Genomic DNA, 40440 nt, shown 5'->3' with positions numbered 1-40440 from the left:
TCTCACCCACGAAGTCGACGCTGGCGGTGCCGAGCCCGGTTTTGAGTTCTTCGAAGCCGATCAGGACGTGCACCATGGTCCGGTAGCCGCAGGTGCCGGGCTGGTCCGGGCTCGCGATGGCCAGGTCCAGTAGATCTACCCAGGCGTCGCCCTGCCGTTCCCAGACGGTCCGCAGGTCGGCTTGGCCGAATTCGTCGACCGGGCGGGGTTTGGCGTAGGCCTCGATCGCCGCTGCGGTGCGGGCGCCTGCTTCGTCGTCGAGCAGGCCGGTGAGTTTCCAGTACCCGTCTTTACGACGGTGCACTCTCAACTCACGGCGAGGCTGGACGGGTTCGGGATCCTTCGGCTCAGCACCATCGGGGTCCAGCCATGCCATCAAACCTGCTTCGGCCTTCGCGATCTGTGAAGGACCTCCATCGCGAGCGAGATCGGCGAGAATCTTTTCGGCGGCGTCACGGTTTTCGACCGTGACATGACCGGGGATCTTCTTCAGCACTCCGATGATCTGGTCGATGTGCTGTTCCCCGACAGCGCCTTCCGCCGCCGCGACAGCCGTCGTAGGTGCCAACGCTGGAACCTCGGTGCCGTCGAGTGCGCGGGTCGGGTTCAACGCTACCGCGCGATCCACGAGCTTCTTCGCCTCAGCCGGAGAAATCCGCGCGACATCAGCAAGCCACATTTTCGTATTGGCATACCCGTACAAGTCTTTCGCACCCCGAGACTCGATCTCCGCAAGATAGATGCCCAACACGGCGGACGCGGCACGCATCAGCGTCAACGCCTCAGTCGCTCCGTGGGCAAGCTCCAACTTCCCGGCACGCCACAACTCCTGCGGGAACTGAGGAAGAACGGAGGTCTCGGACACCCCTCCATAGTACCGCACATGTGTCGAACACGTGTTCGTAATTTTACGTGACTGGCGAATATGCACAAATCACACTATCGGGCCATTATGGTAATTCCGTTGTCACTCTCGCGGACAAGGCTTCTTCTTCGAGTGGCCTGCCGGCCGAGCAACGACAAAGGTGCCGGGAACACCTCGTCCCCGGCACCTTCAGTCCAATCAGGACACTTCGGCTCCACAGGCGAAATCGTGCCGCGGACGCTCGCCGGTGACCAAGAACTTCGTCGCGATGTCGTTGGCGCACCGGTTGTCCTTGAACAGGTACGCCAGGTGCCCACCCTGATCGGCGGTGACCATCCTGGCGCGGTCACCAAAGGCTTCACGCAGCTTCCGGGCACCCGCCAGCGGTGTCGCCGGGTCGCGGAGGTTCTGCACGATCAGCACGTTCGACGGACCCCGGTCGGTGATCTTCACCGGCGGTTCCACCGGTTCGGACGGCCAGAACGCGCACGGCGTGATGCCGGCCCCGGCCGCGCCGAACATCGGGTGGCGGAGCCGGTCGATCGCGACGTTGCGCCGGTAGGTCCCGACGGCTTCGGGCCAGTCGGAGTCGTTGCAGATCACGTGCAGCTGGCTGGTCAGGTAGTTGTCCGCCGGGATGTCGGCCCGCCCGGACGACTGGTCGGAAGCGGTCGGCACCGGCTTCCCGGTGTCGAGTGCGCGCCAGGCTTCGGCGAGATGCGGCAGCTTCTTGTCGTAGTAGAGCTCGGCGAACGTGAGCTGGCGGAACACCTGGCCGGTGTAGCCCTCCGGGCTCGGCGTCTTGTCGAGCCGCGCGGCGAGGTCGAAGTACTTGGCCTTCACCTGCGCGGGTGTTCGGCCCAGGCCGTACTCGGGATGGGCGGCGGCGAACTTCGCGAAGTCCGGGAAGCGGTCGTCGACACCCTGGGCGAACATGCGCGAGAACGCGGCGTCCCAGCCGCCGGGGCCGGTCGCGCTGTCGATCAGGAAGCGGTCGCTCCGTTCCGGGAACAGCGAGGTGTAGACCGAGCCCAGGTAGGTGCCGTAGGAAATGCCGAGGTAGTTCACCTTCTGCTCGCCCAGTGCCTCGCGGACCCGGTCCATGTCGCGGGCGGTGTTGGCCGTGGTGATGTGCGGCAGGAGCGACGCCGTGGCCGACGAGCCGCATTTCGCGGCGACACCGGCGACCCGCTGCGCCTCGCTCGTGACGTCGGCGGAGTTCCGGGCGTACCTCGGGATGTTGCTCGGGTGCTCCGCGAGCGTCAGCCCGCAGGTCACCGGGGTGCTGTTGGCGACGCCGCGCGGGTCCATCCCGATCACGTCGTAGCTGTCCAGCACGTCCTTCGGGATCCCCAGCGTCCGAAGAGTGTCGGGATAGGCCAGTCCCTCCCCGCCGGGGCCGCCGGTGTTGGTCAGCAGGACGCCGCGGCGCTTCTCCGGATTGGTGCTCGCCAGGCGTGAGATCGCGATCTCGATCGTCTTCCCGCCGGGGTCGCGGTAATCCAGGGGGACGTCGAGAGTGCCGCACTCGAGCCCGGGTTTGGTGGCTTCCGCCGGGCACGGTCCCCATTTCACCGGGGTCGCGGCCGACGCCACCGCCGGGGTCGACGCTGTGATCAGGGCGGCGGAGAAAACGAGCAGAACGGCCTTACGCATCTTTACTCCTCCAGAGAATCGGTCGGTCCACATCGGACGAGCTCACCGGCGCGGTTCCCAGCGGAAGAGCCGGGTGGCCAGGACGACGGCGACGATGACCCAGGCCAGGGTCGGCGCGAGCAGGAGCAGCGAGTCGGTCACGGCGACGCCGCCGTTCCAGGCGTTGACGACGAGCTCGGTGGCCGAACCCCCGGGCAGCAGGCGCTTGAGCAGGGTGAGGTCCTCGGTGCCGGAGATGCCGACCCAGCTGGCCACGGCGATGACGCCGAGGCTGACCGGCAGCGTGGTGACCTGGGCGTGCTCCGGAGAGTTGGTGAGCCCCGCGGTGGCCAGGCCCAGGCCGACCATCATGGCGACGGTGGCGACGACGGCCAGCACGAGCAGCCCGATGTTGGACGGCATACCGGTGACCGAGCCCAGCACGGTCAGGATCACGGCCACCTGGATCAGCGCGATGATCGTGACCGGCAGCACCAGCCCGGTCAGGATGCCGGCGTCACCGGCCGCGGTGGAGCGCAGCCGCTTGAGGAACAGGTTCTGCCGTCGCGAGGCCAGTGTGGTCACCGAGCTGGCGTAGAGCCCGAAGCCGCACACGGTGAACATGACGATCGCCGCGATGTAGCCGAGACTGGCGATCTTGGCGAAAATCTCGTGCTGGTAGAGGAAGAACGCGCTGACGGCGACGGGCATCACGAAACTGGTGATCAGCACCGAGCGGTTCCGGAAGATCTGGATCAGTTCACTGTAAGCGATGGAAAGCATGGCTGAAGTCCTTTGTGGAGGGATGGCCTAGTCGTTGTCGATGGCGCGAAAGACGTCGTCGAGCCGGGTCGGTCCCGCCTCGAGGTCCCGCAGTTCCACCGCGTTGTCCTGCGCCCAGCGCAACAGGGTGTGCAGGTCCTTCTGCAGGCCGAAGGTCTCGATGACGAACTTTCCGTCGTTCTCGCGCCTGCCCTGCAACGGCAGCGCCGGAGCCGAAGGCGGAAGAGCGAACCGGATCACGGCCGGCAGCGTCCGGGTCAGTTCAGAGACCGTCCCCTCCTGGTGGAAGGTTCCCCGGTGCATCAGGCCGATGCGATCGGCGCGCTGTTGGGCCTCTTCCAGGTAGTGCGTGGTGAGCACGATCGTCGAGCCGTCTTCACGCAGCTTGTCCACCGCGTCCCACAGCGCGTCCCGCGACTGGATGTCCAGACCGGTCGTCGGCTCGTCCAGGAACACCAGTTCCGGCGTGCCGTACACCGCGGTGGCGAAGTCCAGCCGGCGCTTCTCTCCGCCGGAAAGCTGCGACACTTTCGTGTTCGCCTTGCGGGTCAGGTCCGCGATGCCGAGTACTCGTTCGACCCGGTCCGTGCGCTGGGTCAGCTTCCCGATCAGCCGGACCGACTCCTTCACCGTCAGATCCGGTGAGAACCCGCTCTCCTGCAACATGATGCCCATTTTGGGTCGCACGACGGCCCGGTCCCGCGGGCTCTTCCCCAGGACCCGCACCGTGCCAGACGTCGGCGTGCGATGGCCCTCGATGGTCTCCAAGGTCGAGGTCTTGCCTGCCCCGTTCGTGCCCAGCAGGGCGTAGAACTCGCCCTTCTGTACCTGAAAGGACAGATCCTTCACTGCGTGGAAGTCGCCGTACTTGAGGTTCAGGCGGTCAACGTCGATCGCTGGTGTCGAAGTCATACCTAGATCTCAACGGCCCGAGCGCGCTACTGCCAGTGCGACCACGTCATCGTTCGCCCATGACATTCCTTGGGGTGAACATATGACGTGGTGTCACTGTTGCTCGCCACGGCAGGGGGACGATACTGGGCAGATGTCTGATGTGGACGCCGAGCCGGCGCAGGTGCAGCTGCGCAAACTCAACGTCACCATGTTCTTCCCCGTGCTCCTCGTCGGCGGCGCGGTGGTGGTCGTGGTGAACGCCACGACCTGGTGGCAGGCGGTCGTCCTGTCCATGGGGGTATTGGCGGCCGCGGTGGCCTTCCTGCGGTGGGCGGCCGGAGACGTCCTCCGGGTCGCGCTCCCGTGCATCGTCGTGGCGGCGGCCGTGTGGCCCTTTTCGGTCCTGGTGGCCGACGGCGCGTCGGGATTCTTCGGGATCCTTTGTGTCGGTTCCTTCGTCGTCCCTCAGCTGCCGCGCTTCCGGCGCGTGGCCGTCGTCGCGCTTCCCTTGTACGTCGCGGCGGTGGGCGCGACGAGGTTGCTGATGCCGTATGAAGACATGTCCGAAGTGCTGTTCAAGTTCATCTTCGTGCCGACGGCGATCACCGCGGTCGTCCTGGGACTCATGTTTCCCAACAAGGGGTTCTACGACGTCGTCGCGGAACTCGAGGAGTCCCGGGAGCGGGACGCCGAGCTGGCGGTCATCCGGGAGCGGGTGAGGTTCGCCAGTGATCTGCACGATATCCAGGGCCACACCCTCCACGTGGTGAAGCTGAAAACCGCGCTGGCGCAGAAACTGGTGGACATCGACAGCGAACAGGCCAAGCAGGAGCTGCGGGAGATCCACGCGCTGGTCAGCGACACCATCACCCAGACCAAGGAACTCGCCTACGCCCAGCGGCGGCTCAACCTCTCCGCCGAACTGGAGAACGCGAGGAATCTGTTCGAGGCCGCGGGAATCCACGTGCGCATCAACCGCGAGGCGGACGTCGACCCGGGCGCCGGGCAACTGCTCGGCCAGGTTCTGCGCGAGACCACGACCAACATCCTGCGCCACGCGCAGGCCACCCGGGTGCGGATCACCTTGTCGCAGCGGAGTATCACCGTGGTCAACGACGGCGCGCAGGAAGGGCCGTTACCCGAACTGCGGGGGCTGGCCGCCCTCGAACAACGGGTCGTCGCGGACGGCGGCGAACTGAAGGTCGAGCAGGAGAACGGGCGGTTCGTGACAGCCGCGACCTTGCCGCACCGAGTTCCGGAAGCACAGGGGGAGAAGCGATGACCACCGTGGTGCTCGCCGACGACGAAGCCCTGCTCCGCAAGGCAATGGCCGCGCTGCTCCCGCTCGAAGGCGAGATCACCGTGCTCGCCGAAGCGGAAAACGGCGAGGAGGCCATCGAGGCCACGCTGCGACACGAGCCCGACGTCCTGGTCATCGACCTCGAGATGCCCGGCGTGGACGGACTCGGCGCCGTCGCGGAGATCCGCCGCACCCGGCCGAACCAGGTCATCCTCATGCTGACGCGGCACGCCAAACCCGGGGTGCTCCGCAAGGCCCTCAAACTCGGTGTCCAGGGTTTCGTCAGCAAGTCGGCCGAACCCTCGCATATCACCAGGGTCATTTCCGTGCTGCACCAAGGCAAACGCTGGATCGACCCGGACGTCTCCGCGCTCGCCGTCGTCGACGACTGCCCGCTCACCGATCGCGAACTCGACGTGCTGCGGGTGACCGGGGAGGGCTATTCCGTCGCCGACATCGCCACCCAGCTTCATCTCGCGCAGGGCACGGTCCGCAATTACCTCTCCAACGCCATGCAGAAGACCCAGACCCAGACCCGGCACGAAGCCGCCCGGTACGCGCGCGAGCACGATTGGCTGTAAGGCGTTTGGTGCCGGGGTCGGCCCGGGAACCTACGTCAACGGGATCCTCGCCGACTCCGAGTGAGAATCCTGGTGCCGGGAGCGAGCAGCCGGCTCGCGCTGAGCCCGAACATGGTCCGGAAGCTGTCGCTGAAGTGGGCCGGCGAGGCGAACCCGGCGTCGGAGGCGGCGGTGGTCAGGTTCTTGCCACCGGCGACGGCGTCCGCGACATGGAGCATGCGCGCCCAGGAGCGGTAGCGGCGGAAACTGGTGCCGGTGTGGCTGGTGAACAAGTGCTGGAAGCGGGACGGCGACAGGTTCACCGCCCGGGCCACGTCCGCCGCGCCGAGGCGGCCGCCGGGATCTTGGCGCAGCAGGGCCAGGGCCGTCCGGATTCGCTCATCGCGTGGGTCGGCAGGGTCGTCGGCGAGGCCGAGCAAGGACAACGGATCGGCTGCCCCGACGGTCTGGAGCCGGGTCGCCAGAGCAAGCTCGTCGGGGTGTCCATAGTGGATGGCCGAACCGGTCATGAGCCTGCTCATGCGTGCCACCCAGGGTGAACCTGGGTCGACGTAGGCGAACAGGACACGTCCCGTCTCCGCGACGAGCCGATGCCGCGTGCGTGCTGGGATCAAGGCACTGCGGACATCCCGTACCGCATCGGTTCCACTGTGGACGGTGAAGGGTGCGTCGATGCCCAAAGCGAAGCAGGACACGGCGCCGGAGTGTTCGCCCAGCTTCAGTGACGGCCCCACGTAGACGGCGCGACCGTGCCGGATCCACACCGTGGCACAGCATGTTTCCGGAAGCGCCGCGTCGGTCATGGCAGCATGATCACATATATGCAGCACAGAACGCAGAGGCGTGGCGAATGAATACCGTCGTGACGCTTGCCGTCGGCGTGTTCTTCCTCGCCATGGGGTCGTACGCGCTCGCCGCTCCGTCGGCGCTCATCCGTCCGTTCCGCATGACCGCGGATTCACCCGAGAGCCGCTCCGAGATCCGGGCCGTTTACGGCGGTTTCGGCATCGCCATCGCCGCCGCGCTCACTCTCGCGGTGCTGCACGACGGCGATTTCCGGCGGGGTGTGGTGACGACCGTCGCGCTCGCGCTCGCCGGTATGGCGGCGGGCCGGGTGCTGTCCCGCCTGCTCGACCAGCGCACCGGCTTCTACCCGGTCTGGTTCTATTGCGGCGTCGAAGCCGTGGCTGCCGGAGCGCTCTTCGCCGTCGCGTGAGCGGCTACTTCATGGTGGCGAGCTGGATCAGATTGCCGCAGGTGTCGTCGAAGACGGCGGTGACCACCGGACCCAGGTCGACGGCGTCCTGGGTGAACTCGACGCCCAGGCCCTTGAGCCGCTCGACCTCGGCGTAGACGTCGTCGACGGCGAACTGGGTGAACGGGATACCGTCGCCGACCAGGGCCTTCTTGAACGGTCCCGCCGCCGGGTGGCCGTCCGGTTCCAGCAGCAGCTCGACGCCGTCCGGGTTGGCGGGGGAGACCACGGTGAGCCAGCGGGCCTCGCCGGTGGGCACGTCGTGTTTCTTGAGGAAGCCCAGCTTCTCGGTGTAGAAGGCCAGCGCCTTGGCCTGGTCGTCGACGAACACGCTGGTGATGTTGATGCGGATCATGGTGTCGGGTCCTCTCGCTCGCTGGGCCACCGTTCGGCGATCGAGCGCAGCGGGCTCGTGTCGATGTGGTGGAACTTGTACCGGCCCTGCCGCCGGGTGTGCACCAGACCGGCCTGTTCGAGGACCGCGAGGTGCTGCGAAATGGCCTGGCGTGAGGAAGCCAGGCCGTGCTTCATCGTCAGCCGGCCACAGATCTCGAACAGCGTCTGACCGTCTCTCTCGGTCAGCTCGTCCAGGATGGTGCGTCGCGTCGCGTCGCCGAGGGCCTTGAACAGGTCGGTGTCCGCGTCCACGACCACAGTTATATGCAAGTGACCGCTTGCCTGTCAAGCGAGAGTGGTTCAGGCGTTCCTGGTCTGGCGCTCGCGCAGGGCGGCCAGGGCCTTGTCGGCGTGCACGGTGAACTTCAGTTCGCTCTTGACGATCTCGAGCACCTTGCGGTCGGTGTCGATCACGAACGTGTGCCGTTTGGCGTGCAGGGGGTTGAACCTGCGCCACACGCCGAACTGCTTGGCGACCTCGCCGTCCACATCGGACAGTAGCGGATAGTCGAAGCCGTGCATCGAGGAGAATTCACGCTGCTTGGTGACGCCGTCCGGGCTGATCCCGACGCGATGCGCGCCGACCGCGGTGAACTCCGCGGCCAGATCGCGGAAGTGGCAGCTCTCGGCGGTGCATCCGCCGGTCATCGCGGCGGGATAGAAGAACAGCACGACCGGGCCGGACGAGAGGAAGTCCGACAGGGCGCGCTCCTGGCCTTTGTCGTCGGGCAGGGTGAAGTCCGGGGCGATCTCTCCGCGTTCCATACCCGGCTTTCGGATCTGGTCGCGCCGAGGATGGGTCGGGGCGGACGAAGCCCTAGTTGACAAGTCTCATAGAGGACTTGTCTACTAGGGGCATGGTCCTCTCGCGCATCATCCTGGGGTTGCTCGCGCTCGCACCCATGACCGGCTATGACCTCAAGCGCCATTTCGACTCGACCGCGGGTCACTTCTGGGCGGCCGACAAGGCCCAGATCTACCGCACCCTCGCTCAGCTCGTCGCGGACGGATTCGCCGAGGTCGAGACGGTGGCCGGAGCGGGGGCGCCGGATCGGCAGGAGCACCGCGTCACCGCCGCCGGACGGGTGGCCCTCGCCGAGTGGCTGAAGAGCGAGCCGGAGCGCCACGTCGAACGCGACCCGTTCCTCGCCCGGGTGTTCTTCGGCGCCGGACTCGACGATGACGACCTTCGAGCCCTTTTCGCGGGACATCGCGCGGCGGCCGAGGCGCGGCTGGAGCGTTTCGAACGGATCCGGGCCGAGAACCCGGCGTCCGATCGTGGCGCCCGGCTGCGGCTGGCCACGCTGGACAACGGCATCGCGCACCTGCGCACCGAACTGGCTTGGCTCGACGAGGCCGAAAAGGAACTCTCATGAGCGGCCCGGTGGTGCTGCTGCACGGAGGCAACGTCGCGAACTGGATGTGGGAACCGCAGAGGGAGGCGTTCGCCGACCGGACGGTGTTCACCCCCGATCTGCCGGGATTCGGCGAGCGCGTCGCCGAGGTCTGGCCCGGGCTGGACGCGGTGGCCGACGACATCGTGGCGGGTGTGACCGAACAGGGAGTCGACGGCCCGTTCGATATCGTCGGACTTTCGTTGGGTGCCTTGACCGCGTTGCGTGTGCTGGCACGGCATCCCGGCCGGGTGCGCTCGGCGTTCCTCACCAGTGCGCCGGTCCAGCGGGCCGGTGCCGGACTGCGCTTGTACTGCCGGATGCAACTCGCGCTCTGCCACGCGCCATGGTTCTGGCGAGCCCAGGCCGCGGTGTTCGGGATTCCGGAGGACTCCCGGGCCCGCTACGTCGAGCACGGTCTTTCGGTACGCCGCGAGACCGCGGCCGCGATGATCGCCGAGGTGTGCGCGGGTGGCGTGCCCGCGCAGGTGAGCCGGTATTCCGGCCCCCTGCTCGCGACCGCGGGCGAGAAGGATTCCGCTGCCGTACGCCGATCCCTGGCGGAACTCGCCCGGGCCGCGCCTCAGGCCCAGACCCGGCTCGCGCCGGGAGTGCACCACATCTGGAACGTGGAGGACAGCGGCCTGTTCAACGACGTCCTGCGCTCGTGGCTGGACGGGACCGTCGATCGCCGCCTGGTCCCGGTTCCTCAGGGCTGAGCGGTACGCGGTCTGGCCGGCGCAGAGCGGCCGCCGACAGCAGTCCGAACACCAGGACGCAGACCGGCAGCCAGAGCGAGACCTTGACCGCGTCCGTCAAGCCGTTCTGGACGACTTGAGCGGTGAGGTGCCGGAACTGCTCGGCGATCCCCGGAGGCAGGCCGACGGGGAGTTCGGGAGTGGTGCCCCCGAACTCGGTGGCGCCGTCCGCTCCGGTGAAGCCGTCGACGAAGCGTTGCCGGAATTCGACGGGCAACGCGAGCGCCGTTTCGTTCGCCCGGCTGATCAGCGACGCGCCGATCTGGGCCTGCAGCAGGACACCGACGGCCGCACTTCCGAGTACGCCGCCGACCTGTCTGGCCGTGTTGAAGATGCCCGACGCGGTGCCGACCAGGGTGCGGTCGACCGCGTTGAGGGTCACGTTGCTCAGCGGGGAGAAGATGAACCCGATGCCGAGGCCGCACAGCACCAGCCACGGGATCAAAGCCGACGGCGAGCCTGCCGGGGTGACCACCAGCGCGAGGGCGCCGATGCCCGAGCACAGCGCCAGCAGCCCGAACATCAGCAGGTACCGCGGGTTCATCCGGTCCGACAACCGGCCGGCGAACGGTGCGACGGTGCCGGACGTCAGCGCCATCGGCGCGATGAGCAGGCCGGCGTGAGTGGGGGAAAGCCCGAGTACGGACTGGAAATGGATGATCAGCAGAAGCGGCATGCTCGCCATCACGAAGCCGACCGCCACTGCCGACAACGTGCCCGCGGAGAAGTTGCGGTGGGTGAAGATCCGCAACGGAAGCAGGGGCGCGCGCCGGTTGACCCGTTGCCACAGAACGAAACCGCCCAGCAGCAGGACACCGGCGCCGATGATGTCGAAGATCCCGATCCCCGAGCCGACCGTGCCCCACGCGTAGTGCTGTCCATTTTGGATTCCGAAGACGACGCAGAAGATACCGGCCCCGGAGAGCAGGATGCCGGGGACGTCGAACCGGTGGGAATTCCGCGGTTGCCAGTCGGGGACGAGGAACACGGTGAGCACCAGCGCGATCAGCCCCACCGGCACGTTCACGAAGAAGATCCATTCCCAGCCGAACCGGTCGACGAGCACCCCGCCGGCGACCGGGCCGGTGATCATCGCCAGCCCCGCGACACTTCCCCAGGCGCCCATCGCCGGGCCGCGTTTGTCGGGCGGGAACAGATGCGTGATGAAGGCCGTCGTCTGCGGGGTCATCAGGGCGGCGCCGAAGCCCTGCAGCGCGCGGGCGGCGATCAGCATCTCCACACTGCCGGACAGCCCGCACCACAGTGACGCCCCGGTGAACACCGCCAGCCCGGCGACGAAGACGCGTTTCGGCCCGACGCGGTCTCCCAGCCTGCCGGCGGACAGGATCGGTACGGCGTAGGCGAGCAGGTACACGCTGGTCACCCAGATCACCGCGTTCAGCCCGGTGCCGAGTTCGCGCACCATCGACGGCACCGCGACGTTGACGATGGTCATGTCCAGCATGACCATGAAGAAACCCAGGCACAGTGCGAAAAGCGCGGGCCACGGGCGGATCGGCTTCGTCATGGGGCTTCCTGTTCGCGACGGTCGAAAGGCCTCGGGTGACGAGTGACGTGGGAACCACGCCACTCGTCGACCAGGTGCGTGCTCAGCCCGCGATCGGCAGCAGTTCCAGACCTTCCCGTGGCGCCGCGGCCCGGCCGTTACCCTGATAGGACAGGCCCGCACGACGCAGGACGAGCGGGTCGAGGTGGTTCCGGGTGTCGATGACGGCCCGGCCGCCGAGCCGTGCGGCGATCCTCGGCCAGTCGAGGGCGCGAAACTCCGGCCACTCGGTCAGCACCACGATCGCGTCCGCCCCGTTCGCCGCGTGATAGGCGCTTCCCGCGATCCGCACCCGATCGGTCACGCCCGGCACCGGTGCGTGGACACTCGGGTCGTAGCCGAGCAGTTCGGCACCTTCGGCGGCCAGCCGCTCGGCGACCGCCAGGGCGGGAGAGTCCCGCAGATCGTCCGTCCCGGCCTTGAAGGTCAACCCGAGCAGGCCGATCCGGACACCCGCCAGGTCGCCGCCGACAGCCTTGCGAACCTTGTCCACCACCCGTTCCTGATGCCTGAGGTTGGCCTCGATCGCGGCTCGCAGCAGCGGGAAATCGCTGCCGACGGACTCCGCGGTGCGCACCAGCGCGATGGTGTCCTTCGGCAGGCAGGAACCACCCCAGCCCGGTCCGGGCCGCAGGAACGCGTGCCCGATCCGTACGTCGTGGCCCACGCCGCTGGTCACGTCGTCGATGTTCGCGTCGAGGTACTCGCACAACTCGGCGATGGTGTTCACAAAGGACAGACGGGTCGCCAGATAGCAGTTGGCCGCGTACTTGATCATCTCCGCGCTCGCGGAATCGGTCAGCAGCACGGGTGCGTCGACCTTCCCGTACAGACCGGCGACCCGTTCGGCGGCGGTCCGGTCCTCCCCGGCCACACCGATCACGATCCGGTCGGGATTGAGGAAGTCGTAGACCGCGGATCCTTCGCGCAGGAACTCCGGGTTGGACGCGACCGACACGTCCGCACGATCGAGCAGTTCGCCGACGTGCGTCGCCGTGCCGACCGGAACCGTCGACTTGTTCACCACGACACAGCCTGGCGGCAGCAGATCGCGAAGTTCGGTCACGACGGACTCCAGCATCGTGAGGTCCGCGGCTCCGTCGGCACTCATCGGTGTCGGCACGCACAGGATCACGAATTCGGCTTCGGCGACCGCGGCGCTCGCGCCGAGGACGAACTCCAGCCTGCCGGACGCCAGCCCGTCCACGACCAGTTCGCAGATCCCTGGCTCCCGGATGGTCGCCTCGCCGCGGCCCAGCGCGTTCACCTTCTCCTGGTCGACATCCGCGCAGACGACCCGATGTCCCAGTGACGCAAGGCATACGGCCGTGGTCAGCCCGACATAACCCGCGCCGATCACGGCGACAGTGGAACCGAACATTTCCTTCATCCCCTCACCCCTCCTATTCGATGATCTCGGATTCAGCGGTCGCGGTTCACTCGCCGTGGGGCAGCGCCCGAATTCCCTGATACGGGGTTTCCTTGCCCAGGTAGTCCACCGTCTCGAACAGGCCGACCGCGCCCATGGGGAAGCGGGCACCCGCTTCGGCGACGAAGACACACGGGAGGATCTGCTTACGTTCCGTGGCGGCCGCCTGGTCGCTCTTGCGAATGTGCTTGTGCGTGTGGATCAGAATGGGCATGTACCCGCCGCCGAGGAAGGATCCCTCCTGCAGGATCGCCCCGCCGACGCAGTCGATCACCAATCCCTTGCCGAGGATGGCGTCCCGGCCCTGGTAGTAGTAGGACGGCGTGGCGAGCGTGCCGTGTTCCACGTGGAAGACGGCGGCGGCGAGACCGATGATCGAGCGGCCGCCGGTCCGCAGCACCGAGCGGTAGAAATCGACCAGGATCGGCCGCACGGTCGCGTCCGGAAGTTTGAACTCCGGGCACATCATCACGATCCGCATCAATTCCGCGAGCGTGAGATCGGTGCCGTTCTCTCCGGGGAATTCCTGGTCCCAGGGCACCAGGTAGTCCGACGGCGAGACCATGGTCGTCCCGGCGTCGGAGACGATCAGCCGTTCCGCTTCCGACGCCGGAGCCGTCCGGGCACCGTTCCCGAGGATCCGCCCGGCGAGCAGCCAGCGGCTCTCCAGGGTCTTCGCCCTGCTGGCCGCGATCACGATGTTGAGCCTGCCGGTGACCGTGTCCGGAATGTCGAAGAGATGATCGATACCGTCGGTGGGGACGGCGATCTTCGCTTCCAGCGTACGAGCCGGCAGTGGCTCGAACGACTCCACGACCTGCTTGAGGGAGTCGGTGAACTCACCGGCGCCGATCTCGGCGAGTCGTTCCGCGGCCAGCGCTCGATAGTCGAACGGGATGGACGTCGAGGTGGACAGCACGACGTCGGCGAGCAGGGCGCGGTACCGGTCGTCGTCCAGCGACGCCGCGGCGATTTCCAAGGACAGGTAAGGGGAATCGGTGCCACGTCCGTGGATCCAGCTCGCGGTGAAAGGAGGTTCGAAGCGGCAGGCCTGCGAGAACGACGCGAACGAGGTGTCGTCGGTCTTGATCTGGCCGCTGATCCGGGTCAGGGCCGATTCCCGGTCCACGACTTCGCCCAGCATGTCGGCGGCGGGTCGCAGCAGCGTCGAAAAGTCCTGAATGGTCTGGGTCATGCTTCACTCCCGATTCGTGTGAGATTTTCTTCGGTTGCCAGCGCCGCCATGAACCGGTGCTCGGCGAGGCGTATCGACACGGTGTCTTCCTCGGTGCGGTGCAACAGGTTCAACTGGGTCAGGAGCGCCTCCTTGAAATGGTTTCCGGACACGGTGAAATGACGACTCGAAGTCGCATCCCGGAGGTGGACGGCGTGGATGTTCTTGTAGTCGGTATCCGTGCCGTAGAACGGTTCGAAGACCAGGGTGACGTGTTTGCCGGAGTCGAGTTCCACGTCGGCGAAGCGATACCGGAGATCGACCCCGTAGGGCACGGTCGAGGGTTCGAGGTAGTCCGTCACCACGGTGTCGGAGAACGCGAAGCCGGCCAGGCCGGCGAAGGCGATGGCCCCCAGGGAGGACGTGTACAGCTCGATTTCCGGCAGGCCCGCGGCCACGGTCCGCACGCGGAGTTCCGCCGTCAGCGACGTCGGCGTGGTGTTCAGGTAGCGCTGATACCGGTCGGCGGGAAGGACCGAGCGGAGAATGCTCAGCATGTGGAAATATTCGTAGCCCGCTTCGCCGTATTGCGTGTCGACGAATCTGCCGTTGGCGACGTCGAGTTCCCGGTTCTTGGTGAACTCGATGGTGATCCTCTTGATCGGATCGAGCGCGCTGTGCTCTCGTACGGACTCCGCGAAGCGCCGCACGGCTTCGCTGTGCCCGTAGACGTCATTGACGATGATCCGGGCCCGGGGATGCCGCCGGATCGTCCGGAGGAGAGCGTCGAGCTCGCCCGGAGAGCAGGCCGGCTTTTCCAGCAGGATGCGGGCATCGGGCCGGCACCGCAGGATCTCGTCGACCACGGAAAGATGCGTCGCCGTCGGTGTGGCGACCACCCAGGCGTCGACCCGCGACGGGTCGGGCACCCGCGCCACCCGGTCCCAGTCCGCACCGCTCCGGCGGTCCACTGTGGTGATCCGGTGGCCCGCTTGCCCGAAACAGGCCGCATGGTGCGAACCGATCTTGCCGAGACCGACGATCACGATCGTCTGTTCCTTCGGCGCCGTTTCCTTCAGTGACGTTTCATTCAGCGACGTTGCCGACACGGCTCGCCTCCCTCGTCCGAAGGGCGTGGGAGGCGGCGGACGTTCCCGCCGCGCGGCCCAGCACGGCACCGGCCATCAGCCCGGTGCCGCCCGGATACCCGTGGTCGTAAAGGCCGCCGACGATCACGCCTGCCGCGTACAGCCCGCTGATCGGTTCGCCTCCGCCGAGCACTTCGGCCTGGGTGGTCACGGACAGTCCGCCGTAGGTGAAGGTCAGGCCGCAGACCACCGGTACGAACAGGAAAGGAGGTGTGTCGAGGCGTTTGGGGGTGCGCTGGGCGCCTCGTTCGGCGGGCAGGGATTCGGTGCCCTCCTGGTTCAGCCGCTGGATTTCGGCCGTCAGATTCCCGGCGTCGATGCCGAGCCGGCTCGCGCCTTCCTCGAGGGACCCGGCCGTCACCGAGGCGGGGTCGTCGAGGTAACCGTCCGGAAGCACTCCGCTCCGGACGACCTTGTCGTCGAAGATCTGAAAGGCGACCCTGCCCGGCTGGTCCTGGATCTTCTGCCCCAGCGTGACGTAGGTCAGGTTGCTGTAGTCGGCGGATTCGTCGAAGAAGCGGTTCCCCTTCCGGTTGACGACGATCCCCCAGGGATAGGCGTAGCGCGTCAAACCGTGGGATTTGTGCATCTGCCCGGGCACCATGAAGTCGGGCAGCTCGATCCCCTGCGGGGTGGTGTGGCACTTCTCCCAGTTGCCGGCGACGTCGGCGCCGAGTCCGATGGCCGCCGTCAACGGAGCACCCTCGTTGAACGGCACTCCTCGTAACTTCACGTCACGCCACTGTTCCCCGAGGTGATGTTCACGAAGCCGCGGGTTCGCTTCGAAACCGGCCGACGCCAGCACCAGAGCGTCTGCGGAGACAGGGAAGGTGGCGCCCTGCCCCTCGAGCAGGTACCGGCCGCTCGCCGTCCTTTCGATACCCGTGACCACGCTGCCGTAGTGGACTGTCCCGCCGAGCCGTTCGAACTCGGCGAAGTTCCGGTTCTGCAGACCCTCACCGCCACCGTCGAGGACGATCGGGACATCGCCGGGAAGCGGCTTCCGCCTCGGCGCCCAACGCTGGCCGAAGTCGCGCATCCAGCGAATCGTGGCGGTGGAACGGTGGACGATCGACGCGATGAGCGTGGTGTCCACCTGGGTGCCGCAGACCCGCGACCAGTCGTCGAGATACTGCTGATCCGAATAGCTCGACCGGCCGGCCAGGATGTCGCCGACCTGTCCCTTGTGGGCCTCTCCCAGCAGGCCGGTGATGAACTGTTCTCCCTGCCAGGAGAACCGCATGGTCCTGGTCAGTGAACTGTTGCCGCCGCGGAGTTCCCTCGGGGCGGCTTCGAGGACGGCGACCGAGGTCGCTCCGGCCTGTAAGGCGGCTATCCCCGCACAGAGCCCCGCGTTGCCCGCTCCGACGATGACGACCTGCCAGTCGTCCACGCCACTTTTCCCGCTGTGCATTGAAGACGCTCCTACAGTCCGATGAAGGTCAAGGTTGATCGAGCCCGGGTTTCCGGGAGGTTTCGGCGGTTGCGGGCATGACCGAGCCCGGCTTCGCCGTTGTCGTGCTCAGCCGACGTTGGCAAAGCCGATCTGGTGGTCAGGGAGAGCCGGCGCCGGTCTCAAGGCCGGAGATTCCGGCCGATGCATTCCGGTGTGAACCCGCCGTTTCCGGCGGGTTCGTCGCCGTCTCGAACAATGAACCCCTCGATGTTTCCCGATTGCTCAATTTCGAGGTCTTGGTGCCCCCAAGCCGGGTTCCAGCGTGGTCCGCGTGGAACCAACAGCGGTCACTCTGGCTCCCTGGCCAGCGCAGGGACAAGCCCTAGCCCTGTTCGGGCTAGTTCGAAACACGTCTCACGGCAGCCGAACAGCGCATTCTGACGCCGCCTCTTAGCGGTATCGCGGATAAGACCGTCTCAGTCAATCTAGAATTATGATCAATGAAGAGGGGGGCGACTTTGCGGAGTCGTCGAATTTAGTCACGCCGCCATCTCCACCCGCTACTCCCGCCGACTTCACAGCTACTTTGCGTGTGCTTCGGACGTGGTCCGGGCTGACCTACCGGCAGTTGGAGGCGCGGGCGAAGGAATCGCGGGCAGCGCTCCCGGCCAGCACGATCGCGACCACGCTCGGCCGGAGCACCTTGCCCCGTGAATCGTTCGTCGAAGCGTTCACGCGGGCGTGCGGGCTGGATGACGAGCAGGTGAGGCGCTGGCTGGACGCCAGAACCCGCATCGCGATGGGGAGCGGGCCGCCGGTCGCCGAAGGATCCGACGACGAGAAGGTGACTGCCATCCGGCCGCCGGAACCCGCGCGGCCGCGGCACTGGCGGGGGCCGGTGATCGTGCTGGTCGCCATCGTGACCATCGGTCTGGCCACCGCGTTCGGGATCCCGGCGCTGCCGTCCGGCGGGCGGGCGACGGCGTCGTCGGTGCCACCCGCGGCGGTGGTTCCCGGGCTGGACATCCGGGAGGTCGGCAGCTGGGCGGAGATCCATCCCGCGCGGACACCCGAGTACTGCCTGGCGGAAGGGCTGGACCGGACCCGGCAGTATTCGACGGTCATCGCGGCCCAGCAGCCTTGCGGGCAGGCGGTCTCACCCCGGGTCTTCCTCGACCCCGTGGGGGAGGACAGCGCGGTGCAGATCCAGTGGCACCATCAGGAGACCGGGGTCGGCTGCCTCACGGTCATCACCGAAGGGCCGGGGCACGGCCTGCTCGAATCCCGCGACGACTGCGACGACGACAGCGCGGATCAGTTGTTCACGATCGAACCGATCGGCCCGCCCGGGGCGGCGCATCTGCGTATCCGTCCGGCTGGGAGCGACCAGTGTCTCGGTCTGCGTGACCAGGACACGGCCGTCGGCACCGAGATCGTTCAGGAACGCTGTTCCGGAGCCGGTGACCAGGAGTTCCTCGTCACCATGATCCCGCCGCCGTGAGCGTCCCCGTCCGCTCCGACGGACCGGAGCGGACGGGGGATTCCTACTCGACGGCCAATTCGCCCAGTTCCGACCAGCCGTCCTGGTCGATCTTCGCGTTGATGATCCTGGGCGTTTCGGCGAGATACGGCGGAAGATCGCTCCGGGCGGCGCGGAAATGCGCCGACCCGACGTGTGCCGCGCCCGCGTCGTCGTCGCGGAAGGCCTCGACCAGGACGTACTCCGTCGGGTCGTCGAGGCTGCGGGACCAGTCGTACCAAAGGCAACCCGGCTCGGCGCGGGTCGCCTCGGTGAACTCACGCGAGATTTCCGGCCACCGGTCCGCGTGCTCGGGCTTCACCCGGAACTTCGCCGTAATGAAGATCATGGCTCTGCTTCTTCCTGCTCAGGAGAACTGGATTCCACCGTCGATCATCACCGATTGGCCGGTCATGTAGTCCGAATCGGGCGATGCCAGGTAGGACACGTAGGACGCGACGTCTTCGGGAACGGACACGCGCCCGAGGCGGATCAGGTCGGAGTACTTCTCGATGGCCTGCCCCTTCCTGATCCCTTCCGATTCCGCCAGTTTCTCGTCGGAGGTCCCACATCGCGGTCCCGACGATTCCCGGACAGTACGCGTTCACGGTGATTCCGTACTTCGCCCATTCCATCCTTGGCGACGGCTTCCAGTTCCGCCTCGTTGAGGGGGATGTCGTTGACCGCGACGTCGTGCCCGTCGGCGGCGAGCCTCAGTGCGATTCCCTTCCCGATTCCTCGGGCGGCACCGGTGGCGAGGACGTTCTTGCTCATATGCTGGCTCCTTTGTTCGGCGTCGAGGCCGCGGCCTGGGCTTCACCGGAAGGTAGGTGCGCGGGCATCGCCGTGGGGGAGTCGCGTGTCTCACTTTGAGACAGGGACTTCGGGGACCCCCTACCGTCGAGGGGTGCTGACAGAGATCGCATTGCTCTTCGGGTTCGGGTGCCTGAGCGGCGTCACCACCGTCCTTTTCGGATTCGGCGGCGGGTTCATCACCGTGCCCGTCGTCTACGGCTTCGCGCTCGCCGGACCGGGGCAGGCCCTCGGCGCGATGCATGTGGCGGTCGCCACCTCGACCGCGGTGATGGTGATCAACGCCGGCAGCGCGACCCTCGCGCAGCTACGCGCCGGACGGCTGCGCAAGGAATACCTGTGGCCGCTCATCGCCTTCATCGGCTTGGGATCCGTGCTCGGTTCCTTCGCGGCCACCATGGCCGGCGAAAGCGTGCTGCGCTGGCTCTTCGTCGCCTACCTCGCGCTGACCATCGCCGACAGCGTGGTCCGCAAAGGGTTCGTGAGCAGGCCGCCGGACACTCGGCCGCGTGCGCTCGGGAGCCTCACGACGACCGCGGGCGGCACGGGTATCGGTGCCGTGGCGAGCTTTCTCGGTGTCGGGGGAAGTGTGCTCACCGTGCCTCTGATGCGGCGCAAGGGTTTGCCGATGGCCGAGGCGGCCGCGCTGGCGAATCCGCTGAGCCTGCCGGTCGCGGTCATCGGCACCGCCGTCTACGCCTTCGCGGCGACCGGTACGCCCTCGGGGAGCGCTCACCTCGGCTACATCGATCTCATCGCCGCGGGCGCGCTGCTGTGCGGTTCCCTGCCGACGATCGCCGTGACGCGGCGCGTGGTCGGCCGGATCCCGGACCGGGCCCACGCGATCGCCTACCTCGCCCTGCTCGGCGCCGCACTGATCGCGATCGTCGTCCGATAGCACAGTGATCCGATGGATAACAGATCTTGACAAGGTCAAGACTCATCCTTGTCCAGATACTGGCAGTAAAGATCCGATGAATCATCTGTACGTCCGCCCTCGTTTAGGCCAAGATCTTCCGCATGAGACTGAGATCGACCACCAAACGCATGTTCGTTCTCGGGCTGCTGACGGTTCTCGGCACCACCGGGACGACGTCCGTGGCCACCGCCGACCCCACGCCCACACCCACGGACGTGAACGCGACCGGACTGCCTCGCGGCGGATGGGAGCCCGTCGGCCCCAACAGCATCGGCGGATTGCTGGCCGTCACACCGGGCAGGCTCGCGATGATGCAGCCGAGCCCGCCGGCCTTGTGGCTCTCCGCCGATCGCGGCGCTTCGTGGAACGTGAGCAGGGGACTGCCGCAGGACACCAGGATCCAGGGCTTCGTCGCCGATCCGGTGGACGCGAACCGGATGCTCGCCGTGGGCAACAAGCCCACGGACAGGATCGGTGAGTGGCGGGGGATGCTGCTGCGCACCACCGACGGCGGCCAGAACTGGGAGACACTGCGCGAGTGGGACCCGGATGGCGCGTTCCAGCTGGTCACCGACCGGACCGGACGGGTCGTGGTGGTGCAGAACCTCGACTCGATGAGCATCAGCACCGACGGCGGCGAGCAGTGGCGTGACCTGCCGAGGACCTGGCCGCGAGAGGGTATCGCCGCGCCGGTCGGCGGGCTCAAGCTGACCATGGTCGGCGACGACGCCTACTTCACGACGGTCTATCCGGATTACGCGCTGTGGGTCATCCGCGGGGTGAGCACCGAGGAGCCGAAGGCCGAACTCGTCTACCGGGCCGACGGCGAGGTCGGGCAGATCGCGTCGGACGGGAAGCGCCTCGTCGTCACCGTCGGCACCGAACTGCACGGTTCCACCGACAGCGGCCGGACCTGGACGGTGCTGCGCCGTGATCCCACCGGCCAGCCCCTGCGTGAACCGCATTTCGTCGGCGGCCGCCTGTATGTCGCGACGTATAACGACATAGACGTCAGCGCGGACGGCGGCCGGACCTGGACCCGCAAGCCGGTCCCCGCGGCCGGCGAGGGCGTGTCCGACATGGCCGAACTTCCGGCCGCGGCGGGAAAGCCCGCGACCACACTGATCTCTTCGGTGTACCGAGGTGTCTACGCCGACGGCGGCAAGAACGGCTACCAGCAGCTCGGGGTGCCCGGTGAGTCGATCCGCGACCTCGTGACGACCGGGAACCTGTTGCGCGAGAGCGTGGTCGCGGCCGGTGTGCAGGAGATCTACAACTCCCCGCTGCCGCGCGGGAAGATCACCGCGACGACCCGGGTCTGGCAGTCGCACCCGGAGGACCGGCTGCACGAAGACGCGCGCCTGTCCGTCTCGCCGAGCCGCCCGGACGTGGTCTGGCAGGTCACGCGGAACGGTTTCGCGCTCGACGTCCTGCGCAGCGGCGACGGAGGCCGTAGCTGGAAGATCGCCGGAGCGGCGCTGGCCGGTCAGCCGCGCACGATCCTGGCCCACCCCGCCGACCCGGACCGGATCCTGGTCTCGGCCTTCACCCCCAGCGGATACGTGCTCCACCGCAGCATGAACGCCGGCAAGACCTGGGAGAAGCTCCCGTCCGACTCCGGGTTCATCGCCTTCGCCGGAGACCCGTGGAACGCGAACCGCGTGTGGGGTGGCGACTCCGGCGGCTTGTCCCGCTCGGACGACGGCGGAAAGACCTGGACCCACGTCTCCGACGAGCCGGTCAGCTCGATCGCGCTGAGCCGCTGGGGCGGCGGCCGCATCCTGGTCGGCGGTTCCGGCCTGCTGCTGAGCGAGGACGACGGCCGGTCGTTCCGGCGAGTCCGGGACGGTGACGACCAGCGCGAGATCAGCCGGATCCTGCCGCATCCGTTCGACCCCAGGGTGTGGCTCGCGAGCAGTGTCAGTGGCAACGGCGTGCTGCGCAGCACCGACTTCGGCCGCACCTGGGCGCCGCTGCCCGGCGCCATGCCCGATTCCCGGGTGCTCTCGCTGGCGATCAGCGCGGACGGCCGGTACCTGTTCGCCGGTACCGCGCAGTCCGGGGCGTTCCGTCTGACGCTGTACTGAGTTCGAAACGCTTCGCGGCCGGGCGAAAGTTCCGGCCGCGAAGCGTTTACTCGGTCCCTTCCCGGATGTCAGAGTCGAAGTCATGGCCATCGACGTCGACGCCCTCCGGGCCCACTTCCCTTCCCTCGCCCACGGAACCGCCTTCTTCGACGGCCCGGCCGGGACGCAGACTCCCCGGCCGGTCGCCGACGCCATCGCCGCGACGATGACCGCTCCGCTGTCCAACCGGGGCAAGGTCAGCCCGTCCGAACGCAACGCCGAGAACGCTGTCGCGGGTTTTCGCTCCGCCTATGCCGACCTGCTCAACGTGCCGTCCGAGGGCGTCGTCCACGGTCGCAGTGCCACGCAGCTGACGTACGACTTTTCCCGGCACCTGGCCAAGAACTGGCGTGAGGGTGACGAGATCGTCGTCAGCAGGCTGGACCACGACGCGAACGTCCGCCCCTGGATCCAGGCCGCGGAGCGGGCCGGGGCGGTCGTCCGCTGGATCGACATCGATCCCGAGATCATGGACCTCGACCTCGATTCCTTGCCGTTGTCCGGGAAAACGCGGCTCGTCGCGATCACGGCGGCCTCGAACGTCCTCGGCACCAAACCGCCCGTCCGACGGATCGCCGACCTGACGCACGATGCCGGGGCTCTGCTCTACGTCGACGGAGTGCACTACGCCGCGCACGATCTGGTGGACGTTCCCGCGCTGGGAGCGGACTTTTTCGTTTGCTCGCCGTACAAATTCCTCGGGCCGCACTGCGGGGTGCTCGGCGCGGCACCCGAACTGCTCGAAACCCTCGAACCCGACAAACTGGTTCCGTCGCCCGACACCGTGCCGGAGCGTTTCGAGTTCGGCACCCTGCCGTACGAGATGCTCGCGGGCGCGACCGCCGCGGTGGACTTCCTCGCCGGCATCGATCCCGGAGCGGGCGGATCGCGGAGGGAACGGCTGACGAACTCGCTGAACTCCTTGCACAGTCACGAATTCGAGCTGCGCAGCAGGCTGGAAAAGGGGCTGGGCGGCGAGGTTGTCGTCCATTCGAAGGCCGCTGACCGCACCCCGACCCTTCTGATGAGCCTCGGCGGCCGTGAGCGGGAAGCGCAACTGCACCTCGCCGAACAGAATGTCGTCGCGCCCGCAGGATCTTTCTACGCCTACGAGGTCTTTGCCGCGCTGAAGCTGAACGACCCCGCGCTGCGCGTCGGGCTCGCGCCGTACACCAACGCCGAAGACGTCGACAGGCTGCTCGAAGGTCTTTCCGCCTTTGGGTAGGAAACCCGGCACATCTATCGGGCGTAACCCGAACAGGTTGGTTTTCCGGTGCGGCTCTCGGAGGGGTATTACCGTGCGCTCATGATCGACTACGGGAGGTCCGCAATGCGTTTCCGGTCGGTGGCTGCGTCAGTCCTTCTCGGTTGCGCGCTGTGCGTCGCACCCGCGGCACTGGGCGCCGGGGCCCAGTCGCTCGCGATCCAGCCGTGCCCCGAGGTCAACGATCCGCCCGGCTACAAGATCTCGAACGGTGCGAAGGCCTGGATGAAGACGAACCTGCGCAGCGACTACCTCCGCGGGCCGGGCACGATCACCTACAACAAGACCACGACCTCGACGGTCAACGCCTCCATCACCGGCACGACCAGCGCGGAGGCCGGCGTGATCTTCGCCAAGGCGAGTGTTTCGCTTTCGGTGACCGTCGGCGCGAGCTATTCGAAGGCGGATTCCTGGTCGTACGCCGCGACGGTGCCGGCAGGGAAGACGATGCGGTTGCAGCAGTACAAGGAAGGCCGCTCGTTCACCGTGCTGAAGTACAAGATCGTCCCGCCCTGCAAGGTGAAGAACATGTGGACGAAGAAGGCCATCGCGCCGATCAGCAGCCCGAGTTATCTCTGGCAGCTCATCAGCTGACGCGTTCGCGAAGTGACTCGGCGGGGCCTGTCCGGTGTTCACCGGGCAGGCCCCGCCGCATGTTCATGGGAGCCGTCACAAACCGGCTCGCCCGATGTTGTGATCGCGCCCATGGACGTACGGTGACCGGCACGACACGCTGAGATGGGAACGTCGCGGGCAACGGGGCCCGCGCGGAACGGGAACGGTGGCCGCCATGGGCAAACTCCGCGCACGGGTCTTCATCGCCGGGATGGTCGCGCTCGCGACGGTGGGCTCCGCACCCGCCGCGACGGCTTCGACGGAGATCGCGGACCGTTGGAGCAGCCCGGGACCGTTCGCCGTGACCGTCGAAGCGCTCGACGTCGCGCATACCGTGTACCGGCCGTCCGAACTGGGCGCGCAGGGCCTGCGGCATCCGGCGATCCTGTGGGGCAACGGCACGGGCGCGAGCCCGGAGATCTACGGCGGCCTGTTGCGCCACCTGGCTTCGCACGGCTTCGTCGTCGCCGCGGCCAATACCCCGAACGCGGGCAGCGGCAAGGAAATGCTCGCGGGCGCCACGACCCTGATCGCCGAGAACACCCGTCCCGGAAGCCTCTATCAAGGAAAGATCGACACCGCGCATATCGGCGCGACCGGCCATTCGCAGGGCGGCGGCGGGGCGATCGCCGCCGGTGCCGACCCCCGCGTCACCACCACCGTCCCGATCGAGCCGGGTCCGCAGGGCTCGGCAACGGCTTTGCGCGGGCCGTCGTTCTTCCTCGGCGGCCAGTTCGACACCATCGTGATTCCGGCGCTGCTGGTCATCCCGCGGTATCGCCTCGCCGACCAGGTGCCGGCGGTCTACGGCGAACTCGCCAAGGCGACCCACTTCACGCCCGCCGGCGACGGCGGCGGTTTCCGCGGCGCGATCACCGCGTGGTTCCGGTTCTGGCTCTTCGGCGACGAGCGGGCCCGTGGTGAGTTCTTCGGCTCGTGCGGGTTGTGCCAGGACAGGTCGTGGTCGGATGTCCAGCGCAACGTGAAGGCCTTGGCCGTCTAGCGTTCTTGTCGGGGGGCGGGTCTAGGGTGCCCCACAGCAACCCGAACAAGGAGGACGCCCACCATGACCACTCTCGACAACCGGCCGAACACCGCGCTCCTGGTCGTCGACGTGCAGAACGCCGTCGTCGAGGGCAGTCACGAGCGGGACGCGGTGATCACGAACATCGGCGGTCTCGTCGACAAGGCACGACAGGAACGCGTTCCGGTCGTGTGGGTGCAGCACTCCGACGAGGGACTCGTGCAGGGGAGCGACGAATGGCGCATCGTCGACGAACTGAGCCCGCACGATGCCGAGCCGCTCGTCGGCAAGAGCTACGGGGATTCCTTCGAGGACACCGATCTGGAGAAGGTGCTGGCGGAACGCGGCGTCGGGCGCCTCGTGGTCGTCGGTGCGGAGACCGACGCCTGCATCCGCTCGACGTTGCACGGCGCCCTGGTCCGGGGCTATGACGCGACCCTGGTCGGCGACGCGCACACCACCGTGGACAAGACGGAATGGGGCGCGCCGTCGCCGGACCAGGTCATCGCGCACACGAACCTGTACTGGCGCTACCAGAACGCGCCGGGACGGAAGGGCGGCACGGTGACGACCGAAGACGTCGACTTCGCGGGCTGACTAGCGCTGGTCGGCTACTTCTTCTCGTCCTCGTCCGGCGGGTTCTCTGTCTCGTCGGGGGTGGTCTCAGAGCTGTCGCCGGAACCTTCCTCCGCTCGGTCCCTTCGGTCGCCTTTCTTGGCGTTGTAGGCATGTTTGAGGTAGTCGAAGCCACCATCCTTGATGAAGGTCTTGATCGCCTCACCGGTCGTGCCGCCCGCGCCCATGCCGACTCCATCGGACACCGACTTGCCCGCACCATCGATCCCGGTACCGATCACTCGCGTCACATGGTCGATCTTCCCGAGCGACTCTTTGGCGATCGTCTTCGCTCCGTCGGCGATCTTTCCCAGCCGAGACCTCTCTTGCTTCTCTTCTGCGGCTTCGGTCGAGGCATCCGAATCCGGCTCGGCATCGCCGTTCTCTCCTGCGGATTCCCCGGATTCTTCGCCGGGTTCCGCCGGCTGTTCCGGGGTGTCGTCATCGTCGCCGGATTTCGGCGAATCCGCGGACATCTCCGGTGAGAGGTGCGAAGGCTGATCAGGGTCGGACTGCTCCTGGACGGGCTGCTGCCGTTCCACCGTCGGTTCCGCGTCCGGCCGCGGACCGACATCGGACGGCTGCGGGTTCTCGATCTCCGGCCCCGTCGCTTCGGTGCCGAGTGAATCCCCCTCCCGGTCCAGCGGGATTTCGGGCGGGGTCTGCTGCTCGCCGGCCTCTTGCGGTGCCTCCTGCGGCCCCGGGATCTCCGCGCCGGGTTCGGCTTCGTAGGACATCGTGGCGGGCTCGACCTGCTGCTCGGCCGACGTGGACTGCGACCAGTCGCCGTCCCAGCGGGGATCGTCCGGTTTGAGTTCGAGTTCGCGCTCGAAGTCGTCGGGATTCTCCGGAGGACGCTCTGCTTCCGAGTCGTTCGGTGGCGGCTCGTCGGCCTGGTCGGTGTCCTCGGGTGGCGGTGTTTCCTCGGCTTCCGCCGGAGCGGGGTCTTCGGTGGGGTCTTGCCGGTCTTCGTCCGGCGGCGGCGTCTCGTCGGGCTCTTTCGCCGCGGTGTCCTCGGTGTCCTGCTTGTCTTCCACGGGCGGTGCGGGATCGTCGTCCTCGACGGGCCCGCGCTGCTCGACGTCCTCCGCCTGGCCGCTGTCGTTTTCCGGGTTGCTCTGCTCAACCGGCTGATCGTCCTCGACCGGCCCGCTGTCGTCTGTCTCGGCTTCGCCGACAGTGGCGTCGGCGGGTATCGAGTCGTCTTCCACCGGACCGCTCTCGGGAGGCGAATCCGACGAGGAGTCCGAGGAGCCACTGGTCTCGTCCTCCACCGGTCCTTCGCCACGATCGTCGCCGGTGTCCGCGGTTTCCGGCGGCGGTTCCGGTGCTTCGGAGCGGCTGTCGCTGGTCTCGCTCATCGGTCAGCCCCCTCGTTTCGCGTCCATGCGCAGCACTCGCGCGGCGGGGAAGCCGAGGCGCAGGAACTTCGTCGCCGCTTCGAACCGCGCGACGGGATCCCGCTGGTTGCTCAGCTTCCCGACGGCCGCTTCGATCAGGCTCGGCCGGATCGTGCCGATCACCGTCGTGTCGTCGTCGCGCCAGTGGTCACGGCGATCCCGCAGGTCAGCCAGTTGCTCGGCGGGTGTGGCTCCCTCGAGCACAAGGCGGCGTTCCGCCCATTCCGCGGTCTTCGGATGCGGCCCGCCCACGTCATCCGCCTGTTTCAGCGCGCGCAGCACGTCGAACCATCGGTAACTTCCCGCCTGCCAGCGGACGTCCACCACGTCGCAACCGTGCGGCTGACCCTGGAGTGTGCGGGTCGCGCTCTCGGTCAGGTGCCGGACGAAGTCGTCGGCCGCGTTGTATTCGGTGATACCGGCATAGCGCGCGTCGACGGCGGTTTGGATCCGATGCGCGATCGCGCATTCCAGTGTCCGCTGGTCGAAACCGGCTTTGAGCGACGCAATCCAGGCCGGGTCCGGATCGGGCGCGGGCCGCCCGGTGATATGCGCCAGGGTCAGCAGTTCGAGCCACAACACCAGACGCGGATCGTCGTCGGAGCGGTAGACGGCGTCGCTGAGTTCCTTGAGTGTACAAGGAGTGTCCGAACAGGACAGTCCACAAGCGACACTGCGGTGAGCGGTGATCGCCGGTTCCTTCGAGACTCGCGAGGCGTCTTCGCGGTCTTCGTTCAACGGCATGAGCAGCCGCAGCGGGCGGTCCATGCCATCGGTGAACACCGCGGCCCGGCCGGGCGGCAGCGTGACCACGTGCCGGGACTGCGCTTCGCTCAAGTTCATCGTCGCGCCGACGCTCGCACGATCGTCGTCGGCGGGCAGCCGGTGCAGGATCTTGCAGGCCGTGTTCTTGACGACGTCCGGCACGATCTTGCCGGGGATCTGTTCGGCGACGACGATTCCTTCGCCGTACGCGCGGATCTCGGCGAGCAGCGAGGTGAACAACTCGACGGCGTGTTCGGTCGGGCTGCCGGGCTCGGCCCGCTTCAGCAGCCGGTGCGCCTCTTCCAGCACCAGCACGTGTTTCAGCCCTCGGACGCCGGTCCGGTGCTTGACGCGCAGGTGCTCGAAGATCCGGATCAGCACCGCCCCGATGAAGAACGCCTTGTCGGTGTCAGAGCCGATATCCTCGATCTCCAGTACGACGTTGCCCTGCAACAACTTCTCGATGTCCAGCGGATGGCCGCCTTCGAAGAACCGGCCCGGCGTGCCCAGCCGCAGCGAGCCGATCCGGACGTCGACGAAGCCGCGGATGTTGTCGGCGACCTCCTTGCCGTAGCCGATTCCCTTGACCACTTCGATCGCGGTCGTCTGCAGGTCACCGAGGCTCGGGTACTTCACCGGCCCGACGCGGCCGCGCACGGCACCGGTGACCGGATCCCAGCCCTGTTCGGTGTAGCAGCGGGCCAGCGCCTTCGCGAGAACCTGGGGGAACGGTTCATCGGCGTCGAACGCGGCCATGAAGAGCGCGCGGGTCAGGTCCAGATGCGTCTGCAGCGGAAAGTCTTCGACCGGCTCCAGCGGGTTCAGCCCGGCCGGGTACGCCTTCGGGTCGCCAGGCCTGATCACCGTCACCTGGCGGCCGGGGCCGAGCCTGCCCGCCATCGCGGCGTACTCGGCCTTGGCCGGCTCGATCACGAGCCAGGGCACGCCGGCTTTGTCGAGCCCTTCGAGAAGATGCCGGACGGTCTGGGACTTGCCCGAGCCGGTGGCACCCGCGACGAAGGTGTGCCGGTTGAGCGTGTCGAGTGCGAGGCGGAATTCGCCGACCGGCTGATCGGCGTCGTCGAGGACCGTCCCGAGCGGGATCTCGCCGGTGTTCTCCGGGGTGACGTCGAACAGCGGCGGCTCGATCATCCGGATCCCGGGCAGTTCGCGCCGCGGCGGCCGGGCGATGGCGGCGACGAACTCGCCGGTCGCGCGGAACGGCGACGTCAGCGCGCCGGATTCGGCGGGTTTCGCCCACACGTCGGCGAACGCGGCGCACTCGGTGCCCGGCGTCAGCACGTAGGGCAGTTTGTCGAGATCGCTGGCGCTGCACAGCAACGCCGCCGCGGCCAGGGTCGCGGCGGCGTCCGGGCCGCCGACCAGCACGTGCACCGTCCACACTCCCGCCGTCCGCGCCCGGGAAAGCTCGCGGTAGCGCCCTTCCGCGCGCTGCAGGGCGATCCGGTCCGGTTCGGAGTTCTCCCGCTGCCGCAGCCGGGGGATCGTCGTTTCGAGCCCGAGGAGTTCCCGTTCGACGGCTTCGGCGCCGAGCGGCTCGGCGACGACGAGCCAGGCGAACTCGCCGGGCATGTGGGCGACGTAGTCGTCGAATCCACCCCGGCCCGGGGTTTCGGCGTCCGGTGTCCACAGTGGATCCGGGCCGCCTTCACACCGCGTCCAGAAAGGCAGTTTCTCCCACCTGGCGGCGATCTCCCCGGTATCCGCCGGTGTGCCGAGACTTCCCGGCGGGTAGAGGATCGGTGACGCCTCGCCGGTCCCCGCCGCCGGGCGGGCGACGGGGGAGTGCGGGCGGCCGCCGACCAGGACGTGGATGGCGCGCTCCCCGGCGGGCCTTTCCCAGGCCACTGCGAAACCCGCGTCGGTGCCCCGCGAGCGCAGATCCGCGTGCGCGGCGGTCAACGCGGCGAAGAGCTGGGCCGGCGCGCGACCGCCCCCCTCCTCGGGCCGGTCCGAGTCCGCCGCGAAATCGTCCCCACGGGGGACGGATCGCAGCCGGTGGAAGGTGAAGCCGTCGAGCGCGGCCACGCCGGGCCTCAGCTGATCCGGGCGCGAGTGGCGACCCGGCTGAGCAGGACGGTGCCGGGGTTGCAGTCGCCGACGACGACCCGCCGTCCGGTCGGCCCGGTCTCCACCATCACGAACGCCGTGGGCGCGAGACCTTGCAGGGCCGTCGGCTCGACGGCGAACTCGTAGACCCGCGACGCCGTCCTGCCGAGGTTCTGCGAGTCGGCCTCCGACTGGTTGACGGTGTCCGACCAGTTCTGTTCGCGGGTGTGGGTCGTGCTGAAGTTCGTGCTCGACGACGAACCGGAGGACGAGCTGGAATTCCCGTTGCTGCCGGTCGAGAACGACGAGGTGGAGCCGAAGCTGTAGCCGCGGGTCCGTGCCGTGCTCGACGAGCCGCCCTCGGTCGACGAACTGCCGTGGGTGAGCGTCTTGCCGACCTGCACGGTGAGCTGGGACAGGACGAACTTGTGGCCCCGCCCGATGAATTCGGCCGCGGTCGACGCCTCGTCGCCGTTGCCCAGTTGCATCAGCACGGTGACGCTGCCCGCGCCGCCGAGCAGCTTCTGCATGTCGTCGCGGAGGTGCTGGACGAGGAACACGAGCCGGACCCCGGCGCGCCTTGCCTGCCGTGCCATGGCTTCGAGCGATTCCAGGCCGATCTGATCGGCGCCCGCGATGACCAGCGTCTCGTTGCCGGTGGTTTCGCGGGTGTGCAGTTCCTGCAGGACACGGTGGAACACGACGTGCTCCAGGAACCGGCGGTGCCTGCCCGTCTTGGCCCTGGTGGCGATGGCGGTGAAACCCCGCACCGGCCAGATCGCCCGGAAGCCGGGCGTCTCCGCGGTGGTGTCCTCGACCCGGGCCAGCCCGCGCAGTTCGCCTTCCAGCGACTGGAGTTCGTTGTGCACCTGGTCGGTTTTGCCGACTGTGTCCACATAGGAATTGAGTTTGCGTAGCTCTTCCGGGCTCAGCGTCTCGTCCGACACGGCGTCGTAGACCCGGCGGAAAACCTGCAGCCCGGCCACCAGTTTGGTGAAGGTGACCGGCCCGCTCAGCCGTTCGGCGACGGCGGTGAGCAGATCCGTGTGCAGGCCGCGCAGGTCGTTCCCGAGCGCCGTGCGGTTCATGTTGTACATCGTCTCGGCGAGCACCTCGGCCAGTTCGGTGGCGTCGAGGTCGGCGAGCAGGCCCAGTTGCCCGAGATCGCGCGGCAGTTCACGGACCTCGACCTGGTGCCCCTTGCCGGAGGCGGCGAACGCGAGGTTGTCCCCGACGGCCATGTCGGTGAAGTCCAGCAGGAAGAGCGAAGAACCGGTGGCGAGCTGGTTGGCGCCGACCGTCACCAGCAGGCTCGCCCAGCCGTCCTCGGTCCCGCCGAAGACGTCGATCCGGCTGGGGCGCGAAGACAGCTGCACCGGGTACCAGAGCAGGGCGGACCCGAAACGCTCCTGCTCGCGGCGGTTGTGCTCGTCGACGCGCTGCTGCCAGGCGGAAAAGGCCTGGTTGTAGCGCTCACTCGCGTCGCTGTATTGGGTCGTGTACGACCGCTTCATCACGGTGAAGCGGCGGCGCGTCCGGACGAAGTACACGAGCGCCAGCCCGACCCCGAGGATCAGGATGATCATCGTCGACCACTCCGCGAGCGCGGGGACCTTCGGAGCCGCGGCCTTCGCCATCGAGCCGACCATGGCCACCACGACGAAGACGAGCACGAGCCAGCCGATCAGCCCGATCCAGGCGCGCTTGCTGCGCTTTTCCCGCAGCTGGTAGTCGTGCGGCGCGTAGATCTGCGCGGCCATCGGGGGCGTCGCCGCCTCCGGGCTCACCGCGACCGGCGCCGGCGTCACGTACTCCCAGCCCCACCGCTCGGTCGGCTGGAAGAGCCTGTCCCACATTTCGGTCGTCCTGTTCGCGACCACATTCCGCCCCTGCACTGACCCCTCCGGAAGTATTTCGCGCCTGCCGTTGGTCGCACATTCTGCCTGATCATCGACCATAATGTGACACTTCGGCCCGATTCGTCCACACTGTCATCCGCAAGAGGGTGCCGCGGTGAGCCGCGGCCACGCGAGTTCAGGGGGCCCCATGTCCGAGCAGTACCCGTTCGAGCCGTCCCGTCCGGCCGATCCGCTCCCGCCGGGTCAGCACCAGCCGAGCCCTCCACAGTGGATGGCCGTCGCACCCGGCCCGGCGGCGCCCGCGGGGCGGAACGGGTTCGCGGTCGCGGCGCTGATCATGGGCATCCTGGGGCTGTGCGGGCTCTCGCTGATCTTCGGCCTGATCTTCGGCATCGTCGCGCTGGTCCAGATCAACCGGACCGGCCAGACCGGCAAAGGGATGGCCATCACCGGCATCGTCCTCAGCCTGGTGTGGGTCCTGGTGATCACCGTCGCCGCCCTCGCCCTGGTGGAGAAGACGTCGTTCAACGGCACCACTCCGGCGATCGTCGCGCTCAAGGAGGGGGACTGCTACACGACGCCGCCCGCCTACGGCCTCGACGCGGCCAAGGTGGACTGCTCGGCGCCGCACGACGGCGAAGCGTTCGCCACCTTCCCGCTCACCGAAGACGCCTACGGCTACCCCGGCGGGGACAGCCTCGCGGCGGAAGCGAAGAAGGGCTGCGAGGACCGGCGGCTGAAGGTGTTCGGCGAAGGCTTCTCCACCCCGGTCGAAGTCGCCGTCGGCGCGTTCTACCCGGACCAGGCGGCCTGGAACACGGGGAACCACAAGGCGGTGTGCACGATGCAGGTGACCGGCGACGGGCAGCTGACCGGCAAGCTGCGCGGCTGAGTCAGGCCCGGCCTCGCCAGCGTGCCACCAGCAGCCCGGCGTCGTCGGTGAACGTGTTGTGGCAGTGGGACTTCACCGCCCGCAGGACGCGCCGGGTGGTTTCGGGCGGTAGCTGCCCGGCGTTGTCGTCCAGGCATTCGGCGAGCGAGAACCGGCCGCCCTCGGTGGTCCGCGCCTTGGAGACGCCTTCGGTGTGCAGGACCAGGAGATCACCGGGCCGCAGCCGTGCTGTCGCGATCCGCGCGGCCGGTCCGGCACCGAACGGCTGACGACGTCCACCGTCCAAACTGCCCTGCTCGTGGTCCTCGCCCACCACGAGTGGCGCTTCCAGCCCGGCTTCGAGGTAGCGGAGCACGCCGTCGGCGAGGTCCAGTTCGGCCAGGGTGCCGCGGACGGTGTGGTCGCCGCCGAACTGGGTGGAAAGCACTTTGTCGACAGCGGCTTCCTGCCCGCTCAGATCCAGGCCGTCCCGGCGCGCCGATCGGTAGGCCGCCAGCACCGCCGAGACCACCAGGCCCGCCGACTCGGTGTCCCTGCCCGCGTCGAAGATCGCGAGCCAGGCCGTCGATTCGGAGATGGCGTAGTCGAAAGTGGCACCGCGGACGTCGTAGGCGGGTTCGAGGCCGCCCGCGACCACGATGGAGCCGGTCGCGGCGGTCAGCGGGGGCAGGTTCTGCCAGAGCAGCTCCGCGGTGGGGCCGCGCGGATGCCGTCGCCGGACCGTGTCGAGTGCGTCGCCGTACCGCATGGCCGCGGCGATGAGGTGCCCGGCGAGGGAGGCGAGCCACCGGCACTGGTCGCGCAGGGCCGGGTCGCGGAGGTCGGCTTCGTCACCTGCGGCGATCTCCAGGACGCCCATCCGTTCTTCGCCGTCCAGGAGGATGTTCCACAGTCGCGAGCCTTCCGGCTCTTCGGTGAGCACGCTGCCGGCCTGCTGGTAGGCGCGGCCGGCGGCGCTGGACTCGATGTCGAGCGGCACGCGGACGGGTACGCCGTCGCCGTCGAGCGGCAGAAGGGACCGCTGCTCGTAGTCGGCGAGGTAGACGGTGACGTCGAGATCGAGCGCGCGGCTCGCGGTGGCGATCACCGCGGGCAGCCGTTCGGGTGCCACCCGGTGCGCACCGGCGAGCAGGTCGACCAGCGCGGCCAGCGGACCCCGGGACCGGGACGGCCCGTCGGCCTTCTGGCTGTACGGTGCCTGGCGCAGCCCGGTGACCTCTTCGAGCCGTTCGTTGACCGCGTGGGCCACCATGTCCCGCTGGATCCGGGGCAGCGTCATCAGTCCCTGCAGGAACGCGTCCAGTTCGAGCTCGGTGACGCCGCCACCGAGGGCGAAATAGCGCAACCAGAGCTGCTCCACGGTGAGTCCGGTCCGCGCGAAACAGTCCGCGACGACCCGGCGTTGCTCCTCTTCCGGGAGCGAAACCACGGCGATCACCCCCCGGTCTTTTGACGGCTTCGAATCGGGGTACCACCCTGGACACCTGCGAAACCTGAGCCGACACCCGATCATGCAGACAGGAGGCGCCCCGGTATGGACGGATCGGACCCGCTGGGCACGGCAGTGCCGCTCGACGACGTGACCGCCGCCCTCGAAGGGCTGAAGGAGATCCTCGAAGGCGAAGAGGATCTGGAGCTTCTCCTGCGGCAGATCTGCCACCAGGTCGTGCGTGCCGTGCCCGACGTCGACGAAGCGTCCATCACCTTGCTTCGCGACGGGAACCCGCACACCGCGGTCGCGACCTCCGACATCGTCGTCGAACTCGACCGTGACCAGTACCGGATCGGGAACGGTCCGTGCCTGGAGGCCGGCAGGACCGGCGAGCTCGTGCGGGTGGCCGTCCGGGAATCGAGTGAACGCTGGCCGGAGTTCGCGCTCAGCGCCAGGCAGGCCGGTTTCGGCAGCTTTCTCGCGGCGCCGCTGTCGCTGAGCGATCGTCTGGCCGGCGCGGTGAACTGCTACGGGACCCAGACCGACGGCTACGCCGAACTCGACGCGCAGTTGCTGGAGCTGTACTCGACCGCGGTCGAAGCGACCTTGCGGATCTACGCCCGGTACCTCGAGGCCAGGGAGACCATCGAGCAGCTCCGTGCCGCGCTGACCTCGCGCGCCGTCATCGACCAGGCCAAGGGCGTGCTCATGGCCCTGCGCCGGATCGACGACGAGGCGGCGTTTTCGTTGCTCGTGGCGCAGTCGCAGCGGGAGAACGCGAAATTGCGCCAAGTGGCGGTGCGTTTCATCGCCGAGGTGACCGGCAAGGACCTGCCGGGCGAGTAGACGTGGGTCGCGGTAGGCCGGGTGATGCCATTCGGCTAAGGTCGGCTTCAGAAAGCGGTTCTGAGCGTTGAGAAGTTAGCGCCGATCCGCCGGTAACCGGGTTGGTTGCGGCGGTTGATGGTGCGCGCTCGGCGCCGGTTCTCGCCGGTGGCTCCCGTGGTGCATCACGCCGATGTGCGAAGTGGGAGAGGTAGGCCTTGGCCGATGAAATCGACTGGCAGAAAGAAAAGAACCGATTCGTCGACGATGTCGGCGACGGCGATCTGCCAGTGACCTCTGAGAACGGTGCCCGGCTGATCGCCGGGCCCTTGGTGAGCCAGTTCGTGTCCTTGACCAGGGCGTTGCTGGATTCGGGCTCGGTCGCGGCGGTTCTCGAAAGAGTGGTTTTCGCGACCCCTGACCTGGTGCCGGGCGCGGATCTGGTGAGTGTCACCCTCCGAGATCCCGACGGAGGTTTCCATACGCCGGTGTGGACCGACGAGATCGCCGGCGAGCTGGACCAATTGCAGTACCAGTACGGCGAAGGCGCCTGTGTCGAAGCCGCGCGGGAGGCGGGTCCGGCCGCGGCGTTCAGCGACAACCTGGCCGAAGACGCCCGCTGGCCGCGATTCGGGCCGGCCGCCGCGACGCTCGGCTTCCACTCCCTGATCTCGACGGCCTTGATGCCGGAGGCGTCGGGATTGCAGCTTTCGGGCGCGCTGAACGTCTACTCGCGGCGTCCCCACGGTATCGCCCGTGCGGACCGGGATGTGCTGTTGCTGCTGGCCACACACGCGTCACTGGCCTTGGCGACGACGCACGCGGTCACGCGCGGCCAGCTCCAGGAGGAGCAGCTGCAGCAGGCGCTGGACAGCAGGGACGCGATCGGTCAGGCCAAGGGAATCCTGATGGCCCGGCGCGGGATCGACGCGGCCGAGGCGTTCGAGGTCCTGCGGGAGACGTCGCAGAACATGAACGTCAAACTCCGGGAACTGGCGGAAATGCTGTCCAAACGGCATACGGAACTACACCTGCCGGAGTGAGTCGCACGGCGCCGCTACGATCGCGATCATGGGGTTCGACGAACTGGAGTTGTCGCGGACGTATCAGTGGCGTGGTCGTTCGGTGGCGTGGGAACGCCTCGGCGAAGGCGCCCCGGTGGTGCTGTGCCACGGAACACCGTGGTCGGCGCAGTTGTGGGCGCCGTTCGCGCGGGCGCTCAGCCGCGAGTTCACCGTCTACGTCTGGGACATGCCGGGGTATGGCCGGTCGTCGAAAGACCCTGGTCACGCCGTCGATCTCGGGACGCAGGGTGAGCTTTTCGCCGATCTGCTCGGGCACTGGGGACTGACGGCCCCGCATGTGATCGCCCACGACTACGGCGGGGCCGTTTCGTTGCGCGCGAAGCTGGTGCACGGCGCCGAATACGCCTCGCTCGCGCTGGTGGACGTCGTCGCGCTGCGGCCCTGGGGGTCGGAGTTCTTCCGGCTCGTCGCCGAGAACGCCGAGGTCTTCCAGGCGCAGCCCCCGGTGGTGCACCGGGGAGCCCTGGAGTCCTACATCGGGACGGCCTCCCATCGAGGTCTGACCGGCGCGCAGCTGGCCACGCTGACCGGCCCTTGGCTGGACGCCGAAGGCCAACGTGCCTTTTACCGGCAGATCGCCGAAGCGGACGTCCGGTACACCGACGAGGTCCAGGATCGCTATCCCGAACTCACGTTGCCGGTGAAGGTGATCTGGGGTGCGGACGACACGTGGATCCCGGTGGACCGGGCGGAACAACTCGCCGCCGCGATCCCGGGAGCGGTTTTGGACGTCATCGAAGGAGCGGGGCACCTGATCCAGTACGACGCGCCGGTCGAACTGGCCTTTTCCCTGTATCGCTGGCTCACCGTGGAAGTGGACCGGTGGGGACCCGAGTCAAGATCAACATCGTATTCTTGAAATATTAGAATTCGTCTACGTGATATCCGGCGACATAGGCGTTCGAAAGCAGTCCGCCGCGACATTCGGCGCTCGACGGGCCGAAACCGAGTGGCACCCAATGTCCGACGGTGTACCAATAGGACGATCCCGACGTGCAGTGGGCGACCACTCGGTAGGTGTCCGACGGGCCACGCAAGGAAAAGCAGGACAAGGAAACGCCCTCGCCGAAGATGAGCCCGTAGCGGTAGCCGTCGCAGCCGGGTGGCGGGAACTGGCCGTCGGTCGCCGCGGACGCCGGTGCACCCGCCAGGAATCCGGCCGCCGAAAGGGCGGCCACGACTAAACCGGCGATTTTGTTCTTCATTGCTTTCTCCCGCGGATCGTTCCCAATGGAAAGCTCAGATTAGCCGCACGGAAGAATTGTCGTGAATTCATCGGGCAGGTGAAAAGAGAACGCGTGCGGTGAACCGCACTGCTCCAAAAGAGCGTCCCCAGACCCCCGTCCGGGCTTTCTGGTCCCCTAACGGCCTAGCGCCGCCGATATTGCGCCGCCGAAGCGATCGTGGCCGGATCCTCGTACGACCCCGGCCTGCCGCGGTCCACATGGAACGTCGTCAGGGTGCTCACCGGCGAACGCGGGTCGCGCCGGTCGCCGATCACCCGCATGTGGGTGCTCCAGCGGCGCGGTGTGACCTCGTAGACGTCGTAGCCGTACCTGTTGCCCTCGAAGTACTTCAGGTGCGGGTTCGCCGCGCCCATCTTCGGGCCGTTGGCGGCGTTCCATTCGGGTGAGTAGGCCCCGGACGAGACCGAATGCGCGGTGAACTCCGTCCCGATCACCGGCCCGGACGGGTCGGCGAAGTCCGGGCGGATGTCGTCGACGAACGCCGAATGCCAGTCGCCGGTGATCACCACGAGGTCTTCGAGACCGCTTTCGGCCACGTGGGTCAGCACCTCCTTGCGCTCGGCGAGGAAACCATCCCACTGGTCGGTGAACATGTAGCCGCCGCCGTCCGGCTTCGCCAGCTGGCTCAGCATGATCGAGTTCACCCAGCAGTGCCACGCGTCGCCAGCGCCGGTCACCTGGTCCTTGAGCCACGCCTTCTGGTCGGCGCCGAGGATCGTGCCGTCCGGCAGGTTCTGCGCCGACCGGTACTGCCGGAGGTCCAAAATGGACAGGTCGAGCAGGTCGCCCCAGCCGCGCCGGCGATGGATCCTCGGCGTCGCGGGGTGGTCGGGCCGCACCGGCATATGCTCGAACCAGGCCTGATAGGCCGCCGAACGCCGCGCCCGTAGTGCCGGGGTGGTGCCGCTGTAGTCATTGACGACCTCGTGGTCGTCCCAGGTGATGAACCACGGGTGCGCCGCGTGGGCGTCGCGCAGCGAGGGGTCGGATTTGTACAGCGCGTGCCGTCGCCGGTACGCGGGCAGCGTCAGGACTTCGGGGCCTTCGTGATCGCGCAGCGGGTTGCCGCCGACCTGCCCGTGCTCGTAGACGTAGTCGCCGAGGTGGACGACGAAGTCGACGTTCTCGCGGGCGATCCCGGCGTGTGCCGCGTAGAACCCGTCGTGGAAGGCCTGGCAGTTGGCCGAGGCGAACCGCACCCGCCCGACCCGTCCGACGGGCGCGGTGCGGGTGCGGCCGATGCGGCTGACCTTGCCGAGGGCGTGGAAGCGGTAGTAGTACTGCGAGCCCGGTTCCAGCCCGGCCACTGAGACGTGCACGCTGTGGCCGAGCGCGGCGGTGGCGGCGGCGGTTCCGCGTGCGACGCGGCGGCGGAAACCGCGGTCGGTGGCGACCTCCCAGCCGACCTCGACGGTGTCCTTCAGCGGCTGCTCGAACTCCATCGGCCGCGGCGCGAGCCTGGTCCAGAGCGCGACGCCGTGCGGGACCGGGTCGCCGGACGCGACGCCGAGGGTGAACGGCGCCTCGTCCCAGCTCGCCCCCAGCTGCGCCGCGGCCTCCTCCGCCTGCGCGACGGTCATCCGTGAGCTCAACGGCCAGGCCAGCCCCAGCGCACCGGCGGTGGCGGCGCCTCGCAACATGTCCCGGCGGTTGACGGGCATCGGTGGTCTCCTCGGTTCGTGGTGGGGCGTTCCACGACACCGAACACGCCCAAGGTGGCCGGAGGTGAACGCGCGGGCGAACACTTGTCAGACCATGATGACGACCTTGCCGCGCACGTGCCCCTCGCTGGCGTACCGGATGGCCTCGGGGACGTCGACCAGCGGGTATGTCCGGTCGATGACCGGCGTGAGTTTCCCTTCCTCGATGAGCGCGCGCAGCGTTTCGAGATCCTCGGGGTTCTCCGTGGAGAACAGGCCGCGAAGCCGGTGTTTCACGAACGGTTTGAGGAGCAGCGCCCGCAGGTTGCGCCCCACCGGGCCGATCCAGCGGCCGTCGCCCTCGCCGCCGACGATCACCAGGGTTCCTTGCGGGGTAAGGGATTTCCGAAGCGAGGAGAGGCTCCGGTTGCCCGCGGTGTCGAGGATGAGGTCGTAGCGGGTTCCGCGATCGGCGAAGTCTTCGCGGGTGTAGTCGAAGACGTCGTCCGCGCCGAGCGAGCGGACCAGGTCGACCTTGCCCGTGCTGCACACACCGTCGACCCGTGCGCCGAGCGCCCGGGCGATCTGGACCGCGAACGCGCCCACGCCGCCGCCCGCCCCGATGACCAGGACTTTCTGTCCCGGTCTGACCTGGCCGCTGTTCCGCAGCGCTTGCAACGCGGTGAACGCGGAGATGGGCACGGCCGCCGCCTCGGTGAAGCCGAGCCGTTCGGGTTTCCGCGCGATTTTGTCCACTGTGGTCAGTGCGAATTCGGCGAAGGAACCCTGGCAGGTGCCGAAAACCTCGTCACCCGGCTGGAAACCGGTGACGTTCTCGCCGACTTCGTGCACGACCCCGGCGAAGTCCAGGCCACGGACGCTTGCCTTGGGCCGCCGGACTCCGAAACCCATCAGCCGCACCAGATACGGCGTTCCCTCCATGAGGTGCCAGACGCCGGGATCGACGCCGGCCGCGCGCACCCGCACGACCACACCGTTCGGTCCGGCCTCGGGGTCCGGCAGATCGGCGAGCCGGAGAACATCGGTGGTGCCGTACTCGTGCTGGACGATCGCCTTCATGGCGGCCTCATTTCCTAGTCGGGATACTGGAAAACGTCGTCGAGCCCGACGCCGAACACCTTGGCGATCTGGAAGGCCATCTCCAGGGACGGCGAGTACCGGCCTTGTTCGATGGCGATGACCGTCTGGCGCGTGACGCCGATCCGGTCCGCGAGTCCCGCCTGGGTCATCTCACCCTCGGCGAACCGCAGCGCGCGGATCGAGTTCGTCACCTTGGTCGGTTTCACCATGCTTGGAATCCCCAGCGGTACGCGGCGATCTTCGCGATCGAGCCGAGCAAGGACGAGAGGACGAAGGCGAGGTACACGGCGTTGGCGATCCAGAAGTGGTCGAGTTCGGCCATCGCCATGACGAGCGCCGCGACGCCGCCGATGACGACGAACGACTGCCCGATGTGCTCACCGAACCGGCCGATCTCGCGGTCGCGCTGGTCCTTGCGGCCCTCGTCCCGCGGTGAAGCGATCGACGCGGCGATGTGAAGCACGATGTTGGCCACGATGGCCGCCCGCCCGGCCCAGGACGATGATCAGGTACACCGCATAGGCGCAGACCGCGACCACGGCCATGATCCACGCGCGTTTCTCTTCCAGTGCCACAGGTGCTCCCGGTTCGAGTCGAGCCGACCAGTCCAAGGTAAAGAGTTCTAGACACCATGTCAAACATTCTTTACCTCGG

41 protein-coding genes and 1 pseudogene are annotated in these 40440 nt (G+C 67.8%); 17 read left to right on the top strand and 25 right to left on the bottom strand.

Features of this window, described 5'->3' with window-relative positions; all coding sequences use genetic code 11:
- The 4 genes from ACLJRL_RS37930 to ACLJRL_RS37915 all read right to left on the bottom strand — a co-directional run.
- A partial coding sequence (locus ACLJRL_RS37930; protein ID WP_410661225.1) for a DUF222 domain-containing protein occupies positions 1-865 on the bottom strand: 865 nt, incomplete at its 3' end.
- Between the two features lie 198 nt (positions 866-1063).
- Positions 1064-2521, bottom strand: coding sequence for an alpha/beta hydrolase (locus ACLJRL_RS37925; protein WP_410661216.1), 1458 nt, complete (start codon positions 2519-2521; stop codon positions 1064-1066).
- Positions 2522-2563: 42 nt separating this feature from the next.
- Positions 2564-3283 carry an ABC transporter permease gene (locus ACLJRL_RS37920; RefSeq protein ID WP_410661215.1) on the bottom strand — a complete coding sequence of 240 codons (720 nt, stop codon included), beginning with the start codon at positions 3281-3283 and terminating at the stop codon, positions 2564-2566.
- Between the two features lie 27 nt (positions 3284-3310).
- Positions 3311-4195, bottom strand: coding sequence for an ABC transporter ATP-binding protein (locus tag ACLJRL_RS37915; RefSeq protein ID WP_410661214.1), 885 nt, complete (start codon positions 4193-4195; stop codon positions 3311-3313).
- A 142-nt stretch (positions 4196-4337) separates the two neighbouring features.
- Here ACLJRL_RS37915 and ACLJRL_RS37910 point away from each other — a divergent pair, with 142 nt between their 5' ends.
- Entirely contained in the window at positions 4338-5459 is a 1122-nt protein-coding gene (locus ACLJRL_RS37910; protein WP_410661224.1) for a sensor histidine kinase, read from the top strand.
- A complete protein-coding gene (locus tag ACLJRL_RS37905; RefSeq protein WP_410661213.1) occupies positions 5456-6058 on the top strand; it encodes a DNA-binding response regulator in 603 nt (200 codons plus the stop codon). Before ACLJRL_RS37910 ends, ACLJRL_RS37905 begins: the two co-directional genes overlap by 4 nt.
- A 35-nt stretch (positions 6059-6093) precedes the next feature.
- Here the strand turns inward: ACLJRL_RS37905 and ACLJRL_RS37900 are convergent, their stop codons facing one another.
- Positions 6094-6861, bottom strand: coding sequence for a helix-turn-helix domain-containing protein (locus tag ACLJRL_RS37900; RefSeq protein WP_410661212.1), 768 nt, complete (start codon positions 6859-6861; stop codon positions 6094-6096).
- A 47-nt stretch (positions 6862-6908) separates the two neighbouring features.
- Between ACLJRL_RS37900 and ACLJRL_RS37895 the strand changes: the two genes are divergently transcribed.
- Positions 6909-7274 (top strand): DUF4345 domain-containing protein, encoded by a 366-nt coding sequence (locus ACLJRL_RS37895; RefSeq protein ID WP_410661211.1) that lies wholly within the window; start codon positions 6909-6911, stop codon positions 7272-7274.
- A gap of 4 nt (positions 7275-7278) precedes the next feature.
- On the opposite strand, the gene ACLJRL_RS37890 is transcribed toward ACLJRL_RS37895, so the two are convergent.
- From ACLJRL_RS37890 to ACLJRL_RS37880, 3 genes are read right to left on the bottom strand one after another with little or no spacing between them, the layout of a single operon-like run.
- Positions 7279-7668, bottom strand: coding sequence for a VOC family protein (locus ACLJRL_RS37890; RefSeq protein WP_410661210.1), 390 nt, complete (start codon positions 7666-7668; stop codon positions 7279-7281).
- Complete coding sequence (locus tag ACLJRL_RS37885; RefSeq protein ID WP_410661209.1) at positions 7665-7961, bottom strand: ArsR/SmtB family transcription factor; 297 nt, start codon at positions 7959-7961, stop codon at positions 7665-7667. Before ACLJRL_RS37885 ends, ACLJRL_RS37890 begins: the two co-directional genes overlap by 4 nt.
- 48 nt (positions 7962-8009) lie before the next feature.
- Positions 8010-8474 carry a peroxiredoxin gene (locus tag ACLJRL_RS37880; protein ID WP_410661208.1) on the bottom strand — a complete coding sequence of 155 codons (465 nt, stop codon included), beginning with the start codon at positions 8472-8474 and terminating at the stop codon, positions 8010-8012.
- A 92-nt stretch (positions 8475-8566) separates the two neighbouring features.
- Between ACLJRL_RS37880 and ACLJRL_RS37875 the strand changes: the two genes are divergently transcribed.
- Together ACLJRL_RS37875 and ACLJRL_RS37870 are read left to right on the top strand one after the other, a co-directional pair.
- Entirely contained in the window at positions 8567-9085 is a 519-nt protein-coding gene (locus ACLJRL_RS37875) for a PadR family transcriptional regulator (RefSeq protein WP_410661207.1), read from the top strand.
- A complete protein-coding gene (locus ACLJRL_RS37870) occupies positions 9082-9822 on the top strand; it encodes an alpha/beta fold hydrolase (protein ID WP_410661206.1) in 741 nt (246 codons plus the stop codon). The genes ACLJRL_RS37875 and ACLJRL_RS37870 overlap by 4 nt, the downstream gene beginning before the upstream one ends.
- On the opposite strand, the gene ACLJRL_RS37865 is transcribed toward ACLJRL_RS37870, so the two are convergent.
- The 5 genes from ACLJRL_RS37865 to tcuA all read right to left on the bottom strand — a co-directional run bounded on the left by ACLJRL_RS37865 (position 9752) and on the right by tcuA (position 16593).
- Positions 9752-11389 (bottom strand): MFS transporter, encoded by a 1638-nt coding sequence (locus tag ACLJRL_RS37865; protein WP_410661205.1) that lies wholly within the window; start codon positions 11387-11389, stop codon positions 9752-9754. The genes ACLJRL_RS37870 and ACLJRL_RS37865 overlap by 71 nt on opposite strands.
- Positions 11390-11471: 82 nt before the next feature.
- Complete coding sequence (locus ACLJRL_RS37860) at positions 11472-12809, bottom strand: UDP-glucose dehydrogenase family protein (protein ID WP_410661223.1); 1338 nt, start codon at positions 12807-12809, stop codon at positions 11472-11474.
- A gap of 55 nt (positions 12810-12864) precedes the next feature.
- The gene (locus ACLJRL_RS37855; RefSeq protein ID WP_410661204.1) at positions 12865-14052 is read right to left on the bottom strand and encodes a hypothetical protein; all 1188 of its coding nucleotides are present in this window, start codon (positions 14050-14052) and stop codon (positions 12865-12867) included.
- The gene (locus tag ACLJRL_RS37850) at positions 14049-15140 is read right to left on the bottom strand and encodes a hypothetical protein (protein WP_410661203.1); all 1092 of its coding nucleotides are present in this window, start codon (positions 15138-15140) and stop codon (positions 14049-14051) included. The genes ACLJRL_RS37855 and ACLJRL_RS37850 overlap by 4 nt, the downstream gene beginning before the upstream one ends.
- Positions 15118-16593, bottom strand: a complete 1476-nt coding sequence (gene tcuA, locus ACLJRL_RS37845; RefSeq protein ID WP_410661202.1) for an FAD-dependent tricarballylate dehydrogenase TcuA — start codon at positions 16591-16593, stop codon at positions 15118-15120. Before tcuA ends, ACLJRL_RS37850 begins: the two co-directional genes overlap by 23 nt.
- Before the next feature lie 574 nt (positions 16594-17167).
- Between tcuA and ACLJRL_RS37840 the strand changes: the two genes are divergently transcribed.
- Complete coding sequence (locus ACLJRL_RS37840; protein WP_410661201.1) at positions 17168-18076, top strand: helix-turn-helix domain-containing protein; 909 nt, start codon at positions 17168-17170, stop codon at positions 18074-18076.
- Positions 18077-18119: 43 nt separating this feature from the next.
- Here ACLJRL_RS37840 and ACLJRL_RS37835 read toward each other — a convergent pair whose 3' ends face one another.
- From ACLJRL_RS37835 to ACLJRL_RS37825, 3 genes are read right to left on the bottom strand one after another with little or no spacing between them, the layout of a single operon-like run.
- Positions 18120-18443 (bottom strand): putative quinol monooxygenase, encoded by a 324-nt coding sequence (locus tag ACLJRL_RS37835; protein ID WP_410661200.1) that lies wholly within the window; start codon positions 18441-18443, stop codon positions 18120-18122.
- An 18-nt stretch (positions 18444-18461) separates the two neighbouring features.
- The gene (locus tag ACLJRL_RS37830; RefSeq protein ID WP_410661199.1) at positions 18462-18572 is read right to left on the bottom strand and encodes an SDR family oxidoreductase; all 111 of its coding nucleotides are present in this window, start codon (positions 18570-18572) and stop codon (positions 18462-18464) included.
- A gap of 14 nt (positions 18573-18586) precedes the next feature.
- Positions 18587-18811, bottom strand: a complete 225-nt coding sequence (locus tag ACLJRL_RS37825) for a hypothetical protein (RefSeq protein WP_410661222.1) — start codon at positions 18809-18811, stop codon at positions 18587-18589.
- Here ACLJRL_RS37825 and ACLJRL_RS37820 point away from each other — a divergent pair.
- From ACLJRL_RS37820 to ACLJRL_RS37790, 7 genes are all read left to right on the top strand, one after another.
- Complete coding sequence (locus ACLJRL_RS37820) at positions 18704-18967, top strand: hypothetical protein (RefSeq protein WP_410661226.1); 264 nt, start codon at positions 18704-18706, stop codon at positions 18965-18967. The genes ACLJRL_RS37825 and ACLJRL_RS37820 overlap by 108 nt on opposite strands.
- A gap of 34 nt (positions 18968-19001) precedes the next feature.
- Complete coding sequence (locus ACLJRL_RS37815; protein ID WP_410661198.1) at positions 19002-19805, top strand: sulfite exporter TauE/SafE family protein; 804 nt, start codon at positions 19002-19004, stop codon at positions 19803-19805.
- Between the two features lie 122 nt (positions 19806-19927).
- Complete coding sequence (locus tag ACLJRL_RS37810; protein WP_410661197.1) at positions 19928-21913, top strand: peptidase S8/S53 subtilisin kexin sedolisin; 1986 nt, start codon at positions 19928-19930, stop codon at positions 21911-21913.
- A gap of 82 nt (positions 21914-21995) precedes the next feature.
- Entirely contained in the window at positions 21996-23177 is a 1182-nt protein-coding gene (locus ACLJRL_RS37805; protein ID WP_410661196.1) for a cysteine desulfurase-like protein, read from the top strand.
- 120 nt (positions 23178-23297) lie between these two features.
- Positions 23298-23810 carry a hypothetical protein gene (locus tag ACLJRL_RS37800; RefSeq protein WP_410661195.1) on the top strand — a complete coding sequence of 171 codons (513 nt, stop codon included), beginning with the start codon at positions 23298-23300 and terminating at the stop codon, positions 23808-23810.
- A gap of 196 nt (positions 23811-24006) precedes the next feature.
- Entirely contained in the window at positions 24007-24834 is an 828-nt protein-coding gene (locus ACLJRL_RS37795) for an acetylxylan esterase (protein ID WP_410661194.1), read from the top strand.
- Positions 24835-24897: 63 nt separating this feature from the next.
- A complete protein-coding gene (locus ACLJRL_RS37790; protein ID WP_410661193.1) occupies positions 24898-25452 on the top strand; it encodes a cysteine hydrolase family protein in 555 nt (184 codons plus the stop codon).
- A 14-nt stretch (positions 25453-25466) separates the two neighbouring features.
- Here the strand turns inward: ACLJRL_RS37790 and ACLJRL_RS37785 are convergent, their stop codons facing one another.
- Genes ACLJRL_RS37785 through ACLJRL_RS37775 form a run of 3 tightly spaced genes read right to left on the bottom strand, consistent with a single transcriptional unit; the run spans position 25467 to position 31585 of the window.
- Positions 25467-26831, bottom strand: coding sequence for a hypothetical protein (locus ACLJRL_RS37785; RefSeq protein ID WP_410661192.1), 1365 nt, complete (start codon positions 26829-26831; stop codon positions 25467-25469).
- A 3-nt stretch (positions 26832-26834) separates the two neighbouring features.
- Positions 26835-29684 (bottom strand): ATP-binding protein, encoded by a 2850-nt coding sequence (locus ACLJRL_RS37780; RefSeq protein WP_410661191.1) that lies wholly within the window; start codon positions 29682-29684, stop codon positions 26835-26837.
- Between the two features lie 8 nt (positions 29685-29692).
- Positions 29693-31585, bottom strand: a complete 1893-nt coding sequence (locus ACLJRL_RS37775; protein WP_410661190.1) for a hypothetical protein — start codon at positions 31583-31585, stop codon at positions 29693-29695.
- A gap of 166 nt (positions 31586-31751) precedes the next feature.
- Here ACLJRL_RS37775 and ACLJRL_RS37770 point away from each other — a divergent pair, with 166 nt between their 5' ends.
- The gene (locus tag ACLJRL_RS37770; protein WP_410661189.1) at positions 31752-32456 is read left to right on the top strand and encodes a DUF4190 domain-containing protein; all 705 of its coding nucleotides are present in this window, start codon (positions 31752-31754) and stop codon (positions 32454-32456) included.
- 1 nt (position 32457) lies between these two features.
- On the opposite strand, the gene ACLJRL_RS37765 is transcribed toward ACLJRL_RS37770, so the two are convergent.
- A complete protein-coding gene (locus ACLJRL_RS37765; RefSeq protein WP_410661188.1) occupies positions 32458-33885 on the bottom strand; it encodes a PP2C family protein-serine/threonine phosphatase in 1428 nt (475 codons plus the stop codon).
- A 105-nt stretch (positions 33886-33990) separates the two neighbouring features.
- Here ACLJRL_RS37765 and ACLJRL_RS37760 point away from each other — a divergent pair, with 105 nt between their 5' ends.
- The 3 genes from ACLJRL_RS37760 to ACLJRL_RS37750 all read left to right on the top strand — a co-directional run bounded on the left by ACLJRL_RS37760 (position 33991) and on the right by ACLJRL_RS37750 (position 36657).
- A complete protein-coding gene (locus ACLJRL_RS37760; RefSeq protein WP_410661187.1) occupies positions 33991-34734 on the top strand; it encodes an ANTAR domain-containing protein in 744 nt (247 codons plus the stop codon).
- Positions 34735-34931: 197 nt separating this feature from the next.
- Positions 34932-35756 carry a GAF and ANTAR domain-containing protein gene (locus ACLJRL_RS37755; RefSeq protein WP_410661186.1) on the top strand — a complete coding sequence of 275 codons (825 nt, stop codon included), beginning with the start codon at positions 34932-34934 and terminating at the stop codon, positions 35754-35756.
- Between the two features lie 28 nt (positions 35757-35784).
- Entirely contained in the window at positions 35785-36657 is an 873-nt protein-coding gene (locus tag ACLJRL_RS37750; protein ID WP_410661185.1) for an alpha/beta fold hydrolase, read from the top strand.
- A 4-nt stretch (positions 36658-36661) separates the two neighbouring features.
- On the opposite strand, the gene ACLJRL_RS37745 is transcribed toward ACLJRL_RS37750, so the two are convergent.
- From ACLJRL_RS37745 to ACLJRL_RS37725, 5 genes and pseudogenes are all read right to left on the bottom strand, one after another.
- The gene (locus ACLJRL_RS37745) at positions 36662-37003 is read right to left on the bottom strand and encodes a hypothetical protein (protein ID WP_410661184.1); all 342 of its coding nucleotides are present in this window, start codon (positions 37001-37003) and stop codon (positions 36662-36664) included.
- Positions 37004-37167: 164 nt separating this feature from the next.
- Positions 37168-38706 carry an alkaline phosphatase D family protein gene (locus ACLJRL_RS37740; RefSeq protein ID WP_410661183.1) on the bottom strand — a complete coding sequence of 513 codons (1539 nt, stop codon included), beginning with the start codon at positions 38704-38706 and terminating at the stop codon, positions 37168-37170.
- Between the two features lie 87 nt (positions 38707-38793).
- Positions 38794-39765: an NAD(P)-dependent alcohol dehydrogenase gene (locus ACLJRL_RS37735; protein WP_410661182.1), complete on the bottom strand. Its 972-nt coding sequence runs from the start codon at positions 39763-39765 to the stop codon at positions 38794-38796.
- A gap of 14 nt (positions 39766-39779) precedes the next feature.
- On the bottom strand, positions 39780-39995 hold the full coding sequence (locus tag ACLJRL_RS37730) for a helix-turn-helix transcriptional regulator (RefSeq protein ID WP_410661181.1): 216 nt from the start codon (positions 39993-39995) through the stop codon (positions 39780-39782).
- Positions 39989-40331 (bottom strand): annotated as a pseudogene (locus ACLJRL_RS37725) (hypothetical protein). Before ACLJRL_RS37725 ends, ACLJRL_RS37730 begins: the two are co-directional and overlap by 7 nt.
- Positions 40332-40440 lie beyond the last annotated feature (109 nt).

It is taken from the genome of Amycolatopsis sp. lyj-112 (assembly GCF_046549055.1).
In the GTDB taxonomy this organism is placed as follows: Bacteria; Actinomycetota; Actinomycetes; order Mycobacteriales; family Pseudonocardiaceae; genus Amycolatopsis.
Note: the sequence above shows the minus strand (reverse complement) of the source record. Positions and strands in the feature narration are given on the sequence as shown.

Bases quoted from the DNA above. Each gene is read 5' to 3' on its own strand.
- ACLJRL_RS37925 (WP_410661216.1), bottom strand. From the start codon at position 2,521: ATGCGTAAGGCCGTTCTGCTCGTTTTCTCCGCCGCCCTGATCACAGCG.
- ACLJRL_RS37920 (WP_410661215.1), bottom strand. From the start codon at position 3,283: ATGCTTTCCATCGCTTACAGTGAACTGATCCAGATCTTCCGGAACCGC.
- ACLJRL_RS37915 (WP_410661214.1), bottom strand. From the start codon at position 4,195: ATGACTTCGACACCAGCGATCGACGTTGACCGCCTGAACCTCAAGTAC.
- ACLJRL_RS37905 (WP_410661213.1), top strand. From the start codon at position 5,456: ATGACCACCGTGGTGCTCGCCGACGACGAAGCCCTGCTCCGCAAGGCA.
- ACLJRL_RS37900 (WP_410661212.1), bottom strand. From the start codon at position 6,861: ATGACCGACGCGGCGCTTCCGGAAACATGCTGTGCCACGGTGTGGATC.
- ACLJRL_RS37895 (WP_410661211.1), top strand. From the start codon at position 6,909: ATGAATACCGTCGTGACGCTTGCCGTCGGCGTGTTCTTCCTCGCCATG.
- ACLJRL_RS37890 (WP_410661210.1), bottom strand. From the start codon at position 7,668: ATGATCCGCATCAACATCACCAGCGTGTTCGTCGACGACCAGGCCAAG.
- ACLJRL_RS37880 (WP_410661208.1), bottom strand. From the start codon at position 8,474: ATGGAACGCGGAGAGATCGCCCCGGACTTCACCCTGCCCGACGACAAA.
- ACLJRL_RS37875 (WP_410661207.1), top strand. From the start codon at position 8,567: ATGGTCCTCTCGCGCATCATCCTGGGGTTGCTCGCGCTCGCACCCATG.
- ACLJRL_RS37870 (WP_410661206.1), top strand. From the start codon at position 9,082: ATGAGCGGCCCGGTGGTGCTGCTGCACGGAGGCAACGTCGCGAACTGG.
- ACLJRL_RS37865 (WP_410661205.1), bottom strand. From the start codon at position 11,389: ATGACGAAGCCGATCCGCCCGTGGCCCGCGCTTTTCGCACTGTGCCTG.
- ACLJRL_RS37860 (WP_410661223.1), bottom strand. From the start codon at position 12,809: ATGTTCGGTTCCACTGTCGCCGTGATCGGCGCGGGTTATGTCGGGCTG.
- ACLJRL_RS37855 (WP_410661204.1), bottom strand. From the start codon at position 14,052: ATGACCCAGACCATTCAGGACTTTTCGACGCTGCTGCGACCCGCCGCC.
- tcuA (WP_410661202.1), bottom strand. From the start codon at position 16,593: ATGCACAGCGGGAAAAGTGGCGTGGACGACTGGCAGGTCGTCATCGTC.
- ACLJRL_RS37835 (WP_410661200.1), bottom strand. From the start codon at position 18,443: ATGATCTTCATTACGGCGAAGTTCCGGGTGAAGCCCGAGCACGCGGAC.
- ACLJRL_RS37810 (WP_410661197.1), top strand. From the start codon at position 19,928: ATGAGACTGAGATCGACCACCAAACGCATGTTCGTTCTCGGGCTGCTG.
- ACLJRL_RS37805 (WP_410661196.1), top strand. From the start codon at position 21,996: ATGGCCATCGACGTCGACGCCCTCCGGGCCCACTTCCCTTCCCTCGCC.
- ACLJRL_RS37795 (WP_410661194.1), top strand. From the start codon at position 24,007: ATGGGCAAACTCCGCGCACGGGTCTTCATCGCCGGGATGGTCGCGCTC.
- ACLJRL_RS37790 (WP_410661193.1), top strand. From the start codon at position 24,898: ATGACCACTCTCGACAACCGGCCGAACACCGCGCTCCTGGTCGTCGAC.
- ACLJRL_RS37785 (WP_410661192.1), bottom strand. From the start codon at position 26,831: ATGAGCGAGACCAGCGACAGCCGCTCCGAAGCACCGGAACCGCCGCCG.
- ACLJRL_RS37770 (WP_410661189.1), top strand. From the start codon at position 31,752: ATGTCCGAGCAGTACCCGTTCGAGCCGTCCCGTCCGGCCGATCCGCTC.
- ACLJRL_RS37760 (WP_410661187.1), top strand. From the start codon at position 33,991: ATGGACGGATCGGACCCGCTGGGCACGGCAGTGCCGCTCGACGACGTG.
- ACLJRL_RS37750 (WP_410661185.1), top strand. From the start codon at position 35,785: ATGGGGTTCGACGAACTGGAGTTGTCGCGGACGTATCAGTGGCGTGGT.
- ACLJRL_RS37745 (WP_410661184.1), bottom strand. From the start codon at position 37,003: ATGAAGAACAAAATCGCCGGTTTAGTCGTGGCCGCCCTTTCGGCGGCC.
- ACLJRL_RS37740 (WP_410661183.1), bottom strand. From the start codon at position 38,706: ATGCCCGTCAACCGCCGGGACATGTTGCGAGGCGCCGCCACCGCCGGT.
- ACLJRL_RS37735 (WP_410661182.1), bottom strand. From the start codon at position 39,765: ATGAAGGCGATCGTCCAGCACGAGTACGGCACCACCGATGTTCTCCGG.
- ACLJRL_RS37730 (WP_410661181.1), bottom strand. From the start codon at position 39,995: ATGGTGAAACCGACCAAGGTGACGAACTCGATCCGCGCGCTGCGGTTC.